48 protein-coding genes, 1 pseudogene, 1 riboswitch and 1 other annotated feature (1 of these 51 running past the window's edge) are annotated in these 57,671 nt (G+C 43.2%); of the genes and pseudogenes, 14 read left to right on the forward strand and 35 right to left on the reverse strand.

What is annotated here, in order from left to right:
- Positions 1 to 712: 712 nt before the first annotated feature.
- The 5 genes from cysK to M3180_RS04290 all read right to left on the reverse strand — a co-directional run bounded on the left by cysK (position 713) and on the right by M3180_RS04290 (position 6,468).
- Positions 713 to 1,630 carry a cysteine synthase A gene (gene cysK, locus M3180_RS04270; RefSeq protein WP_251666041.1) on the reverse strand — a complete coding sequence of 306 codons (918 nt, stop codon included), beginning with the start codon at positions 1,628 to 1,630 and terminating at the stop codon, positions 713 to 715.
- 1 nt (position 1,631) lies between these two features.
- Complete coding sequence (locus M3180_RS04275) at positions 1,632 to 2,909, reverse strand: MFS transporter (protein ID WP_251666042.1); 1,278 nt, start codon at positions 2,907 to 2,909, stop codon at positions 1,632 to 1,634.
- A 95-nt stretch (positions 2,910 to 3,004) separates the two neighbouring features.
- Complete coding sequence (locus M3180_RS04280; RefSeq protein ID WP_251666043.1) at positions 3,005 to 3,505, reverse strand: hypothetical protein; 501 nt, start codon at positions 3,503 to 3,505, stop codon at positions 3,005 to 3,007.
- Between the two features lie 155 nt (positions 3,506 to 3,660).
- Positions 3,661 to 4,083, reverse strand: coding sequence for a DUF350 domain-containing protein (locus M3180_RS04285; protein ID WP_251666044.1), 423 nt, complete (start codon positions 4,081 to 4,083; stop codon positions 3,661 to 3,663).
- 24 nt (positions 4,084 to 4,107) lie between these two features.
- Positions 4,108 to 6,468 (reverse strand): endonuclease MutS2, encoded by a 2,361-nt coding sequence (locus tag M3180_RS04290; protein WP_251666045.1) that lies wholly within the window; start codon positions 6,466 to 6,468, stop codon positions 4,108 to 4,110.
- A gap of 202 nt (positions 6,469 to 6,670) precedes the next feature.
- Here M3180_RS04290 and M3180_RS04295 point away from each other — a divergent pair, with 202 nt between their 5' ends.
- Together M3180_RS04295 and M3180_RS04300 are read left to right on the forward strand one after the other, a co-directional pair.
- Complete coding sequence (locus M3180_RS04295) at positions 6,671 to 7,027, forward strand: phage holin family protein (RefSeq protein WP_251666046.1); 357 nt, start codon at positions 6,671 to 6,673, stop codon at positions 7,025 to 7,027.
- Positions 7,028 to 7,195: 168 nt separating this feature from the next.
- Positions 7,196 to 7,585 (forward strand): cupredoxin domain-containing protein, encoded by a 390-nt coding sequence (locus tag M3180_RS04300; protein ID WP_251666047.1) that lies wholly within the window; start codon positions 7,196 to 7,198, stop codon positions 7,583 to 7,585.
- 35 nt (positions 7,586 to 7,620) lie between these two features.
- Here M3180_RS04300 and zapA read toward each other — a convergent pair whose 3' ends face one another.
- The 4 genes from zapA to M3180_RS04320 all read right to left on the reverse strand — a co-directional run bounded on the left by zapA (position 7,621) and on the right by M3180_RS04320 (position 15,838).
- Positions 7,621 to 10,497 carry a cell division protein ZapA gene (zapA, locus tag M3180_RS04305; protein ID WP_251666048.1) on the reverse strand — a complete coding sequence of 959 codons (2,877 nt, stop codon included), beginning with the start codon at positions 10,495 to 10,497 and terminating at the stop codon, positions 7,621 to 7,623.
- A 104-nt stretch (positions 10,498 to 10,601) separates the two neighbouring features.
- Positions 10,602 to 13,043 carry a phenylalanine--tRNA ligase subunit beta gene (pheT, locus tag M3180_RS04310; protein WP_251666049.1) on the reverse strand — a complete coding sequence of 814 codons (2,442 nt, stop codon included), beginning with the start codon at positions 13,041 to 13,043 and terminating at the stop codon, positions 10,602 to 10,604.
- Between the two features lie 45 nt (positions 13,044 to 13,088).
- The gene (gene pheS, locus M3180_RS04315; protein WP_251666050.1) at positions 13,089 to 14,123 is read right to left on the reverse strand and encodes a phenylalanine--tRNA ligase subunit alpha; all 1,035 of its coding nucleotides are present in this window, start codon (positions 14,121 to 14,123) and stop codon (positions 13,089 to 13,091) included.
- 551 nt (positions 14,124 to 14,674) lie between these two features.
- The gene (locus tag M3180_RS04320) at positions 14,675 to 15,838 is read right to left on the reverse strand and encodes a copper resistance D family protein (RefSeq protein ID WP_251666051.1); all 1,164 of its coding nucleotides are present in this window, start codon (positions 15,836 to 15,838) and stop codon (positions 14,675 to 14,677) included.
- Positions 15,839 to 16,052: 214 nt separating this feature from the next.
- Between M3180_RS04320 and M3180_RS04325 the strand changes: the two genes are divergently transcribed.
- The gene (locus M3180_RS04325) at positions 16,053 to 17,432 is read left to right on the forward strand and encodes a Glu/Leu/Phe/Val family dehydrogenase (RefSeq protein ID WP_251666052.1); all 1,380 of its coding nucleotides are present in this window, start codon (positions 16,053 to 16,055) and stop codon (positions 17,430 to 17,432) included.
- Positions 17,433 to 17,489: 57 nt separating this feature from the next.
- On the opposite strand, the gene M3180_RS04330 is transcribed toward M3180_RS04325, so the two are convergent.
- On the reverse strand, positions 17,490 to 18,449 hold the full coding sequence (locus M3180_RS04330; protein WP_251666053.1) for an aldolase catalytic domain-containing protein: 960 nt from the start codon (positions 18,447 to 18,449) through the stop codon (positions 17,490 to 17,492).
- 168 nt (positions 18,450 to 18,617) lie between these two features.
- A riboswitch (cyclic di-AMP (ydaO/yuaA leader) is annotated at positions 18,618 to 18,816 on the forward strand.
- 3 nt (positions 18,817 to 18,819) lie between these two features.
- On the opposite strand from M3180_RS04330, the gene M3180_RS04335 reads away from it, so the two are divergent.
- A complete protein-coding gene (locus tag M3180_RS04335) occupies positions 18,820 to 19,254 on the forward strand; it encodes a hypothetical protein (protein ID WP_251666054.1) in 435 nt (144 codons plus the stop codon).
- 99 nt (positions 19,255 to 19,353) lie between these two features.
- Here the strand turns inward: M3180_RS04335 and M3180_RS04340 are convergent, their stop codons facing one another.
- A complete protein-coding gene (locus tag M3180_RS04340; protein WP_251666055.1) occupies positions 19,354 to 20,424 on the reverse strand; it encodes a branched-chain amino acid aminotransferase in 1,071 nt (356 codons plus the stop codon).
- 129 nt (positions 20,425 to 20,553) lie between these two features.
- Here M3180_RS04340 and M3180_RS04345 point away from each other — a divergent pair, with 129 nt between their 5' ends.
- Positions 20,554 to 21,459 carry a LysR family transcriptional regulator gene (locus M3180_RS04345; protein WP_251666056.1) on the forward strand — a complete coding sequence of 302 codons (906 nt, stop codon included), beginning with the start codon at positions 20,554 to 20,556 and terminating at the stop codon, positions 21,457 to 21,459.
- Between the two features lie 98 nt (positions 21,460 to 21,557).
- Positions 21,558 to 21,767, forward strand: a complete 210-nt coding sequence (locus M3180_RS04350) for a hypothetical protein (RefSeq protein WP_251666057.1) — start codon at positions 21,558 to 21,560, stop codon at positions 21,765 to 21,767.
- Between the two features lie 445 nt (positions 21,768 to 22,212).
- Here M3180_RS04350 and uxaC read toward each other — a convergent pair whose 3' ends face one another.
- Together uxaC and M3180_RS04360 are read right to left on the reverse strand one after the other, a co-directional pair.
- A complete protein-coding gene (gene uxaC, locus M3180_RS04355; protein WP_251666058.1) occupies positions 22,213 to 23,619 on the reverse strand; it encodes a glucuronate isomerase in 1,407 nt (468 codons plus the stop codon).
- A gap of 529 nt (positions 23,620 to 24,148) precedes the next feature.
- A complete protein-coding gene (locus tag M3180_RS04360; RefSeq protein ID WP_251666059.1) occupies positions 24,149 to 25,279 on the reverse strand; it encodes a Gfo/Idh/MocA family protein in 1,131 nt (376 codons plus the stop codon).
- A gap of 149 nt (positions 25,280 to 25,428) precedes the next feature.
- On the opposite strand from M3180_RS04360, the gene M3180_RS04365 reads away from it, so the two are divergent.
- The gene (locus M3180_RS04365) at positions 25,429 to 26,274 is read left to right on the forward strand and encodes a helix-turn-helix transcriptional regulator (RefSeq protein ID WP_251666060.1); all 846 of its coding nucleotides are present in this window, start codon (positions 25,429 to 25,431) and stop codon (positions 26,272 to 26,274) included.
- 110 nt (positions 26,275 to 26,384) lie between these two features.
- Here M3180_RS04365 and M3180_RS04370 read toward each other — a convergent pair whose 3' ends face one another.
- From M3180_RS04370 to M3180_RS04430, 13 genes are all read right to left on the reverse strand, one after another.
- Positions 26,385 to 27,941 (reverse strand): ATP-binding protein, encoded by a 1,557-nt coding sequence (locus tag M3180_RS04370; RefSeq protein ID WP_251666061.1) that lies wholly within the window; start codon positions 27,939 to 27,941, stop codon positions 26,385 to 26,387.
- Between the two features lie 98 nt (positions 27,942 to 28,039).
- The gene (odhB, locus tag M3180_RS04375) at positions 28,040 to 29,308 is read right to left on the reverse strand and encodes a 2-oxoglutarate dehydrogenase complex dihydrolipoyllysine-residue succinyltransferase (protein WP_251666062.1); all 1,269 of its coding nucleotides are present in this window, start codon (positions 29,306 to 29,308) and stop codon (positions 28,040 to 28,042) included.
- Positions 29,309 to 29,314: 6 nt separating this feature from the next.
- On the reverse strand, positions 29,315 to 32,215 hold the full coding sequence (locus M3180_RS04380) for a 2-oxoglutarate dehydrogenase E1 component (protein ID WP_251666063.1): 2,901 nt from the start codon (positions 32,213 to 32,215) through the stop codon (positions 29,315 to 29,317).
- Between the two features lie 214 nt (positions 32,216 to 32,429).
- Positions 32,430 to 33,935, reverse strand: coding sequence for a leucyl aminopeptidase (locus M3180_RS04385; protein WP_251666064.1), 1,506 nt, complete (start codon positions 33,933 to 33,935; stop codon positions 32,430 to 32,432).
- 335 nt (positions 33,936 to 34,270) lie between these two features.
- Positions 34,271 to 35,350 carry a 3-isopropylmalate dehydrogenase gene (leuB, locus tag M3180_RS04390; protein ID WP_251666065.1) on the reverse strand — a complete coding sequence of 360 codons (1,080 nt, stop codon included), beginning with the start codon at positions 35,348 to 35,350 and terminating at the stop codon, positions 34,271 to 34,273.
- Between the two features lie 262 nt (positions 35,351 to 35,612).
- Positions 35,613 to 36,605, reverse strand: coding sequence for a ketol-acid reductoisomerase (gene ilvC, locus M3180_RS04395; RefSeq protein WP_251666066.1), 993 nt, complete (start codon positions 36,603 to 36,605; stop codon positions 35,613 to 35,615).
- Positions 36,606 to 37,049: 444 nt separating this feature from the next.
- Positions 37,050 to 37,535 carry an acetolactate synthase small subunit gene (gene ilvN / locus M3180_RS04400; protein WP_251666067.1) on the reverse strand — a complete coding sequence of 162 codons (486 nt, stop codon included), beginning with the start codon at positions 37,533 to 37,535 and terminating at the stop codon, positions 37,050 to 37,052.
- Complete coding sequence (gene ilvB / locus M3180_RS04405) at positions 37,532 to 39,277, reverse strand: biosynthetic-type acetolactate synthase large subunit (RefSeq protein ID WP_251666068.1); 1,746 nt, start codon at positions 39,275 to 39,277, stop codon at positions 37,532 to 37,534. The genes ilvN and ilvB overlap by 4 nt, the downstream gene beginning before the upstream one ends.
- Positions 39,278 to 39,733: 456 nt before the next feature.
- Positions 39,734 to 40,123 carry a hypothetical protein gene (locus M3180_RS04410; protein WP_251666069.1) on the reverse strand — a complete coding sequence of 130 codons (390 nt, stop codon included), beginning with the start codon at positions 40,121 to 40,123 and terminating at the stop codon, positions 39,734 to 39,736.
- A 183-nt stretch (positions 40,124 to 40,306) separates the two neighbouring features.
- Entirely contained in the window at positions 40,307 to 40,666 is a 360-nt protein-coding gene (gene rplT, locus M3180_RS04415) for a 50S ribosomal protein L20 (RefSeq protein WP_251666070.1), read from the reverse strand.
- A gap of 36 nt (positions 40,667 to 40,702) precedes the next feature.
- Positions 40,703 to 40,903: a 50S ribosomal protein L35 gene (gene rpmI / locus M3180_RS04420; protein WP_251666071.1), complete on the reverse strand. Its 201-nt coding sequence runs from the start codon at positions 40,901 to 40,903 to the stop codon at positions 40,703 to 40,705.
- A gap of 32 nt (positions 40,904 to 40,935) precedes the next feature.
- Positions 40,936 to 41,475, reverse strand: coding sequence for a translation initiation factor IF-3 (infC, locus tag M3180_RS04425; RefSeq protein WP_251666358.1), 540 nt, complete (start codon positions 41,473 to 41,475; stop codon positions 40,936 to 40,938).
- A 68-nt stretch (positions 41,476 to 41,543) separates the two neighbouring features.
- Positions 41,544 to 41,699: a sequence feature (ribosomal protein L20 leader region), on the reverse strand.
- 69 nt (positions 41,700 to 41,768) lie between these two features.
- Complete coding sequence (locus tag M3180_RS04430) at positions 41,769 to 43,004, reverse strand: glycosyltransferase family 2 protein (protein ID WP_251666072.1); 1,236 nt, start codon at positions 43,002 to 43,004, stop codon at positions 41,769 to 41,771.
- 370 nt (positions 43,005 to 43,374) lie between these two features.
- Between M3180_RS04430 and M3180_RS04435 the strand changes: the two genes are divergently transcribed.
- On the forward strand, positions 43,375 to 43,941 hold the full coding sequence (locus M3180_RS04435; protein ID WP_251666073.1) for a phosphatase PAP2 family protein: 567 nt from the start codon (positions 43,375 to 43,377) through the stop codon (positions 43,939 to 43,941).
- A gap of 139 nt (positions 43,942 to 44,080) precedes the next feature.
- On the opposite strand, the gene M3180_RS04440 is transcribed toward M3180_RS04435, so the two are convergent.
- Positions 44,081 to 45,250: an LCP family glycopolymer transferase gene (locus M3180_RS04440; protein WP_251666074.1), complete on the reverse strand. Its 1,170-nt coding sequence runs from the start codon at positions 45,248 to 45,250 to the stop codon at positions 44,081 to 44,083.
- Positions 45,251 to 45,546: 296 nt separating this feature from the next.
- Positions 45,547 to 46,260, reverse strand: coding sequence for a tRNA (guanosine(46)-N7)-methyltransferase TrmB (gene trmB / locus M3180_RS04445; protein ID WP_251666075.1), 714 nt, complete (start codon positions 46,258 to 46,260; stop codon positions 45,547 to 45,549).
- Positions 46,261 to 46,573: 313 nt separating this feature from the next.
- Between trmB and M3180_RS04450 the strand changes: the two genes are divergently transcribed.
- A complete protein-coding gene (locus M3180_RS04450) occupies positions 46,574 to 48,049 on the forward strand; it encodes an RICIN domain-containing protein (RefSeq protein WP_251666076.1) in 1,476 nt (491 codons plus the stop codon).
- Between the two features lie 115 nt (positions 48,050 to 48,164).
- Here M3180_RS04450 and M3180_RS04455 read toward each other — a convergent pair whose 3' ends face one another.
- Entirely contained in the window at positions 48,165 to 48,353 is a 189-nt protein-coding gene (locus M3180_RS04455; protein WP_251666077.1) for a hypothetical protein, read from the reverse strand.
- A gap of 263 nt (positions 48,354 to 48,616) precedes the next feature.
- Here M3180_RS04455 and mnmL point away from each other — a divergent pair, with 263 nt between their 5' ends.
- The 4 genes and pseudogenes from mnmL (at position 48,617) to M3180_RS04475 (ending at position 51,560) form a co-directional block, all read left to right on the forward strand.
- The gene (gene mnmL, locus M3180_RS04460; protein ID WP_251666078.1) at positions 48,617 to 49,579 is read left to right on the forward strand and encodes a tRNA modification radical SAM protein MnmL/YtqA; all 963 of its coding nucleotides are present in this window, start codon (positions 48,617 to 48,619) and stop codon (positions 49,577 to 49,579) included.
- 5 nt (positions 49,580 to 49,584) lie between these two features.
- Entirely contained in the window at positions 49,585 to 50,163 is a 579-nt protein-coding gene (gene mnmM, locus M3180_RS04465) for a tRNA 5-(aminomethyl)-2-thiouridylate-methyltransferase MnmM (protein WP_251666079.1), read from the forward strand.
- Between the two features lie 26 nt (positions 50,164 to 50,189).
- Positions 50,190 to 50,552: pseudogene (locus tag M3180_RS04470) on the forward strand (VOC family protein); the annotation flags it as partial.
- Between the two features lie 27 nt (positions 50,553 to 50,579).
- The gene (locus tag M3180_RS04475) at positions 50,580 to 51,560 is read left to right on the forward strand and encodes a type I phosphomannose isomerase catalytic subunit (RefSeq protein WP_251666359.1); all 981 of its coding nucleotides are present in this window, start codon (positions 50,580 to 50,582) and stop codon (positions 51,558 to 51,560) included.
- A gap of 97 nt (positions 51,561 to 51,657) precedes the next feature.
- On the opposite strand, the gene M3180_RS04480 is transcribed toward M3180_RS04475, so the two are convergent.
- The 6 genes from M3180_RS04480 to M3180_RS04505 form a co-directional block, all read right to left on the reverse strand.
- Positions 51,658 to 51,861, reverse strand: coding sequence for a zinc ribbon domain-containing protein (locus tag M3180_RS04480; protein WP_251666080.1), 204 nt, complete (start codon positions 51,859 to 51,861; stop codon positions 51,658 to 51,660).
- A gap of 226 nt (positions 51,862 to 52,087) precedes the next feature.
- Positions 52,088 to 53,890, reverse strand: coding sequence for a B12-binding domain-containing radical SAM protein (locus M3180_RS04485; protein WP_251666081.1), 1,803 nt, complete (start codon positions 53,888 to 53,890; stop codon positions 52,088 to 52,090).
- Positions 53,891 to 54,095: 205 nt separating this feature from the next.
- A complete protein-coding gene (locus M3180_RS04490) occupies positions 54,096 to 54,602 on the reverse strand; it encodes a ferritin (protein ID WP_251666360.1) in 507 nt (168 codons plus the stop codon).
- Between the two features lie 92 nt (positions 54,603 to 54,694).
- Positions 54,695 to 54,913: a DUF1450 domain-containing protein gene (locus M3180_RS04495; RefSeq protein WP_285855571.1), complete on the reverse strand. Its 219-nt coding sequence runs from the start codon at positions 54,911 to 54,913 to the stop codon at positions 54,695 to 54,697.
- Between the two features lie 200 nt (positions 54,914 to 55,113).
- Entirely contained in the window at positions 55,114 to 55,314 is a 201-nt protein-coding gene (locus tag M3180_RS04500) for a cold-shock protein (RefSeq protein ID WP_251666082.1), read from the reverse strand.
- A gap of 196 nt (positions 55,315 to 55,510) precedes the next feature.
- Complete coding sequence (locus M3180_RS04505; RefSeq protein ID WP_251666083.1) at positions 55,511 to 56,950, reverse strand: S41 family peptidase; 1,440 nt, start codon at positions 56,948 to 56,950, stop codon at positions 55,511 to 55,513.
- An 82-nt stretch (positions 56,951 to 57,032) separates the two neighbouring features.
- Here M3180_RS04505 and M3180_RS04510 point away from each other — a divergent pair, with 82 nt between their 5' ends.
- A protein-coding gene (locus M3180_RS04510; protein WP_251666084.1) for a Cof-type HAD-IIB family hydrolase crosses the window boundary here: on the forward strand, positions 57,033 to 57,671 show its 5' portion. Its footprint extends 165 nt past the window's final position; only the first 639 of its 804 coding nucleotides appear in the window; it begins with the start codon at positions 57,033 to 57,035; its stop codon lies beyond the right edge, outside the window.

The raw sequence follows: 57,671 nt of genomic DNA on the forward strand, positions 1-57,671 counted from the left end.
CCAAGAAGATTGAAAGAAGCTAGAGCTTGAGAAGCGCAGCGTACGCTATTGGTACGTGAGCATCGGAAAGCTCGGCTGAATTCAAGTTCGATGTCGAATCAACATCCAGTAACGCTTCGTGATCAAAGGTGGATTTTTTGAACTTCCCCTTCCAATATGTGTTCAAAAAGTTCGCCTTTCAGCACCGAGAAGATTGAAAGAAGCCAGAGATTGAGAAGCGCAGCGTACGTTATTGGTACGTGAGCATCGGAAAGCTCGGCTGAATTCAAGATTCGACGCCGAATAAGCGTTCAGCACACGCTTCGTGATCAAAGGTGGATTTTTTGAACTTCCCCTTCCAATATGTGTTCAAAAAGTTCGGGCTTCAGGACCAAGAAGATGAGCCGTTACTAGAAAACGCGGAGCGCAGCGTACGTTCTTGGTACGTGAGCACCAAAGTTTTCGGTAGCGGTTCATATTCGACGTCGATTACACTTCTACGAAACACATCGTCATCAAGCCTGGATTTTTTGAACTTCCCCTTCCAATATGTGTTCAAAAAGTTCGGGCTTCAGGACCAAGAAGATGGAGCAATACTAGAAAACGCGGAGCGCAGCGTACGTTCTTGGTACATGAGCACCAAAGTTTTCGGTAGCGGTTCATATTCGACGTCGATTATACTTCTACGAAACACATCGTCATCAAGCATGGACTTTTTGAACATCCCCTACTACTAAAAAATGTTCATGCTTAGGTACCGCTCTCCAGTGTCAGGCGCCACACAAAGCACACGCTTCCCTTCACCAAGGCGTTTACCTAGCTGAATCGCTGCCCACACGGTTGCGCCAGATGAAGGACCAAGCAGCAAGCCTTCCTTCATTGCTAGCTCGCGCATCGTATGTAATGCGTCCTCATCTGACACCTGCATAATTTCATCGTAAATCTCTGTATTTAAAATTGCTGGAATAAAGCCCGGACTTGTACCAACAAGCTTGTGTGAGCCAGGCTGACCTCCTGAAAGCACAGGGGAGCCTTTAGGCTCAACAACGGCTACGTGCAGGTTAGGTAGATGCTGCTTAAGCACCTCGCTAGTTCCCGTTATCGTTCCCCCAGTACCTGAGGAAGCTACAAATCCGTCAAGTCGGCCCTCACACTGCTCCAAAATTTCCAGTGCAGTTGTTTTACGGTGGATATCAGGGTTTGCCTCGTTTTCAAACTGATTAGGAATAAATGAATGTTCAATCGCTGCATGAAGCTCTTCTGCCTTTGCAATCGCACCTGACATCCGTTTAGAGGAATCAGTTAGTACAACCTCAGCGCCATATGCCTTAAGCAATGCAATTCTTTCCTTCGTCATATTATCCGGCATCACGAGTATAATCCGATAGCCTTTGGCTGCTGCATTCATCGCTAAGCCAATACCAGTATTGCCGCTAGTTGGCTCAATAATTGTAGCACCTGGCTTCAGCTTGCCTTGACGTTCAGCTTCAGCAATTAAATTATAAGCAGCGCGATCCTTTACACTTCCACTCGGATTCATATATTCAAGCTTCACGATAACTTCAGCACAGTTCTTTGGTACGATTTTTTGCAAAATAACCCCCGGTGTATTTCCAACAAGCTCAACGATACTATTTGCAACTTTAACCACTTTACACCTCCGATTGCGGCTTTGGCTTTAGAACTGCTTTTGTTTTACTCGCCGCATCCTCTCCGTTATAACGGTTATGCTTGATGTGGAACAACGGTCTCATAAATACCCAACAAAATATCGGCGAGCAGCCAACGAGCAGCAATACCCAAACCAACCCCGCTTCTGTATTAATCCAAAATATATAAATAAAGAAAGGGATAAGTCCAAGGACTCTTCCCGAGGTAAGTGCAATTTCTCTAAAAATAATCAATTCTTCACGACGCTCTACCGATTCCTTTGAAGCACCTATCATATCAAACACTTTTGACGTAATCGGAAGAATATATAGCGGGTAAAGCAGAGCAGTGCCAATCCCGTACATAATAAGCGCACGATAGTCGATTCGCCAAAAGAAAGGGATAATAACAAGCGTTAAACAGATAACACCAATCAGCATAGCATGCTTTCGATAGCTTGGCTTCAGAAATCTCCCTGCCGCCCAAAAGCTAACGAGAGAGGTGACAGATGAGATCAACGTATATGTCCCAACCTTCGCTTCATCATTCGTGGCAATAAAGACGACTAAGTTAATTAAGAAGAAGAACACGCCTTCACGTACCCCTTGAGCCGTTATGCTAGCAAAAACATAACGCCATTGCCTGCTTTCTTCCGTTCGTTCTTTCCACAGCTTAAGCGGATATTTCCAATCATAGGTACCCACCTGCGGTCGCTTTTTTATAAAGAAGCTCAGTAAACCACAGCAAGCAAATATAAGCAACGATGCCGTAAAAATTAAAGTGTAGCCTCGTTGCCCTACAAGCAAGCTTATCAGCAAACCTGAGAGCCAAGGTGCAATGATACCTGAACCTGCGCCAAGCAGCCCTTGAGAACCATTAAAGCGGTCTCTAGTATCTGGCTCAGTAATTTCAAAATAAATAAGATTGTATGCGACCCAATAACAGCCTAAGCCCGCACCACTGATTAAGCCGAGTACAAATGGCAGCTCACTTGCTGATTCCTTAAGCCATAAGACTAAGCAATAAAAAACGCCTGAGAGCAGACAGCCAGCTCGCAGGCAATTCAGCTTATTTCCTTCTTTAATCCATTTGCCGCACAAGTAGAAGGTTAAGCCTCCCACACCGTATTGAGCGAGTGCAAACAATGCTACGGTTAAGTATGAGCCACTTGCTCTCCATAAGTATACAGGTATAAACGTACCAGAAAGGGCATTAGCAAACCCGAATGTAACATAAATTGCGAGCAAGAGTAGAGCCTGTCGATCAAGTATCTTTGCCATCTCAATCGCTCCTAACTTATTGTATTTGCTCACAATAAGTTACCCCTTTCGCCGAGCGCTCATACCCTTTCGTTCACGATTCCATTATTTTCTCATCACTCATCAGAGGAAAGAGAATCCAGCATTTGTTTACGATCCTCTATACTGATATAGCTATCTGTTCTGTAGCAGGATGGACATACATACCAGATTACCTTCATATCATTACGTACGATTGGCAAGTCGCTTGTCATTGCTTTTTTTGCATGAAAGCCTTCCTTTTCACCTAATGTCTGCTCACCAACTTCGAGCATATATTCACGGCAATTCGTGCATTCAGGCATTTCAAACTGCTCATTAAGCATAGCTTGAATTGAGCTATTTGCAGCTATTTCTCGCTTCGAACGTAGAATGCTTCCTTGCTCCTCTTCATCGTCCCAATCATCATCTGCAAGAGAACGACCTTGGTCTTCATCCTCGTCTACCATCGCATCAATTTCAAGCGTACGATAGCCACTTATCTCATTATCACAGTGCGGACAATATTTTTCAGGTCCAATTTCCTCATCCCAAATAATATTAGACTCACACCATGGACAAACTGTTTGCATTTCCATTAACTTTACTCCTTCAGCTACTTTTTCTAGTTTCAAATAACAACCTTACAGGATAGCTACATGTTAGCTATATAAATTAATCCCAGTAAGAAAAACAGGATAGAAATGACCGTTAGCACTTTTGGCAAGTACTTCACAATAGCACCTTCCTTACCCTATATTAATATCGTTGCGCCAATAACATACGAAAGCGAAATTGAGATCACCATAGCAATAAAACCAACAGCCCGGTTATCATTCATCAGCTCTGTATCAATTTTTAGCACTGGCGTCATGAACTCAAAAAGAAAATACGCAATAATTAATATGACAAAACCATAAGCTCCCCATAGCAGCTGTTCATATATCGAGCTGTTAATTGAAATCGAAAACCGAAAAATATTGCATATGCCAAATATTTTACCGCCTGTGGCCATTGCTACTGCAACATTTCCTTTCTTTATTTCATTCCAGCATCGATATTTTGTAACAAGCTCAAAAAGTGATAGAAAGACAATCAACGATAGCACGGCAACCGATACATAGACGATTGACGTTAAGTACTCATTTTCCAGTAACCAGTCGATTTCCGGATCCATTTTCTTCCCCTCGCTTCTTGTCAACTATTTTAGCTCAGCAACTGTTACCCCGTTACCGCCTTCACCATAATTGCCATTGCGATACGCTTTTACTAAGCTGTGACGTCGTAAATATTCTTGTATCCCGGCACGTAGGATGCCTGTGCCTTTCCCATGAATAATGTATACCTGTCCCATCCCTGCAAGATACGATTCATCAAGGAAACGATCAACTTCAATAATCGCTTCTTCCAACGATTCTCCTCTTAGATCGAGCTCCATTTTAACAGCGTCTTCCTTCGTCCGCTTTAAGCTAGCCGCTTGCTTTTGCTGCTGTACAGGTTGTTGGGATTTGGCATGGATAAGCTCCATATCATCAAGCTTCACCTTCATCTTCATAATGCCTAGCTGCACCGTTGCCTCATCGCCATGCAGCTCAACAACATGACCTTTGGAATTCAAGCTATAAACCTTAACCTCGTCGCCTACACTTATTTTTTGTTTCTTTCCATCGCGTGGTGGCTTTGGCTTAGCTTTTAACTCTGGCTGCGCCTCATCCAGCCTACGTCTTGCTTCAATCAGCTTATGCTCTTTAATGGAGGCTGCTTCATCCATAGCAAGCTTGCGCAAATCAGCGATAATTTGCTCTGCTTCCTTGCGCGCTTTGTTCACAGCAATGTCTGCATCAGCTTGTGCCTTTGCAAGCAGCTTTTCCTTCTGCTCCTCGAATCGTTTAAGCTCCTGTTCATGCTTAATACGTTGCTGCTCCATTTCTTGTCGCAATTTTTGTGCAGTTTCCCGATCAGACTCTGCAGATAGACGCTGCTTCTCAAGTGAAGCGATCATGCTTTCGACCTTCATATCCTCGTCGCTTACTTCACCCTTTGCACGATCAATAATAGCGGTCGATAGCCCTAAACGCTCTGCTATAGCAAATGCATTGCTTCGGCCAGGCACGCCTACCAGTAAACGGTATGTCGGGCTCAACGTTGCGATATCAAATTCCATACTTGCATTAATGACTCCCTTTCGGTTAAAGGCATAAGCCTTTAGCTCAGAATAGTGAGTCGTTGCAATCACTCGGCATTCTTTAGCAAGGATATGCTCTAGAATAGCAATAGCGAGAGCAGAACCCTCTGATGGGTCGGTACCAGCACCAAGCTCATCAAGCAGCACTAAGCTTTTCGAGGTCATCCTTTCTAGAATACGTATAATGTTGGTCATATGGCTAGAGAAGGTACTTAAGCTTTGCTCTATACTCTGTTCATCTCCAATATCAGCATATATCGCATCAAATACGCATAGCTGACTACCCTCATCTGTAGGAACAAATAAACCTGACATTGCCATCAAGCTTAACAAGCCTACAGTTTTTAGTGATACGGTTTTACCACCAGTATTAGGCCCCGTAACAATAATCGAATCATATTGATTGCCCAGCTCCAAATCTAGCGGTACGACCTTCTTCGGGTCGAGAAGTGGATGTCTGCCACGCTTCAGCTTTATGTAGCCACGATCATTCATTCTAGGCATAATTGCCTTTTGCGCATGTGCAAGTCGTGCTTTGGCAAACGTAAAATCAATGTGCCCGATGAGCTCTTGATCATATAGAAAATCCTCAACACAATCACTTACAAGTGCCGTTAAACGCTGAAGGATTTTTTCAATTTCTTTTATTTCTTGAAGTCTAAGCTCCCGTAAACGATTATTCATTGAAACGATAACTTCAGGCTCAATGAACATGGTTGCTCCTGAGCTTGATTGATCGTGAACAATACCACCAAAGCTCGAACGATATTCAGCCTTAACTGGTATAACGAAGCGATCATTACGCAATGTAATAATCGACTCCTGCAGCATCTTCTGAACCGAAGAGGAACGAATCATCGACTCTAATTTCTCTCGAATACGTGCTTCACCATTACGAATTTCTCTGCGAATATTCGCAAGCTCTGTGCTCGCACTATCCATGACTTCCCCTTGATCGTCAATACAGGCTGTAATTTCCTCTTCAAGCTCTCGATGCTCGCTTAGCTGATCAGCATAAGCTAATAAAGATGGAATCGGGTGTTCCTCATGCACCTGTGCAATAAAGCGTTTTACACGTCTTGATGCTCTTGAGGTTGATGCTACCTCAATAAGCTCAGTAGGGTTTAGTGATGCATGAATTCGTGCACGATGAAGTGCAGATGATATATTAAAAATGCCACCGAATGGTGCAGCACCCTTTAAGCGATCCGCCGCATACGCTTCATCTGTAAGCTGCAGCAATGCTTTTACTTGCTCAAGATCAGTTGCAGGTGCGAGTGCCTCTACTCTGCTTTTACCAAGTGATGTTGCCGCATGCTCCTTTAGCTTCGCGATGATTTTGGAATACTCAAGTGTTGTCAATATTTTTGAATCCAACGATAACACTCCTTACACTTTTCATTTGACTAGATATCGCTTCTCGCACATGAAAAGTATACCAGAAGCATTCTCTCGCTTTATTATTATAGCTTAAAGTTTGATTTCTTGTACTACGCGATACATATAATTTTAGCTATTGGCTACACTAATTATAGATTTTTCGTACAACAACTACAAAGAAATCATGGAGGTAGTAACAATGAGTTTTCTTGGACATGTCGTTCGATTTGTAGTTTCTGCGATTGTGCTTATGCTGGTTGGCTGGATTGTGCCTCAGTTTTCAGTAGGTGGTTTCTGGAGTGCACTACTGCTTTCTCTTGTGATCGCTGCATTAGGCTGGATCATTGAAGGCGTATTTGGAAAAAAAGTTACCCCTTTTGGCCGAGGTATCGTTGGTTTCCTCGCAAGTGCACTTGTGATTTGGATTGCTCAATTTATTATTGGCGGTGTATCAGTTTCCATACTTGGTGCAATTTTAGCTGCACTCGTTATCGGTATTGTCGATCTATTCATTCCAATCGGTAATCCGTATGAAGCAGCGGACCGTAAAAAGTAAAAGTTCATGGTCATGGTCCTTCATCGATGATGGGGACCATGCTTTGTTTAAATCGACATAAAAGAATTTGTCAATACTTTGTCATGAGCTGTCCTCTGGGAATGATTACATATTCCATTATTATAGGGTACAATAGTAAAGATTATAATGAAAAAGGGGATTTTAGTTATGAGAAAATGGCTATTGCTTGCTCTTGCTGTCGCGATGATGAGTATTCTAATTGCGTGCGGCTCCAATAATGGAAATTCAAAGGTCGAGCCTCCAATTGAAGTGTCTGAAGATGAAATCGCATCTGGAACATTAGAAATTGTTGCTTCGAACTGGGAATTTGACAAAGAATATTATGCCATTCGCGCTGGTGAAACGGTAGAGCTAACTGTTAATTCCATTGACGGTGTACACGGCATCGAGATTTTCGACACAGAATACAATAATATTGTAAACAATAAACCAACTCAGATCACGATTACTGAGCCTGGTACTTACAATATCCGTTGTTCAATTCCTTGTGGTCAAGGCCATCGCACGATGGTATCAAAGCTAGTCGTAGTAGCATAATAGAACGCTCCTGTCCGTAGACAGGAGCGTTTTTTTTAGCTTTGTTCAATAAGTTCAATCCACTCATTGTACTCAGTTTTAAGCTTAGCATATTCTCGCTTAAGCTCCTCATGCTCTTCTTTAAGCACAAGAAGCTGATTATTCACTTCTTCGAGCTGTTGCTCATCAATTACAGCAATATGCTGTTCAATAGCTGCAGCTGCCTCTTTTTGAAGTGCAAGCTGCTCCTCGTACAAGGATGCCTGCTGCTCAAGCTGCTTCTTATGCTGCTCTAGCTGAACAAACTCATCCTCAAGCCGCTTCAATTCCTCTTGCTGCTCACGTTCGAGCTGCTGCTGCTTTTCCAAGCTAGCTGTTAGCTTTTCTGTAAGTTCTTCGATTTGCTCTTGTGCCATTGCAATTTGATTGGCTGACAATCTTTCTTTCGCAGCATTAATCTCAAGATATTGCAGGAGCTCTTCTGTCTTTTCTGCATCCTTCAGCTGCCGTGCCTGCAGTTGTTTATTGTGATCAACTGCTTGATTTAACTCGTTTCTTACAGCGTCAAGCTCTTCCTGAAGCTCAGTAACAAGCTGCTTCTGCTGCTCGGCTTGCTGCAGTAATACAGTTTTCTCTGACAGCTGCTGTTGATCAGCTTGATATTGCTGACGCAGTTGGTCAAGCTCTTGCTCAAGCTGTGCGAGCTGATTATCCTTCTCTTGTAAAACGACTCTTTGCTCATCAAGCTGCTTTTTGATCGACTGCTGCTCACTGATTTTCAGCTCGAGCTCTGCTTGCATGTCTAAGCTTAGCTCTAGTTCCTCTTCCAGCTTACGCTTCTGTAATTGTAATGCTTCAAGCTGTGCGAGTCGTGCCTGCTCTTGCTGTTGCAATTGTTGTACTTGCTGTTGCAGCTGTTGCTCTTTCTGTTGCAATTGCTGCTCCAACTGCTGCTTAGACTTAATTAATTCGTTATTAAACTTTTCCTTTTCATCTAAATTAGCTTCAAGCTGCTCGGCTTTCTCTTCTAATTCTTGGATTAAGAGCATTGTGAGCTCTTGCTCGTTCTGATGCATGGCAAGCTGCTCAGCTTGCTTTTGCTCTGCCTCTGCTTGTAATGCGGTCAGCTTCTGTTCATAGTTCACAGCTTGTTCCTTCATTACCTGATGTTGCTGCTCGGCTTGCTCTAATAGCTGTTCAAGCTGATGTAGCTGTTGCTCAGAAGCATGACGCTCTCTCTCCTGCTGCTCTTGTGCAGATAGCAACTTTAATCCTTCTTCCATGAGTTGCTGCTCCAAGCTTGCTATATGCTGCTTCGTATGATGTCCATTCTCTTCTGCTGCCTTTAGCTGGGTTTGAAGCTGTTCCACCATCGACTGCTGTTCTTTAAGCTGGGCTTTCAATTCTGTTTGAATATCGCGTAGTGATTGCTCTGCCTCCTGCAGCTCAAGCTCATGCAGCTCAGCAAGCTCAGTTGCTGCTACTAGTTGCTCACTTAGCTTCTCTAGCTCTGATGCATGACTTTGCTTCAGTTGAATGCGTGTCTGCTCCAGCTCAGCCATATGATTCTGTTTAAGCTCATCGCGTAGCAGTTCCAGCTCCGTTATATGGCTCTGCTTCAGCTGCTCTCGTAGCTGCTCTTGTTCTGCTATATGGCTCTGCTTCAGCTGCTCACGTAGCTGCTCTTGTTCTGCTATATGGCTCTGCTTCAGCTGCTCACGTAGCTGCTCGAGTTCCGATGCTTGACTTTCCTGTAGCTGAGAACGAAGCTCCTCAAGCTCCGATGCATGACTTTCCTGTAGCTGCTCACGAAGCCTCTCAAGCTCCGATGCATGACTTTCCTGTAGCTGCTCACGAAGCTCCTCAAGCTCTGAGTAAGCACGCGCTGCTTCGTTAAGATCTGAGCGGAGCGCTTCTTCCTGCTCAATCGCCTGTAATATTTGTTCATCCGCTTGAGACAAACGCAATTCAAAGCTTTCCTTTTGCTGTTGTAGCTCCCGCTTCGTAGCATTCACTTGATTCAACAATTGCTCGCGTTCATTAATCCAGCGCAGCTTTTCGGATTCAAGCAGCTCCTTGAGCTTCTCTGATTGCTCATTTAATTGCTCCTGCTGCAATGCCGATGCTTCTTTCTCAGCCTCACGCTCTTGCTGTAAAGAAGACAGCTGCTCCTTCAACGATTGAACCGTTTCATCATATTGCTGCTGTATATGATTTTTTTCAGCAGTTAGCGTATCAAATTCTGATTTTTGTTTTGCAATTTCAGCTTCAAATCTACTTTTTTGATTGACTAACGCAATACGTTTCTCTTCATCATATTGCTTATGAAGTACAACGAGTGCCTCTTCATGCTCTTGTTTAAGCTGTTTTATTACTTCCTCCAAAGATGCCTGTAATTGCTCTGACTTTTCGATAACAATTTTTAGCTGTTCTGCGTGTGTCTCCTCTAGCTGCTTGCGCTCTAGGTTAAAGGATGCCTTTAGCTTCTCTTTCTCTTCAGTAAGCTGAAAGCGTTCCTGATCCAACCTTGCTTCTAATGAACTGCGTTCCTCTTCAAGCTGCTGCTGATGCAGCTCCTTCAATTGCTCAAGCTCTTGTTCTGACTTTCTCATATAGAGCTCATACTGTTCATTCAATTGCTGCCATTTCACCTTTTCATCCTCAAGCTGCTTCTCGGTGATATGTAGTCTTGCTTCTTCCGCCTGTAAGCGGTTATTTTCACGTCTAAGACGAAAAACTTCCTCTGATATTTGAACGGCGGTAAGCACCGCTAATTTATGTGTATCCAGAACGGGAAAGTTTTTTGCTAATTTATGCATTATCTCATCAATCGAAGATGCGATTGATTTCATATATTCAACGCTAGAATGTCCTTTAAGTTTATACTGGCTGCCATATATATCAACATTTACGATGATTTGTTCTGTGTCCATGCGTGTACCCCCATTCCATCTAGTCCAATGCTATGTTAACGGCAAAAAAGCCGCATCTTTAGCCCACTAGGAACTTATTCGATGCGACTTCTATTGTTTCCTGCCTATTTGCGCAATTCTGCTGCAAAAGATTGTTCTAATGATTTAACAACGGTGTCATGAAGCTCAGTAACCTCTTCATCCGTTAGCGTACGCTCTTTATGACGATATACTAATGAGATAGCAACGCTCTTCTTGCCTGCACCTAGACGTTCGCCAGTAAACACGTCGAACACCTGAACGGACTCAAGCAGCTCTCCAGCAGCTTCCTTAATTGCCGCTACCATATTGCCTACTTGAACGTCTGCTTCTACAACTACAGCGATATCGCGCGTAATCGCTGGGTAACGAGGTAGTGCTTTATATACAATTTCACTGCTCGCCAGCTCATAAAGCGGTGCAAGCTCTAGTTCAACAACAAACGTATCTTCTAGATCTGATTGACGCTGAAGCTCTGGATGCAGCTGACCAACATAGCCAATGATTTGTTTTTCATCGTTATCGTTTAACACAATTGCAGCTGTCCTACCTGGGTGAAATTGAGACGGCTGTGCAGCTTCATAGCTGATATGCTCACCTAATCCCAATGCCGCAGTGATCGTCTCAACGATCCCCTTTGCATCGTAGAAGTCATAAGCTACAGCTTTGCTAAACCAGCCAGCTTCGATACGCTGACCTGTTAATAATGCAGCAAAGCGATGCTTCTCCTCAGGCAGCTTCGTCAGCTCAGACTCATTCGTATGGAATACGGAGCCAATTTCAAATAATGCTAGCGATTCATTTTTACGGTTGCGATTATACGTTGCAATATCGATCAACTGAGCGATTAAGTTTGTACGCAGCACACTGCGCTCCTCGCTCATCGGCATAAGCAGCTTGACAGCATGTGGATTCGGCACTAGATCTGGAAATAATGTCGTATGCTTCGGACTAGTGAAGGAATAGCTGATAACTTCCAGCATACCTGAATCTGACAGACGCTTACGCAGCTCACGACGAATACTTTGAGGCTTCGTTAATGCACCAGGAATAACTTCTCCATAGATCGGCGTAGTCGGAATATTATCGTAGCCATAGATACGAGCAATTTCTTCAATTACATCAACATCTAACGTAATGTCACCGCGGCGAGTTGGAACCTCTACTACATACTGTTCATTTTCATTGGTTTCAAAATCAAACCCTAGTCGATTCATAATCGCTTTTACTTCGAGTCCAGAAAGTGAAGTACCTAACACTCGATTAATTTTTTCCAACGATACGCTAATGTGGCGCGGCTTGATTTCCTTCACTACTTGTTCAACAATGCCCTCTAGCACTAATCCTTCACCAAGCTCTGCAATAAGTGCTGCAGCTCGATTTAGTGCAGGAATAACACGACCTGGATCCACTTCTTTTTCAAAACGAAGACTAGATTCTGAGCGTAGACCAAGCTCACGAGATGTTTTTCTTACCGTTCCGCCCGCAAAGCAAGCAGATTCCAAAATAATATTGACGGTTGAAGACGTAACCTCTGTACTAGCACCGCCCATAACTCCTGCAAGTGCTATTGGAGCTTTCTCATCTGCGATAACAAGCATATGCTCTTCAAGCTTGCGCTCCTGATCGTCAAGAGTAACTAGAACCTCACCACGTGCAGCAGAACGCACGACAATTCGGCCACCAGGAATTTTATCGGCATCAAACGCATGAAGCGGCTGACCATATTCAAGCATGACATAATTCGTCACATCGACAATGTTATTAATTGGACGTATACCAGCTGCAATCAAGCTGTTTTGCAGCCAAAGCGGTGAAGGCGCAACGTTGACACCTTTAATGTAGCGTGCTGAATAATGGCTGCACAGCTCTTTATTATCGATCGTTACGTTCACATATTCGCTGGCTTGCTCCGTCGTATCAGCAATTTGAACCTGTGGAAGCTTTACTTCACGACCAGTTAATGCTGACGTTTCGTAGGCTACACCAAGCATGCTTAGCGCATCAGAACGGTTAGGTGTAAGATCAAGCTCCAACACTTCATCATCAAGTCCGAGCACTTGTTCAATCGGCGTACCTAATTCAAGTGTGGAAGGTAATACAAGTATTCCTTCCTGCTGCTCTTTAGACAATAGCTTGTCGTTCATCCCAAGCTCCTTAGCAGAGCAAATCATTCCTTGTGATTCTACTCCGCGAAGCTTCGCACGCTTAATTTTGAAGTCTCCAGGCAGCTTTGCGCCAATAACAGCTACAGGCACATGCTGACCAGCGTCAACATTAGGGGCGCCACATACGATTTGCAAGTCTTCACCAGTACCAACATCAACCTTACATACATTTAGCTTATCTGCGTCTGGATGCTTCTGCTTTTCCTTCACATAACCGACAACAACACCGGAAACGCCTTTATTTCTGCTTTCTACGATATCGATCTCGATACCGCCTCTTGTCATTTTTTCTGCAAGCTCACTTGCTGTAATTCCGCTAAGATCAACATATTGCTCAAGCCATTTATATGAAACCTTCATTAGTTACATCTTCCCTTCTTTTCACTTTGGTATGTTAAGCTCTCATCACATCCGGGCAAATTGAGAGAGGAATCGCGTATCATTTGTATAGAAATGACGAATATCGTCAATGCCGTATTTCAACAGCGCGATACGCTCGATTCCCATACCGAAAGCAAAGCCTGATACCTCTTCAGGATCATAGCCACCCATTTCAAGCACTCGTGGATGCACCATACCGCAGCCCAAAATCTCTAGCCAGCCTGTGTGCTTACACATACGACAGCCATTTCCGCCACATTGCGCACAGGTCACATCAACCTCAGCGCTTGGCTCTGTAAATGGGAAGAAGCTCGGGCGAAGACGAATCTGTGTATGCTCACCGAACATTTGCTGTGCAAATTGCAGCAGCGTTCCCTTCAGATCACTCATTCGTACGTTTTTGCCGACAACTAAGCCTTCAACTTGGTTGAACTGGAAGGAATGCGTTGCATCATCATCGTCTCGGCGATAAACCTTACCCGGGCATATGATACGGATCGGAGTTTCACCGCGATGTGCTTGCATTGCTCGGACCTGTACAGGGGATGTTTGTGTTCTCATCAAAATTTCCTCTGTAATATAGAACGTATCCTGCATATCACGTGCGGGGTGATTCTTCGGTAAATTCAACGCTTCAAAATTGTAATAGTCCGTTTCGACCTCTGGACCTTCAGCAACGGAGTAGCCTAATCCAATGAAGATATCCTCAATTTCTTGTGCTACCTTGTTGAGTGGATGTACAGCTCCTGTAGGCAACTGACGTCCTTGCAATGTCACATCGATCGTTTCTTCACGAAGACGACGGTCTGTTTCAGCTTGTTGGATGGCCTGTTGCTTTTTCTCAATCACTTCTTCGATCGCTGCGCGCACATCATTAGCGACTTGACCGATAATTGGACGCTCTTCTGCACTTAGGCTACCCATACCACGCAGCACCTCAGTGAGTGCACCTTTTTTACCTAAGTATTTTACGCGCAATTCTTGAAGCGAGCTTGCTAGATCAATGTTTTCCAGCGCGGCAAGCGCCTCGTTTCGTAGTGCTTCTAATTTTTCTTTCATGCGAATCCCTCCAATTTGCTATACCAATATATAAAAAAAGGCTCTTCCTCCCCGAAGGGACGGAAGAACCGTGGTACCACCCTAATTTAGATAGCTAATGCTATCACTTAGATCTCTGTATCGTAGAGTTACGTGCAGCTCTACAGCCTCTGTCAAACAGAAGGTTCAAGTGCATGCTCCAGAGTGAATTTCCGCAGGCAGTGACTATCGATCAGCTTTCAATCTATGGCTGTTCGTCCCTGTATAGTTTGTTTGCGTACTTATCTCCATCAACGCTTTTTATTATAACCCCGTGATCAGTGGGGGCTTTTTGAACAACTCTTTAAATAATATGTTCAAATAGCCTACTTTCAGCACCGAGAAGATTGGATAAAGCTAAGGGATGAGGAGCGCAGCGTACGTTGTTGGTACGTGAGCACCGGAAGACCTGGCTGAATTCAATATTCGATGTCGATTAACCTTACAGTGCTACCTTCGTGATCAAAGGGGGCTTTTGAACAACTCCTATACATTATAAGCAAAAGTACAGGTTAGCGCAACTACGCCATGCCCTAATTCTCAAAGGAAAAACTAAATTGCCGCTCCTGTCCACTTGCAAATACGATGTCTACAGTCGCATGCCATAACGTTGGGTATGGCAGCTTCAGCTCTTTAAGAGAGAACTGTTGCTCGATAAACCCAGGAAACTCAATATTGTCTTCAATCGGAATAGACTGCAATATATATGCGCGAGCAGATGTTTTTGGCTTATCATCTGCATATAATGATAGCTGTACGTTCGCTACTTCGCCTTCTTCCTTCAAGGTCCATAGGCTTAAGCTAAACGTATTGGGTCCTGGCGCATTTGGTGAAAGCTTCACCGTATAATGGAGCTCATCTCCCATTTGATGTCTATTCAATGCATTCTCTGCACTAGGCAGCGGACTAATCGTGCTCAATAGTGCTGCAAGTGCAATAACGACGAGAAGTGTCATATATTCGATCTTCAATAGTCGTGACTTTCTATCGGCCTGATGCTTTCGTATGTAGGTATTAGCAGTGTAGCCAAGCCATATCGCAATCAATATAGCTACGATTTTCACTAGCAATAGCTGCCCCCAGCTTGTATACAATAGATAGCTTATACTCGGAAGAATAAGAGCTGTTAATGCAATACCGCTCACACTAGCGATTGCTATCGTCAGCCAAAGCAGCTTTGTAAAGCGCTCTAGAAATGTCCTTACTTGCTCAGTTCCATCCTTCCAATTGACTAGAAAATAGATCACGCCACCGACCCAAATCGAGATCGTAGCGAGATGAATAAAATCAAACAATATAATTAAGCTATCGGACGAAGCATGACCGTTCATACTTTCCGCAAGCAATAGCAGCACAATAATGATCAGCCTTGCAGCCTGTAGCTTTTGAACGAATAAGCCGATCGCACTTAGTAGCAGTAAAGCAAGCCAGGTACGTCCAGTCGAACCCTCAATAAGGAGCGTTGCAATCTGCTCCACACCCCCAAAGGATTGTGTCCATTGAACAACTTGAGCGAATATAGCTAATATGACTGCAAGCAGCAAGCTTCTGTTAACCGTTTGGATGATACTCTCTCGCCATTGAATTCGCGTTTCTGCTATAGCATTACGGACAAAGCTATCCACCATAATCAAACCACTTAGTGAAATTAACAACCCATAGACGATTAGTTTGGTTATGTAAACGAAGATTTCCAATTTGACACTCCCTTTAATATTTTGTTCATGACTCCAAGTTGACTTTATGTAAAACCCTTAATAATGATCGCTACATAGACATATCCATGAAATATTGTATGATAATGCTAGAGCTGCACTTCATTTCCGCCTCGTGGTGCAGAAGCGTATCTTTCTCTCATAGTCGTACATCCTAAATGAAAGATGCGACAAATGATTAAAGGAGCTGAAAACGTTGGGCAGACAAACGAGCGCTATTGTTGAGCAATCTTTACGAATGTTAATGGAAAACAGTTCTATCTTACCACAACTAGCAGATAAAAAAAGAGAGCAGGCCTTTCAATCACTGGGAGCGATATTATCGACTCCAAATAAAACACATAAGGCTTTCCTTCGTATCACGCTAGACAGCGGGGTAGTTGTTCGAATACCAGCTTATCGCATCCAGCATAACGATGCGTTAGGACCATACAAAGGCGGCATTCGGTTTCACGAATCGGTAAATGAGGATGAAGTTACGAATTTAGCTGCGTTAATGACACTAAAAAACGCATTGCATGATGTTCCTTTTGGTGGCGGGAAAGGCGGAGTATGTATAAACCCAAGACAATACTCTGAACGTGAGCTGTATATGATCTGCAAAAAATATGTACAGTACTTTACTGACATACTTGGACCAGATAAGGATATTCCAGCACCCGATATGGGTACTAGCGAGCGCGAGATGGATTGGATGGCTGCCGAATACAAGAGCATTCATCCTGGCCAGCCATATCTCGGCAGCTTCACCGGCAAGAGCATTGCATTCGGTGGCTCGCTTGGAAGAAAAGAGGCCACCGGCAAGGGCGTTTATTTCGTATTTAAGTATATGCTGCAGCAGTATGTAAACAGTCACCTATCTGTACTTGATGCATACAATAATCCATATGTTACTACAGTAAAACGTTTTATTAATCGTCCACTTTCGATAGCGATTCAAGGCTTTGGTAATGTTGGCTCCGTCGTAGCCTCTGAGGCTTTCAAGGATAATGATGGAATGCATAAAGTCGTTGCAGTAAGCGATCGCAATGTCACGCTATATAGTGAGCAAGGACTGCCTATTGATAAGCTGCTAAGCTTCAGCAGATTGCATCAAGGCGAACTGCCTATGAACGAGCAGCAGCTGCAAGAGGCTGATGTGCAGGCAACTATACTTGATCGTGAGGCAGTTTTATATCATGACGTTGATGTGTTGTTTTTAGCGGCGCTTGAAGAGCAGATTCATCAACATAATGTTGCTAAAGTGAAAGCAAGTATTATTGTCGAAGGAGCAAACGCCCCTATCACGGGAGAGGCAGACGAGGCACTTGCCAAGCGGCATGCCATCGTAATACCTGACATACTGGCAAACGCTGGCGGAGTTATTGTTTCATACTTTGAGTGGCTGCAGGGAAGAGATACAAAGTTTTTCAGTGAAGAGCAGGTTTATGAGATGCTATTCGATAAAATGAGTACGACGCTTAATCAGGTGCTCCCGCTTTACTTCCAACAGCCCCAACAGCTGCGCCAATGCTGCTATAACCATGCAGTTATGAGATTATCAAACATATTGTACCGCCAAGGAAAACTATACTAACAATAAAAAGAAGGATAGTTCGTTACCGAACTATCCTTCTCCTTCCAAACAATTTACTTACTTGCTGGCCATTTCAGGTGTCGTCAGCTGATCGTAAAAATCAACATATTTATCCTTTTTATCCGAATTGCGCAATGCCATTGCAGATCGTGGATGCTCATCCAGCACACCAGTAACCATGTACGGAATGATGTAGCCCCATTCCACTTCCTCACGCATTGGAATCATATATTTCTCAATCATATCAAGTACTGGACGAACATTGTACTTTGTATTCTGCAATTCTGTAACAAGCAACTCTGTATTACAGTTGCCCGCAGCACGCCCCATACCATATACGGAAGCATCCAGCAGCTCTACTCCTTTGCCTGCTGCAATCAGCGTATTAGCAAAAGCTAACTGAAGGTTGTTATGCGCATGGACACCAAGACGTTTATTAGGTAGATGCTCTTGGAATTTATCAACGAGATAACTCATATCCGAAGGCTTTAGGCTTCCGTAGGAATCAACAACATATACAACATCTACAACACTTTCATTAATTAGCTTGAACGCTTCAACTAACTGGTTCTCCAGTACGTTAGATAGTGCCATAATGTTAATTGTCGTTTCATAGCCGCGGTCGTGGAAGATTTGAACAAGTTCAAGAGCCTTGTCCACATCCTGTATGTAACAGGCAACACGAATGAGATCCAGCATGCTTTCACTGCGAGGCAAGATATCATTCTCATCCACTCTACCAATATCGACAAGTGCAGACAGCTTCGTATGTCCTTTGTTAGGGATGACCTTACGTAGAAAATCATCATCTAAAAAGCGCCAAGGACCTGCAGAATCTGCTCCCTTCAGAAGCTTAGGAGAGTTTTTATAGCCGATTTCCATATAGTCCACACCAGCTTCATTCAAGCTATTATACAAATGCTGAACGAATTCAACACTGAAATCCCAATTATTTACAAGGCCACCATCACGGATCGTACAATCAACAATCTTACAATGTGTCGTTTTTGACTGCATATCTGATACTCCTTCTACTCTGAACGTCAGTTCTGTTTTTCTTACCATCATACTTGATATTGTAACATAACGCAAAATAAAAAAAATTGTGCACAAGTATAATATTGATTCGTAAATCTTATTAGAAGAACGGTTTCATTTACAAACCGGATAAAAACCCTTAAAATAAACATATATTCGCTTAATTTTTCACTAGAAAAAGCGGGGGAACCAAACGCCTTAAGGGGTGAATCCGGACTACCTATAATTACCTGTACGAAAAAGTCTGTAGAAAAGACTTTTTTCAGCAGATTAATAGGTGAACGGTAGGGCCTACTCTCTTGCCCGAACCCGACAGCTAACCTCGTCAGCGTGAAAGGAGAGATGTGCAATGTCTATTTGTCCATCGAATGATTTTCAAAATGTTCAACCTGAAGCCGCTGTGCTTCACATTCAACGGATCGAAGTTTTTGTTATCCCTGCTCTTGCAGTCGATGCCAATGGCTATCGTGTGTGCTTGAGAATTTCAAGCAATCGAGGATATGGCTGGAGTGAAATTTTTATCGATGATTCAGATATCAGCTTTCATCTCCAGGATTGGGAACATCAACTTACCCCATTTGTCGGTCCTTCCACCATTTCTAACCTTACTGAGCTAATTTCCAATACATTGAAGCAATATGAAACGTATGATCAGCGGGCTATTTATTTGTTCACCAACGCTTTACATCAATTAAACTTTTTACCTGATGGTTCCCATCAGGCTCAAGTCGATGAAGAATTAATCCTTCGGAGCCGTGCAGTTTCCTATCTTTCGTTGTACTAGACAAAATCCCCTTACCAATAAGCTAATCGTTGATTACAACGAAGCTTATGGAAGGGGATTTTACTTATTGTTTGTTACTATCTATTATGCAAATGTAAATTATTTATTTAAAGCAACGAGCCAGCCGAATGGATCTTCTACTTTGCCCTTTTGGATACCTGTAATGGTGTCGTAAATTTTCGCTGAAAGCTCGCCAGTTTTACCTTCGTTAATTACATACTTCTCATTATGATAGCTTAGTTCACCAATTGGTGAGATAACGGCAGCTGTCCCTGTGCCGAAAGCTTCCTCTAGTTTGCCGTTATGATGCGCTTCAATGAGCTCATCAATAGAAATGCGGCGCTCCTCTACAGGCACATCCCAATGTTTAAGCAGCGTAATCACTGAGTTACGAGTAATACCATCAAGGATGCTTCCGTTAAGCATCGGAGTAACGACTTTACCGTCTATTTTGAAAAAGACGTTCATGCTTCCAACTTCCTCGATGTATTTACGATGAACACCATCTAGCCATAATACTTGGGAATAGCCGCGGTCCTTCGCTTCTTCCTGTGCATTCAAACCTGCCGCATAGTTACCAGCAGTTTTCGCTTCACCTACACCACCTGCAACGGCGCGTACAAAGTGAGATTCAACATGGATTTTAACGGGATTAACCCCTTCTGCGTAATATGCACCAACTGGTGACATAATGATCATAAACAGATAGCTTAACGAAGGATTAACGCCTAATGCTGGCTCCGTCGCAATAATAAACGGACGAATATACAAGCTTGTGCCTTCAGCTGCTGGAACCCAGTCGCGATCTACATTTAGAAGCTCCATAAGACCGTTATAAGCAAGATCCTCATCAAGATGCGGAATACTTAGACGAGCATTAGATTTATTCAAACGCTCAAAGTTTTTTCTAGGACGAAACAGCTTTATGCCGTCTTCTGTGCGGTAAGCTTTCATTCCTTCAAATACCGTCTGACCGTAATGGAAAACTTTCGCTGCTGGGTCTAAAGAAATGTTCTGATAAGGAATTACTCGACCTGAATGCCATCCTTGACCCTCAGTATATTCAAGGATAAACATATGATCTGTATAGTAGTGGCCGAAACCAAGATTATTTTCGTCCGGTTTTTGCTTTAGCTGAGTCGCTTGTTCAATGATAATTTCTTGTGGCATAGTTGGTAACTCTCCTTACAATTAATATTGTTAATTGAATGATACCATGGATTGACGTATATTTATAATATCTATAAGATTACTTTGCCATACCTTTTAGGTATGGCATTTTAGAAGGGAAGCGTTCACATGGATATGCGACAGCTTAGATACTTTTTGACGATTGCTCGCGAGGGTCAAATCACACGAGCAGCTAAGCTGCTAAATATGGAGCAGCCCCCATTAAGCCGTCAGCTTAAGCAGATGGAGGACGAATTAGGGGTGAAGCTTTTCGATCGACACGGTAAAGGCTTGCAGCTGACCGATGCCGGTTTACACCTAAAAAAGCGTGCAGAGTCCCTTTACTCTCAGTTTAATGAAACCATTGAAGAAATGAAAGAGCTTGAGCAAGGTGTCCGCGGTGTTTTGTCCATTGGAGCAGTATTTTCCTGCAGCTCGCTATTACCTCGACCGATTGAGCAATATCGTAAAAAGTATCCTCAAGTCAGCTACAAAATATTAGAGGGAGATCATTACTATCTCGGTGAGCAGCTTGAAAAGCATGCGATAGATCTTGTGTTTGCCAGACTTCCCTTTGAAGCGCTGACTGATCCTAAACAGCTTGCGATTATGCCTCTCCCTTCTGACCCATTTGTCGTGATTGTACCGACAAGCTGGAAGCAATTTGAACATAAGACGAGCTTTCAGCTTGAGGAGCTCGCTCACTACCCTTTATTAACGCTCAAAACAGACCAAACGACACATATGCATGAGCAGGTTATCGCTGCTTGCCATCGTTATGGCATTGAGCCAAACATTATATGCGAATGCTCCTCTGTTGCTATCTCGATTGCATTGATAGCAGATGGACTTGGTATAGCTATGCTGCCCCGCTCCGTCATGAGCTCATTTATAGATCCACGTGTCAAGATCATTCCGTTATCACTCGATACGCTTCAGTCGGATGTCGGAATAGTTTGGCTAAAAGATCATTATGTACCAAAGCGGTCGCAGTATTTTCTTGATACGGTGAAAGAAGTTTATGGCATTGAATAAAATTAATCAATCCACCGTTTTTCGTTACATGATGCGAATGATCTACTCCTCCTGCACATAAAATGAGTTGATAAATGATGAGATGGGAGGAGTGATGTGTGATTAGTGCAGCTCCGAGGTTACTACAGACTGAATTTCAAGTGTATGTCGTTTCGATTCACTCCATTAAGCGTTATATTATGCTTGATCTCGTCGGAGGCCTTGCTTTTTTCCTAATGGGGAGGATCTTGCTCAATAGCGATCTGCTATGCATTGCCTGCAATATCATTGCCTCGCAAATGCTTCATTATATTGTTGGCGCTGCGTAACTGGTTCGTAAATAGTGAGGTTTCGGCGCTACGTAAATAGTGAGGTTTCAATTGCTGTTGTCCTCTGATTTCGGCGCTCCGTAATTAGTGAGGTTTCAATTGCTGTTGTCCTCTGATTTCTAAGAAGGGTATTTATTGTAGAAATCAGAGGACAAAGGCAACCGCTTCGCTTTTACACTCTCACTATTTACTCCGCTGGGGCACTTCTTGGGCGTCGCTTCGTTGCTAAACCTCACCTTTTACTCCGCTGGAGCGGTTGTGTGCGTTGCTTCGTCGTTAACCCCACTAGTTACTTCGCTAGGGAGTTCTATAATCAAAAAAAAGAAGCAAGCATCGGGCTGATGTGATGTTTCCCTATCGCCAGACAGAATCTGTTTGTCTAGGGAAGCTTATCATGCTCTGAATGCTTGCTTCTTTTCATTTATCTAACAGCCACTATTCAACGTTAGAAATTGAAATAGCGTTTCGCGTTATAGTAGCAAATGTTTTGTACGAGCTGGCCGAGATGCTTCTCGTCATATGGAAGCTCTCCTTGCTCTACCCATGTACCAATGACGTTACATAGGATGCGACGGAAATATTCGTGACGGGTAAAGCTTAGGAAGCTGCGAGAATCCGTTAGCATTCCGACGAATTGACCGAGTAAGCCAAAGTTGGCCAAGCTTTCAATTTGAGCGATCATGCCTTTTTTCGTATCGTTAAACCACCAAGCTGATCCAAGCTGCATTTTACCAGCAACGCCACCACCTTGGAACGCTCCAATAAGCGCAGCAAGTACTTCATTATCGTTCGCATTGAGTGAATACACGATTGTTTTAGGCAGCAGCTCTTCCTGCTCCAATGCATCAAGCAGGCCTTGAAGTGGACCCGCTACTGGTGCATCATTAATTGCATCAAAGCCATGGTCTGGACCGAGCTTCTTGAACATTCTTGTATTGTTATTGCGTGTAGGATTCATATGAAGCTGCATTGCCCAGTCGTACTTCGCATAACGCTTCGCCATATGTAAAAACGTATACGTTTTATATTGCTTTTCTTCAACGAGACTGATTGTTTCACCACGCAGCTTACGTGCATAAATATCAGCAGCCTGCTCTTTCGTCGCTTCATGATACGGAACGTAGTCCATTCCATGATCGGACACCTTGCAGCCCACCTCTTGGAAATAATCAATACGATCATCTAATGCCTTAAGCAGCGCATCATAGCTGTTCAGCTCTACACCACACACTTGCGCAAGCTTCTCAATCCACTCCAAAAAGCCTGTTTTATTAATTTCAAGCGCTTTATCTGGACGGAAGGTAGGTAATACTTGAACGTCGAAGTTCTCAAGCTCTTTTATTTTCTTATGGTATTCCAATGTATCCGTTGGATCGTCAGTTGTACAGATGACACTAACGTTGGACATTTTTATTAAATCACGTACTCGATAGTCACCTGTTGCAAGCTTTGCATTCACTTTCTCCCAAATCATCGGTGCGTTTGATTCGTTAATGATTTCATTAACACCAAAGAAACGCTGAAGCTCCAGATGAGACCAATGATATAGCGGATTGCCAATCGCTTGTGGTAACGCTGCTGTATATGCTAAGAAGCGATCGTAATCATCTACGCCTTCTCCACCAGTTACAAGCTCTTCGACCGCTCCATTCGCGCGAATGGCTCTCCATTTATAATGATCACCAGCTAGCCAAGCCTCTGTTAAGTTGGTAAAGCTTGCGTTCTCATAAATTTCCTTTGGGTCTAAATGGCAATGATAGTCAATAATGGGCATTGTCTTCGCATAGTTATGATACAACGCTTGTGCTGCATCGTTTTGCAATAGAAAATTTTCATCCAAAAATGGCTTCAATGTTTTTACACTCCTTCATTCATTCTGTATGTCTTGTTGTTCTCTTACTTACGGCCTATACAGTCATTACGTTGCACAATCTCATGCAAATCTTAGTCTAAACCATCGGAAAACTCATATAGTAATCGTTCCCCATTGCTTTTCTATTAATGCCACCTCTATGAGAGTAAAGCATTAACGTAGCTTGCTCTTGTTTGATCAAGCTCATGATAAGGAATCATTTAGATGATTATAGCATCTTTAGTCAAAAAGCGTTAGCATCCACACACGACACCTTGAATATATGCTCTTAGGAAAACTCGCTTTATATCGTATATGACCTTCGTATAGGCTATTTGAAATAAAATAATGGGTTAAACGAGAAGCGTGAATATGCTGCTCTACTTTTCAATATTTCCCGAGAAATATATAGACTGATTGCTTGAACAGATGCATAGTGCTTACCAAAGCATATTATACGGATAATATCGCTTCTCTCTCCCATGTCATGCTGACCTTGTAATGCCGTCCTTCATGATGAGCAGGAGCATTACACTTCTCCTATCTTCACTAGCGGTTCATTCATTCTCTGCTGAAGCTGCACTAAAAATTGTTCCTCATCCAATGGCAGGTCAACCCAATCATCGTTCCAAGTAGACAACAGCATCGCATTCGATAACATAAGACCCTTTATTCCTTCTTCTCCTCGCGCGAGCAATGGCTCATCATGCAATATCGCATTTACCCAGTTTTGAACAATTCCGAGATGATCTGTATGATTTCCTTGTACCGGTACATCAATAACCCAGCTTTCGGGTTTACCAAAGCTCTCTGTACAACGTGCATTATATTCTGGCTCAGATTCCCGTAATCTGCTGAATGTTAGCCTGCCATTCTCGATCACTACTTTACCTTTCGTTCCAACTACCTCATAACGATTGGTTCCTGGCGCTTCAATTGTTGTTGTAATGAACACTCCCGTACCGCCATTGTCATACTCGACGAATGCAGTAACGTCATTCTCAACTTCGATATTTCGCGCTTTGCCAAAGTAACAGAATGCACGGACTCGTTTTGGCATTAAGCTTACCGTCCACTGCCACAAATCAAGCTGGTGTGGCGCCTGATTAAGCAACACCCCTCCGCCTTCACCTTTCCAAGTTGCACGCCATGAGCCACTGTCATAATAGTACTGTGATCGGTACCAATCTGTTATTATCCAATTCGTGCGACGAATCTCACCTAATTCGCCACTATCAACCAGGTCCTTTAGCTTTTGATATAAGGGATTGGTGCGTTGGTTGTACATAATGCTAAATACGACATTACTACAAGCAGCAGCCTCATTCATCTCACGTACTTGCTTCGTATATACACCTGCAGGCTTTTCAATGAGAACATGCTTGTTATGCTTAAAGCATTCGATGGCCAGCTCAGCGTGTGAAAAATGCGGGGTACAGACAATGACTCCATCAACAACCGATGATTCTATAAGCTTCTGTGGCTGATCATAGATGATGACATGCTGAGGTAAATGCTGCTCAGCCCACTGTCTTGCAGATTCGTTCGTATCCGCTACTGCAGTTAGCTCAATCCCACTTACCTTACCTTCTAACAGATAGGACAGATGGCCTTTGCCCATATTACCTAAGCCGATAATACCGATGCGTACCTTTATCATCACAGACCTCCAGTTTGTCATGTTCTGATTCTAATGGTAGCACTTTCATTCCTACATCACTTCTCTGCAATTTATCGAAATCACCACGCCATTTAACCGTGATTGGTGTATACTTATTGCAATGATAATGTAAGAAGGAGTGAGGGGTATTGACTGTTGTACAAGCAAAACCATTTACAGTAAGCTATCTTACATCCATTCCGAGCAAGCTGGTCTATCACACTCACTATCAATATGAGATTTATTACTTTCACGAAGGGCAAGTAAGCTATCTGATTAATGATCGAATATACAAGCTAGCACCTGGCGATCTGATCCTTATGCATGGTATGACACTGCACAAGGCTTTGCTTGAAAAACAGGACGTGTACAAGCGCAGCATTATTCATTTTGATCCATTATACTTCGAAAAGCATATCCAGCCATCCTATACAAGCAATCTACTTGCACCCTTTACTCAGCTTAAGAACATACACCTCTCCTTATCAGGTGAAGCAAGAGAAGAGTGCGAAGCACTTCTAACTAAATTAGCTCAGCTAGGACAGCGAACCGACGTATATGCCTATCAAAAAAGTCATGCCGTGTTGCTTGAGTTTATGTTATTTCTCAATGAGCAATGCCAGCAGCCGATGGATAACGAACAGATGAGCAATACATCGACAAAGCAACATCATGTGCAAAATATCATTACGTATATCGAGCAGCATTACGCAAAAGAGTTGACGCTCGATCATCTGCAGCATGCCTTGCATCTTAACAAATACTATTTAAGCAAGTCATTCAAGGAAGTGACAAGAACAACGATCTTTCAATATTTACTTGAGCGAAGAATCTACGCTGCTAAGCTGCTGCTCGTGGATAGCCAAGCCAAGATAACGGATATAAGCTTGGAGGTTGGCTTTAAGCATTTAGCACACTTTTCACGAGCCTTTAAGCAAATTACCGGTGTAACGGCTGAGCAATATCGCCGCCAGAACCAAATGCTCAGCAGTTGAATGGTTGACGACAGCAATCAGCAGCTTATGCAGCTAGATATGCTTCAAGACACCATGAGGGAATATAAAGGGTGTCCTTTGTCTGGCAACGCCGACAAAGGACACCCTTTTTATCCATTTGCTATATTCTCCATGTGAATCGGCAGTTGTATATCAATTAATGTACCTTCCCCTGCCTTGCTCGTTATAAGCATCGTACCTTTGTGCTCCTCAATAATACGTGAGCTAACCATCAATCCAAGCCCAGTGCCCTTTTCCTTTGTCGTCAGAAATGGCTCTCCGATCCGTTTTTGCACGTCATCAGGCATACCTATGCCATGATCTTTAATTTTCACATGAAGCATTTGTTCCAATGGCTCAAAGCGAATCGTAATGATGACACGTCCTCCGTCCTGCATCGCTTCAATCGCATTTTTAATGACATTGATGAATACCTGCTTCAGTTGGTTTTCATTACAATGCACGTTAGGTAAATCTTGCTGCGCTTGGAAGTCTAGCTCTACTCCATATAACGCTGCTTGTGTCTCAAGAATCGATAATACACTTTGCACAATGTGGACGATATCATTAAATTGGAAAGAGCTGTAATGTGGCTTAGCTAGTGTCATAAACTCATTAACAATCAAATTAATTCGATCAATTTCTGTGCCCATAATATCGAAATAATAGCTGTGTTCGGTGTATTTGTTGCGCAGCAGCTGTGTGAAGCCTTTTAGAGCAGTAAGCGGATTACGAATCTCATGAGCAACTCCAGCAGCAAGCTGACCGATCACGGACAGCTTTTCTGATCGAACAAGACGTTCCTCATCCTGTCTGCGCTCCGTCAAATCTCTTAATATAGTAAGGATTGCTGTGCGACCTATATAATTTTCGATTTTAACGCTCGAGTGCTCAACCTCAATAACGCGATCACTTATTTTCATCTGCTGCTGCCTGAAGGGTGTCGCTTCCTCTAGAAGCAGTGCACTTTGAAAATCGAGAGCAACATCTTCACGATCCTTTACATCAAAATAGTCAAGAAAGGATTGCTCGGTTAAGCCACTGACATGACGCTTCCCTAATAGATCTAGACCATGACGATTTGCGAACACAATGGAATGATCAACAGTAATAAAGATCGGTTCAGGAATGGTCATCAGCATTCGTTGATACATTTTGGCATTGCGAATAAGCTCACGTTCTTTTTCATACTTTATCGTAACATCTTGGACGGTTGATAAGTAATATATAATGCCGTCATGTTTAATCGTTGTGCTTTTACCTTCAAAGTAAACTATAGACGAATTTTTATGCTTACCATTCCATCGAAAGATTTGGCGTTTCGTAATCTCACTATCCAGTATGCCTTCGAACGACTGAGGCAGCAGCCAATCTTCCTCTTCAATAAAGCGATCAACCTTCTGCCCAACGATTTCCTCTACAGCATACCCTAGCAGCTGTGCAAAATAAGAATTCACATAAATAAACGTGTTGTCATATACGACAAACACACCTGCAACTACATGATCCATCAGAACAGAATAAAAATTTGATTGTTCCTTTATTAATGCTTCAAATTTCATATAGCTGCTCGATTGATTGTAGGAGTATGGATACTGACGACCTGCTGCTCGATTCATAGAAGCATTTCTATTCATATCTACTGCATGATTCGAGATTTCCATCATTTCAGCCTCCTTCAAACCTATCACACTATATATATTTGCCACAAATTAGAAAAAACCTCTCAAATTGTAGAAATTCGAGAGGTTTTTTTTGGTAGCAACTATCCTTGCAGCAATAATTGCTCAGGATCTTCTAACAGTTCCTTCACCGTTGCTAGGAAACGAACAGCCTCGCTTCCATCAACAATACGATGATCATAGGATAGTGCAATGTACATCATCGGACGGTTTTCCATACGTTCTTCATCTATCGCCACAGGACGAAGTTGAATTTTATGCATTCCCAATATACCAACCTGCGGTGTGTTCAAGATGGGAGTTGAAAGCAATGAACCGAATACACCACCGTTAGTAATCGTGAAGCTACCACCTTGTAGCTCATCAAGTGTTAGCGTATTGGCACGAGCTTTTTTAGCTAGCTCAGCTATATTACGCTCGATCTCAGCAAAGCCTAGGCGATCTGCATCGCGAACAACGGGAACGACTAATCCTTCCTTCGCTGCAACGGCAATACCGATATCATAGAATTTTTTAATTACGATATCTTCTCCGTCGATCTCTGCATTAAGTAGTGGGAATTGCTTTAATGCTCCTACCACCGCTTTTGTAAAGAAAGACATAAAGCCTAGATTCACTTCATTCTTCGCAAAGAAATTTTCTTTACGGCGCTTGCGCAAATCAAGAATTGCAGTCATATCCACTTCATTGAACGTAGTTAGCATAGCTGCTGTACGTTGTGCTTCCACAAGACGCTTCGCGATTGTTGCTCTGCGACGAGACATACGCTTACGATCTACTGGCTTGCCCTCTGCAGAAACAGCAGCAGCAGGAGCTACAGTCGCTGGCTTAGGCGCAGGCGCAGTGGATTGAGGCTGATTATGTGTACGTACATTATCTGGATAGATACGACCAATTGCATCCTTGCTTTGTACTTGATTAAGATCAATGCCTTGCTCACGAGCCAGCTTACGAGCTGCTGGTGAAGCAGTTACAGCAGAAGAAGAACTGCTCTCTGCCGCTTGAACTTGCGGTGCTGGTGCTGCAGCTGCTACCGCTACTGGTTCAGCATCAGGCGCTGGTGCAGCTTGTTGTGGAGCTGCTTGTGGCTCAGCAGCTGCAGGAGCCGTTGATCCAGCACCTTCACCGATAGAACCAATCACTTCGCCTACCAATACAACCTCGCCATCGCCTTTATTAACAGAACCGATGACACCGCTTGATTCAGCACTAATTTCAATGTTTACCTTATCTGTTTCCAGCTCCAGTAGTACATCACCTTGATTTACCGTATCTCCAACTTTAACAAACCATTTTGTAATCGTTCCTTCAGAAATCGATTCTCCCAATTCTGGTACAATAATATCTGCCATGTGCTGCTACCCCCTAACAATATTCGATTCAAATGGCTGACCATTCAACGTCGTTGTAATAATTTCTTGCTGCTCTCTGACATGAACCTCTTGATGACCGCTTGCCGTACTTGCACGCTCTTGACGTCCGATGTAGCCTACGCTGACGTTTTTCGGAGCTACTGCGAGAAGCTTCGACTGCATGTACCACCAGGAGCCCATATTTTTCGGTTCCTCTTGAACCCAAATGATTTCTTCAACGCCAGGGAACAGCTTCACAATCCGTTCTACCTCAGCTTGTGGGAATGGATACAACTGCTCGATACGTGCTAGACGCAGCCAGTCATATTCAGACGGAGCAGCGGATGACATTGCTTCCTCCAGATCTACCATTACCTTACCCGTTCCGAACACTAGACGTTTCACTCTTTCACGCTGAGCTTTAGTCTCCGTTAAGCTGAACTGAGGCAGTACCGGCTTAAATGAGCCTTCGCTAAACTCCGTGCCGTGAGAAGCAACTCTAGGGTTACGAATCAAGCTTTTTGGTGCCATAAGCACTAATGGACGAACATTGTCGCTGCCAAGCATTTTCGCTTGTTTACGCAGCAAGTGGAAGTATTGTGCTGCACTCGTTAAATTGGCTACCGTCCAGTTATTGTCTGCCGACAGTTGTAGGAAGCGTTCAAGACGAGCACTTGAATGCTCTGGTCCTTGACCTTCGTAGCCATGTGGCAGCAATATAGTAATCCCTGATTTTTGTGACCATTTCGCGCGACCTGCACTAATAAATTGATCAAAGATCACTTGAGCAACGTTAGCAAAGTCACCATATTGCGCTTCCCAGATTACAAATGTTTCTGGAGCGAATACATTGTAGCCATATTCAAAGCCTAGCACTGCAGTTTCAGACAATGGCGAGTTATGGATAGCAAATGATGCCTTTGCCTGCGGTATATAATGCAATGGCGAGAATTTCTGCCCGGTTCTATTATCATTGAGAACGATATGACGATGTGAGAACGTACCACGCTCAGAATCCTGTCCAGTCATTCGAATTGGTGTACCATCGGCCAAGATCGTAGCAAATGCCAACGCCTCTGCATGCGCCCAGTCCACTTTTTCACCATCGTTCAGGCTCACCGCTCTGCGCTGTAGGATGCGCTGAAGCTTAGTATACTCTGTGAACCCTTCTGGACGGTTAAGCATCTCCAAGTTAATCTCGCGAAGCTGCTCAAGCGGTACAGATGTTTTAACATCCTCTGGAACGATAACGCCCTCTATTTTTTCGCGTTTTTCTTTTTTGCCTTCCTTTGCCTTCATGGAAGCATAAGCCTGCTGCAATACTTCAGCAGTTTTGTTGCGCAAGCCTTCAACCTGCTCCTTCGTCATCGTGTTGTTCTCTACAAGCTCATTAGCATAAATTGTACTAACTGTTGGATGATTGCGGATAAGCTTATACATGACTGGCTGTGTTCCTTCTGGATCGTCCATCTCGTTATGACCATAGCGACGATAGCCGATAAGATCGATGACAAAGCCTTTGTTGAACCGTAGACGATACTCACATGCCAATCTGACCGCAGCAAGACAAGCCTCTGGATCATCCGCATTCACGTGCACAATTGGAAGATCGAAGCCTTTAGCAAGGTCACTCGCATAATGTGTAGAGCGAGAATCTTGGCTGTTCGTTGTAAATCCAAGACGGTTGTTCGCAATAATATGAAGCGTACCGCCATTACGATATCCGTCAAGACCGTTAAAGTTTAATGTTTCAGCAACGATACCTTCTCCGATAAAGGCAGCATCACCATGAACACAGATCGTTACTGCAGCATGCTGATCCTGCTTCGGATAGCCTGGCATTGTACGATCTTCCTGCGCTGCACGCGTATAGCCTTCAACGACAGAGTTAACAAACTCCAAATGTGACGGGTTGTTGGCAAGCGTAATATTAGCTCGTACCGTTTCACCTTCATGAACAGCACGATCCGCTCCCAGATGGTACTTCACGTCCCCAGTCCATCCATAATTTAGGTTTTTAGCGCTTTCAAGTGCTTTATTAGGAGAATGATGGAATTCTGCGAAAATCTTTTCATACGGTTTGCCTAACACGTGAGTAAGAACGTTTAGACGACCGCGGTGTGCCATTCCAACCAATATATTTTGAGCTCCGTCATGCGCGACTGTACGTACGATTTCATCTAGTACAGGCACGAGCATGTCTAGCCCTTCAATTGAAAATCTTTTCTGACCTACAAAAGTTTTATGAATAAAGTTCTCGAACATTTCTACTTGCAGCAAACGTTCTAGCAAAGCTTCTTTTTCACGAGCGGATAGCGGAGCAGGGAAAGAACCAGACTCAGCTTGCTTGAATAACCATTCACGCTCTTGCTCATCATGAATATGCGTAAACTCATAGGCTGCGGAACGAGCGTATATTTCACGTAAACGTAAAATCGCTTCCCATCCATTCGTAATGTTGGATGGTGCATTATTCCAAATGAGTGACGCTGGAATTGCTTCAAGATCTTGCTTTGTTAAGCCAAAAGTTTTAGGCTCCAATAGCTTTGTATCAGCTTTTGGACTCAAGTCAAGTGGATTAATATCTGCGCCAAGATGCCCGTAACGACGTATATTCAGCATCAATTGGTGTGCAGCTACTACCTTTTGTAATAAGTTATTGTCGATCTGAATGTTGTTGCTAATTAAGGAAGCACGCGCTACCGCCTTACTGTTTGACGAATCAGTGGATTCATCAATTAATATGTCGCTAGGAGGCTCGCCCCATCGAACAAAAAGCTCACGAACGGAAGGGTCTACCAGATTCGGGTCTTGCAAATAAAGCTCGTATTGCTCTTGCACATAACCATAGTTAGGACCATAGTAGCTCTTCCAAGGAGAAGAAATGCGCTCATCATGGATGCTCATTGCAGTTTATTCCACCCTCTCTATACTTTTAGATCTTGATATTGTAATTCCGTGCTCCACGCACAATTATGGAAAAGAGAAGTTAGAAACCATGTCACAGCTTCGTAACTTCTCTATATTCTAGTACAATTATGAAAAGGCTTCAATAGCCCTTTTGGCATCGGTTTCATCGAAATAGCGTATAGATCCTCATAAAATCGAGCCTATTTAGGTTCTATCTATCTTTTTCAGCAATTAGTTCATATAATGTTCTAACCATCACGCCAGTTGCACCTTTTGGCTCCCAGCGTCTTGCCTTATTCACATAAGCTGTTCCCGCAATGTCCAAATGTACCCATGGCTTTTCTTCGACAAAATGACCAATGAACAATCCTGCTGTAATAGAGCCAGCATGGCGTCCCCCACTGTTTTTCAAATCAGCAACGTCACTTTCGATCAGTTTCTTATATTCAGCATATGCAGGAAGCTGCCATATCCGTTCTCCGCTCTTTTCGGATGCAGCTATCACTTTTTCCATCAGTGACTTGTCGTTCGTTACCGCACCTGTCGCTTCAGTGCCAAGCGCGACGAGCACTGCCCCTGTCAGGGTGGCTACGTCAACAAGCTTAGTTGCCCCTCGCTTAATGGCAGTCGTGATTCCATCCGCCAGTACTAGCCTGCCTTCTGCGTCGGTATTCACAACCTCAACCGTATGACCGCTCATCGTTCGAATGACATCGCCTGGCTTAAGTGCTCTGTCTGAAGGCATGTTTTCCGCAGTCGGAATGACAGCCAGCACATTTGCTTTCACCTTCATCGAGGCAATCGCATGAATGGCACCCAGCACTGCTGCGGCTCCCCCCATGTCCGAGATCATGTCCTCCATGCCTGCTGCGGGCTTCAGGGAAATACCTCCCGTATCAAATGTAATTCCTTTGCCAACAATTCCCCACTTTTCTTCTGATTCCGGATTTCCCTCATAATGAATGACAATCATGCGAGGTGGATTGACGCTTCCCTGCCCAACTCCAAGAAGTCCACCCATTTGTTCTTCCGCGCAGCTCCATTCATCAAGCACCTCAATATCGAGTTCAAGCTTTTGCGCAACTTCCTCTGCATAAAAAGCGAGTCGTTCAGGCGTAAGTTCATTGCCAGACATGTTTGTTAAATCTCGTGCAAGCTTTACACTTTCCGTCATATATTCTGCTTCCTGAACAGCAGCTTCAATGATTGATTTGTGTCCAAGCTGTTCATCATTTAGTACAAAGCTAATTTGTTGAACTTCAAACAAAGATTGCTCTTGTTTTTTCAATACTTGTCGACCAATAAGCGTCAGCTTAAGCCCTTCTAGCATACATTTTACTGCGCGTTCAATGCCGGCTTGCTGTAAAACTCTAGAAACAGCAGCTGAGCTAATATCGATGGCTAGCGTATTCAGCTTGTTGCTTTTTACTTTCCCAGCAGCCTGAGCAAATGCTTCGCGCAGCTCAGTAGCTGCTTCATCGATCACTGTGATCACGACCATCTGCTGCGGAAGCAAGCCTAGTGTTGCTACAGCTGCTGTATTACCAGTCTTTGCTTTCAAAATTCCACTGCTAAGCATTTGCTGCAGCTGTTTATCGATTGCAGGCTGTATGAATGGTTGGCCTTCCTTAAGTGCTTCCAATTCTGAAGCCGTTACCGGTACAATTAGTCCTTCGGCTTCTGGAGCTATTTCTTCATATTTATATGTAGTCAACATTATCCCTCCTGCAGGTTATTACCAATTACTCGCAATCTGCGACATTGTTTATTGTAAGCTTTCTCGTTCAATAAGGCAATTTGACACCAATAACGGATGAAAACATCATCATCAATATATGTAGATTAACACAAACTTATATTATCATTTATAAATGGAATCATAGCAATTTATGCTCGAGCATTTGTACTTTGAGCTGACTGACTTCAGATCAAATGCTTCATGCCAGTACGCTATATTTGTAGATTGTAATGCTTCATCGAAGCTGATCGTTAGCCTATTAATATAAAAAAGCACCACGGTTATATGACCGTGATGCTCTTCATCATCATTTATTATTTTTTCATTGCCGCAATGATTAGATCACCCATAGCTGTTGTGCCGACAGCTTTGCTCTTATCGACTGCGATATCTCCAGTACGATGACCTGCATCAAGAACTTCTTTCACTGCATCTTCGATGGATTGCGCTGCATCGTGGTAACCGAAAGTTAAACGGAACATCAATGCTACGGAAAGAATCGTTGCAATTGGATTAGAGATGCCTTGACCTGCAATGTCAGGTGCAGAGCCGTGAACTGGCTCGTATAGACCAAAGCTTCCTTCACCTAGAGAAGCAGAGGATAGCATACCGATAGAGCCTGTAAGCATCGCAGCTTCATCTGATAGAATGTCACCAAACATGTTCTCAGTAACGATAACATCAAAGCTTGAAGGACGACGAAGCAATTGCATCGCACAGTTATCAACAAGCACGTGCTCTAGCTCAACCTCAGGATACTCAGCAGCTACACGAATAACAACTTCTCTCCATAAGCGAGATGTTTCAAGAACATTTGCTTTATCTACAGAAGCAAGACGTTTGCTGCGAGTCATCGCAATATCAAATGCTTGACGAACGATACGCTCTACTTCTTTTTCGTTGTAAACGCAAGTATCGATCGCTTCTTGACCGTTCTCTGTATCACGACGGGATTTTTCTCCGAAGTAGATCCCACCTGTCAATTCACGAACAACGATAAGGTCCGTACCTTCTAGCACTTCTGGCTTAAGCGTAGAAGCATCCTTCAAGCAATCAAATACGTTAGCAGGACGAATGTTAGAGAACAAGCCTAGCGCTTTACGAATACCTAGCAGTCCTGTTTCGGGACGAAGTGCTGCTGGATTGCTGTCCCATTTCGGACCGCCAACTGCACCTAGTAGTACAGCATCTGATGCAAGACAAAGATCCAATGTTTCCTGTGGAAGTGGAGTTCCTTTTTCATCAATCGCGATTCCACCAAATAGAGCTTGTTCCGTTTCAAATTTATATCCAAATAGCTCTTCTGTTTTTTTCAAAACTTTAAGTGCTTCTCCTACAACCTCAGGACCAATGCCGTCTCCGCCAAGAACAGCAATTTTTTTTACTTCAGACATGTATGACACTCCTCATCTTTATTAGTTCATCACCTTCATGCTCATCGGCAATGCAACTTACGATATTATTTAACCCTATTATAACTCGAAACTGCTAGGCTTGACTAAGATATAAAAGCTATTGACATTATAGGTTTCAACTATAAAGCGTCTACAGGCCTTCGTTAATAGCAGACTACAATTATAAACGCCCAGCAGTCTGTGCATCTGCACAATCTGCTGGGCGTCTAGGTTCATGCTATACCATAATCAATGAAATTGATTATTTTTTGATCCAGTGCATCAATTCGCGTAATTGTTTACCTGTCTCTTCGATCGGATGAGCAGCTTCATTACGACGAGTCGCGTTCATCATTGCAAAACCAGATTGGTTTTCAAGGATGAAGTCACGAGCGAAACGACCAGCTTGAATGTCTTCAAGAACGCGTTTCATTTCTTTCTTCGTTTCGTCAGTAACGATACGAGGACCAGTTACATAGTCACCGTACTCAGCTGTGTTGGAGATGGAATCACGCATAGTAGCTAGTCCACCTTCATACATCAAGTCAACGATAAGCTTAAGCTCATGTAGACATTCGAAGTATGCCATTTCTGGAGCATAACCAGCTTCTACTAGTGTTTCAAAACCAGCTTTAACTAGTGCAGTTGCACCACCGCAAAGAACAGCTTGCTCACCGAATAGGTCAGTTTCTGTTTCTTCTTTGAATGTTGTTTCGATAACGCCCGCACGAGTACAGCCGATACCTTTTGCATAAGCTAGACCAAGCTCTTTCGCTTTACCAGTAGCATCTTGGTAGATTGCGATTAGACCTGGAACACCAAAGCCTTCTTCATATGTGCGACGAACCATGTGACCTGGAGATTTAGGAGCAACTAGGAATACGTCTTTGTCTGCAGATGGCTTAATTTGTCCAAAGTGAACGTTGAAGCCGTGAGAGAACATAAGAGCTGCGCCGTCTTTAAGGTTTGGTTCGATTTCTTCTTTATAAACACGTGCTTGTGTTTCGTCTGGAAGAAGGATCTGAACGATGTCAGCAATTTTAGTAGCTTCAGCTACAGTTAGAACTTCAAAGCCGTCTTTTTTAGCCACATCAGCAGATTTACCAGGACGAAGTCCGATAATAACTTTCGCACCGCTGTCGCGAAGGTTTTGAGCTTGAGCATGACCTTGGCTACCATAACCGATAACCGCAATTGTTTTTCCATCTAGTACGCTGAAATTAGCGTCTTTTTCATAATACAATGTAACTGCCATTCTATAATTGCCTCCTTTAAGTTGACCCTTTTGAACGGGTATGTAAGAAAGAGAGCCGTCTCCCTCTTACATCCCCGTTCAAAAGGCATTAGTTTCATTCTACCAGTTTTCACTAGAGTTTAATATAGTACTTCAGCGCTTCGTCAATTTCTCTAACGCTCGAACCTTCCTTCGTCAGGAGGTCGCTTTTATAGAAATTGACTCCGCTACAACGCATTACTTCGTAATCAACATCGTATTTTTGAACTACCTCTTCAATAAAGGTTCAAATATTCGGCTTTCAGGACCAAGAAGATGGAGAGCTACTAGAAAGCGAGGAGCGCAGCGTAGGTACTTACTACGTGAGCACCGAAGCTTTCGGTAGTGCTCCATATTCGACGCCGACTAAGCTACAACGAATAAACGTCGTCATCAAAGTCGGATATTTGAACTTCCTCTTCAATATTACTTTTGATTGCCGCGATTTAGGGCTGTAACCCCTGTACGTGAAATCTCACGAATCCCGTACGGTTTTAGCAGCTCGATCATCGCATCGATTTTCTCAGTGTCACCAACCACTTGAACCGTTAAAGTATGAGTGGATATATCAATGACAGACGCACGGAATGTATCGACAACACCTAGAATTTCAGGACGAGCGGTATGTTCAGCTTGTACTTTAATTAAAGCAAGCTCACGAGATACCATAGGATTGGCACTCAGATCAATAACTTTAATGACATCAATCAGCTTATATAGCTGCTTCGTAATTTGTTCAAGCGTATGGTCATCGCCAGAAGTGACGATAACCATACGAGATAGTCCAACCTCTTCCGAGGCACCAACCGTAATACTTTCAATATTGAATCCACGTCTTCCAAACAGACCAGCTACACGTTGCAGAACGCCTGGCTGATCGTTAACAATTACTGCGATCGTATGCTTCATCATTCTGCATCCCCCATAATCATTTGATCAATCGTGCTGCCTTGAGCAACCATTGGATATACGTTCTCGTCACGACGCACTACAAATTCGACTACGGCCGGGCCAGGGTGATTCATCGCATCTTCCCATACTTGACGTGCCTCATCCTTGTTGGATGCGCGGAAGCCTTTAACACCATACGCTTCAGCAAGCTTTACAAAGTCTGGGCTGCCAGCAAGGTCGATATGACTGAAGCGATTCTCATGAATGAGCTCCTGCCATTGACGCACCATACCAAGCACTTGGTTGTTTAAGATAACAACCTTAACTGGAATGTTGTTAATTGCACAAATCGCTAGCTCCTGAGCACACATTTGCATACCACCATCACCGTTGATTGAAACAACGAGACGATCTGGATTAGCCATTTGCGCACCAATTGCAGATGGGAAGCCGAAGCCCATCGTACCTAGACCACCGGAGGTTACCCAAGAACGCGGCTTGTTGAATTTATAGTATTGAGCAGCCCACATCTGATGCTGACCAACGTCAGTCGTTACGATTGCATCACCGTTAGTTGTCTCATGAATCATCTCAACAACCCATTGCGGCTTAAGCTCATCATCAGAATCAATATACTTGAACGGATGTGCCGTTTTTGATGCCATCACTTCGCTTCTCCACTCATCAGCAAGCTCAGCTCGTTCAGCAACCTGATTAGCTACCTCTAACACTGTTTTTACATCGCCTACAATTGGAATATCCGCATGTACGTTTTTACCAATTTCAGCTGGATCGATATCAATATGCACGATCTTTGCAAGTGGAGCAAAGCCTGACAGCTTACCTGTTACGCGATCATCGAAGCGCGCACCAATGTTAATTAGCAAGTCTGCTTTTTGCAGGGATGTGTTTGCCGTGTACGTACCATGCATACCTGGCATACCAAGCCAAAGATCATGACCACTCGGGAAGCCACCAAGGCCAAGTAGTGTTGTCGTAATCGGAATTTCGGTTTTTGTAACAAATTCCAGAAGCTCCTCATGTGCACCGGAGTATACAACTCCGCCACCTGCCAATATAATTGGACGCTTTGCTTCTTTGATTGCTTTAATCATTTTGTCTACTTGAAGCTTATTCGGTGATACAGTTGGATTGTAGCCGCGAATGTTCACATCCGTTACTGGCTCAAACAAAGTTTTAGCAGCTGAAACATCCTTCGGTATATCGATTAGCACTGGGCCTTTACGTCCAGTATTCGCAATGTGAAACGCCTCATGAATAATACGTGGCAGATCCTCTACGTTACGAACGAGATAGCTGTGCTTAGTAATTGGCATTGTAATTCCTGTAATATCAGCCTCTTGGAAAGCATCGGTACCAATCAATGTACTCATAACATTACCTGTTATTACTACAAGAGGTACTGAATCCATATATGCGGTAGCAATACCTGTAACAAGGTTCGTTGCACCAGGTCCTGATGTCGCGATACATACGCCTACTTTTCCGCTTGCACGTGCATAGCCGTCTGCAGCATGTATTGCACCTTGTTCATGTCTTGTAAGTAAATGGTTGAAATCGGTATTCCCATGCATCGCATCATAAATATATAGCACTGCGCCACCTGGATACCCGAACACACAATCTACACCTTCAAGCAATAGACTGCGCAATAAAATTTCAGAGCCCGAAATCACTTCCGGCTTTGAAAATTTCTCAATTAGCTCTGCTCTTGACTTCGTAATGACATTTGTTGTTGCCATCAGTAATCCTCCTCTCAAAAACAAAAAAACCTTTCATCCGCTGACACTGTTCACATTGAAAGTGTTCAGGGACGAAAGGTTGATCTTCCGTGGTACCACCCATATTCGCTATCTATCTTGCGATAAATAACCTTTGCAGGTCGGAAAGCATGCATAAAAACACATAACAAATCCTACCTTTAGCACTTTAACGCTTGCCCTGCGACTCTCCCTAATGGGCTTAACTGTTCAGGAGAATAGCTCCGAGGTGACTCGTACAAAGGGATTCCGGTGTTGGTCTCAGCTAATCCAACACTCTCTGAGCAGTAGAGCCCTCATACTTCTTCCTCATCGATGCCGATTATTATTCACTGGATATATTATAAATATGCAGCGGATTTACTTTTCATCATTATAAGACGATTCATGGGAAACGTCAACCGTCACTTTTGTTAGTTTAGGATTAAACTTCTGTTTTTATACATAAACCGCTCGTCCTCTTCCTCGGCCATATCGACCATGTCGGTATCCGTGGCGTCCATGGCGTCTATGTCGACAGTTACACCCTCTGTTACAAGGTATACCACAGCATCGCTTAAAGCAGCGTCCGCCAAAGCCTGCACCCCAAGCACCGCCCCAGAAAGCGGCTAAGCCAACGAACACAATGCCAGCTAAAAACAATCCGATAATCCAGTTACTTTCCACCCGTTTTCCTTTATTTTTTTTTATTGGCTTAATATACGCTCTCTCGTTATCAATCGCGACAAGCTTTCCCTTTACGATGGATCCGTCCTTCTGTCTAACATGAATATATTGCCCGATATAGTTCTTTAAATTAGTCTTACGAATCGCTTGAATCCTACTCACTTTTACACACCTCCTTCACGTTATACACTATTGTATGTGGAGGTGAGTGGACAGGAATGTATGTATGTCCCTATTAAAACAAAAAGGCACTGTGTTTGTCCCTTAGAACATACACAGTGCCAATATTTTACACGATCTGCCCTATAGGCATGCATCGTGCTTATTCATATGCAGTTTATTAACTTATGCGCTTAGCTTTGCTTTTGCAACAGAAGCAAGTTGGTTGAAAGAAGCAATATCGTTAACTGCTAGATCAGCTAGCATTTTGCGGTTAACTTCAACGCCTGCAAGCTTCAAGCCATGCATAAATTTGCTGTAGGAAAGACCGTTAATACGAGCTGCCGCATTAATACGAACGATCCAAAGTCTGCGGAAGTCACGTTTTTTGTTACGACGGTCGCGGTAAGCGTACATAAGAGACTTACCAACTTGCTCCTTAGCCGTTTTAAATAAACGGTGTTTGGAACCGAAATAACCTTTAGCTAATTTAAGAATTCTTTTACGACGACGTGTGCGGACAAATCCGCCCTTAACTCTTGCCATGAATAGAAACCTCCTGTAGATATAATCAAATTAGAATTATTTTAGATTAGACAGACCTTGCTGAATACGACGAACGTCGCCAGCTGCCATTAGTGGTTGACCAGCAAGAACGCGCTTTTGACGTCCAGACTTGTGGGAAAGCAAGTGGTTTCTATATGCTTTATAGCGTTTCACTTTACCTGTTCCAGTAATTTTGAAGCGGTCCTTAAGACTGCTATGTGTTTTCATTTTAGGCATTTGTGTTTCCTCCTTAAAAGTAATTGAACAGCTTAGCTGCCACTTTTTGGTGCCAAAATCATAATCATGCTCCGACCTTCAAGCTTAGGAGCGCGCTCAACATTGCATATTTCGGCAACCTCAGATGCTAAACGATTTAGGATGCGTTGACCAATATCCGCATGTGTAATTTCGCGACCACGGAAACGTACGGAAGCCTTCACCTTGTCTCCATCCTTCAAGAACTTTACAACATTGCGATATTTTGTTTGGTAGTCATGTTCCTCGATATTAGCGCGGAACCATACTTCCTTAACATCCACAACTTTTTGGTTTTTGCGAGCTTCTTTCTCTTTCTTCTGCTGCTCATAACGGAATTTACCGTAGTCCATGATGCGACATACTGGTGGTTTTGCTGTTGGAGCAACATTAACAAGATCGAGATTCATATCAACCGCCATTTGCAATGCTTCACGTAGCGGTTTAATACCAAGTTGTTCACTCTCTGGTCCGACTAGTCGAACCTCTCTTGCGCGGATATCGTCATTGATTTGATGATCTTTACTAATTGTGCTACACCTCCTGAATTTTATCAAAATGCTTGGCTTATTCTTCTATTTTACATAAAAATAGATTATAGCGTAAGCATAGCATAGTTTGCACAAAATAAAAAATGCGGGCTCAGCAGAACCCGCATCAATAAACGTAATGTATTCATAAAACATATTACAATCATATGTTCATTATGCATTCGTTCATCGCATAACCAGTCAACCCAAGTCGAACAGGTGAGAAGCGGGTGCTTCTTCTTGTGCAATGTATTGTCATTAAGACACCTTAGTTAATATAGCATGCATAAAACTGATTGTCAATGCTAGATTAACATTTATTTACCGCGCACCTCTTCAATTCGAACGACTCGCGTATGCTCGGTATGACTCCATACTTTGTTGTTTTGAGTGAAGAATGCGTAAAATGTAATCGGCCACCATGACACTAGGAAGAACGGCAGTGTCAACAGATGTGCATACATTTTCCATGATTTCACTCTTTCAATAATCATCGCTGCTGGGAAAGGCAATACGGAGCAGGCAATAATAATCGCAACGAACCAGTATGGAAACTGGCTGTAAATCGAAATAATAACGTTGTCAGCTGGTACAATAAGATCAATCCATAAAAATACAGTTAATAAAAATCCAATCAACGTATTATATACAGAGATCGAGTAAACGGCAGAGTCAATTTTCGTGAGATTCCGCTCTTTAATTCCGGCCCACAGCAACGGAAAAAAATAATTACGAGCAACGTTAAAATGTCCCTGCATCCACCGCAGTCGTTGACGTGCAGATGCCTTAAACGTTACTGGCTTCTCATCGTATACCTTAGCCTCATAATTCAGCACCGGATATACATTGCGTTTCACACATCGCATAGAGAATTCAAGATCCTCTACCAGACTGGTTGCTCCCCAGCCCATTTCCTTTAACAGCTTGGAATCGAAGCACATCCCCGTACCGCCAAGAAAATTACTCATATTCAGGTTCATACGGGATAGCTGCCATAGACGGTTACAATACCAATACGTAATCGCATAAGCGGCTGTAACCCAAGAATCATCAGGATTTTTTGTATCTAAATAACCTTGGATAACTCGGTGTCCCGCACACAAATCATCGTTCATTAAGCTTAAGAAGTCTTCATTCACTAAGTTGTCAGCATCAAACATAACGATAGCATCATACTGTCGCGGCATGGACCAAAGCTCTTTAAGCATCCATTCGATCGCATAGCCTTTGCCTCGCTGCTTGTCGTTCGTACGTTCACAGGCATACACGCCATGCTCGCGAACGATGTCAGCTGTAGCATCTGTACAGTTATCACAAATAACAAAGATATCGTACAGTTCCTTCGGATAGTCCATTGCCTTTAAATTTTCAATAAGCGCACCGACTACTTTTTCTTCGTTATGAGCTGCAACGATAACAGCAAACGATTTCTGTGGCTTTTGCTTTGGTCTGCTTTTATGTTTTTTGAAACCAAATAGCGAAAGCACAAATTGATACAGCGCGATAATTGCCAAGAAAACTTGAACAACGAGAAATGCCACTGTAAAGAACATGTTGCATAGCCCCCTTAACACATCTTACTTCGTTTTGTGAAGCGATTGTGATCGGTTCTCTCTTTCTAATAATCACAACCATATGATTGTGCATTCTAAGCTTCATACTTGTCAAAATGGGAATACGGTCTGTAAGTGTCGCATTCGGCTGGAAAAACGCTTGCATCATTTGTGGTGATCTCTTTTTCTTCGCAAAGCTTATAATTAATCCAGTTCTCTCATTTCTTGCAAAAGAATACCGCTTAGATTAATGTTAGCTTTACCATAAATAAATGTTTCTATTACCCATAAATACAGCTAAGATGGTATAGTATATTGTGTACGAGCAAATTTTCTCAGTTGCTGACTGGATTTTGGAAGGATGTCATACATGGAAAAATGGATTAGCTGGCTTCGATTTCACGAAAACCGCTTATTAATTTGGGCTAATCGCCGCCTTAACCATACGTTCGGCTTTCGCTTTCTTCATCGTTGGATGAGTGCAATCACACATTTTGGAGGAGCAACATTTACGATTTGCTGTTCCTTGTTCATCGCTTTTATTGGACGAGGTGAAATATCAACCGTAGGTTGGAAGTGTCTCGCGGCTCTGGCAATTAGTCATATTCCAGTAGCACTTTTGAAATATAAATTTAAACGCTTACGTCCTTACCAAGAGCTTCCTGATGTTAATACAGGTCTAAAGCCACTAGCTGACCCATCATTCCCATCTGGACATACAACGGCTATCTTCGCATTCATCATCCCGATTGTCATAAATGCGTCTCTATTCCCGTTTTTTGTCATTCCGTTAGCGATTATTATTGCAGTATCTGTCGCTTGGTCACGTATGTACCTAGGACTTCATTACCCGTCTGATGTTTTAGTCGGAGGCATAATCGGTACGTTAACTGCGCTTGCGGTTCAATACTTTTGGCATACACCAACAGGCAATTAATCAATTACACTTGCGTCTACAAAGAAGAATATATAAAAAAGACTGCTTCACCTCAGCTTAGCACTGTGGTGGAGCAGTCTTTTTTATCTTAAGTTATAGGTGGATTCTCTATAATGACAGCGTAAAACTACTGGCAGTCTTATTCAACGCTCTGCTCAATCTGTACCGACTTAAATGCTCGCTGTAGATTGGATAACGCATCCTCAGGTATAACGACATCCCCATCCTGTGAATAGTGCTCAGGAAAAGGTACTGATAAAAATGAATGACTGTTAAAAACATTGTAGTACTTTGTAATCATCGAGTACATTGTCGAATAATCCATATCTGTCTGTATGTTTTCAGAGACGATTTTCAATAATGTGAGCACCTTTCCACTGTTTTGCCATGAAAAAATTTGTTCTGCCAAAGCTTTGACTACCTCTTGCTGCTGCTCCCCCCGCTCAAAATCACTAGCAAAATATCGTGAGCCTCGATCATCCTCCCGAAAGCGTGCATAGCCTAATGCATCTTCTCCCATTAGCACCTGCAGTCCTGGCTCAAGATAAAGATTAGTAGGCCTGTACTTCATTGAACGTTTTACATCGATCTCGATTCCGCCAATCTCGTCAACTAAAGATACAACCGTATTAAAATTTACTAATACAGTGTTGTCGATATCGATATCGAGCAGTTCCTCTAGCTTACCTCTAGTATTAGCAATCGCTCCACTTAGTACGGCTTTATCTAATGTTTTTGTCCCTAGCTGAATCGTATCTCCGGTTAGAATAGAGGGATCTTGCTCTGCTTTCTTTTTATAAAGGGTATACCCTTCACTAAATAATGCATTTATTTTAACTGAATGACCGCTAGTATTCTCAACAAGTAGATCCCTTGGTATTGACAGTAATTTAACGGTCTCAATCTGAGGGATGATGTGCAGAATCATAAGTGAATCGGTTAGTAAAGCATTATGCTCTCCTCGATAATCTAGGCCCATAATTAAAAAATATAAATCTGGATCTTCTTCATCAGGTATCGGAGCTGCATCGACCTCTCTGTTTATTTCCGACTCAGAATCTACTACTATATTATGAGGTATCATCATGTCGTCAATATTAGACTTAATATAGTAAACAAGGAAAACAGCCGCAACGATAAGTACCCCCATCACTAAGATCAAGTAACGGATAACTCTCTGTTTTCTGTTGCGCCTTGTCTGCTGCGTTGTCAAATTATCAGTCAAATTTTCTGTTAAATTCTCTGTTAAATTCTCTGTTAAACCTTCAGAGTTTGTTCTATCATTCTTCGCTTCATTATCGTCCCTCACGGTAACACCTCATCCCCAATATGTAACAATAGTAAGATTATACATAATTTTCATAATTCTATCATTAGATTTACCTCATAATATATTGCGGATAGGTTCAGACAATCACTAACAAAGCATATACAGGCCACTAGATCTATACAAAAAAAGTGAAGGTATGTCCAAACGTAAGCTGTGACTAGCGTTGCTCGCTCGGCAACTAACTACGACACAGCTTACGTCAGAAAAAGACAGTCCTTCACTTAATTATTAGCGAACCAAATAATAGCTCGAGATAATGTTACGCATAATCATTTTTACATACGATATTTCGTTTTCTTTTCTTCGCGGTGCTCGTGCAGCACTTGCTCACCGATGACAACTTCAACTCGATGGATAGGTTGTCCCATCTCATGAAACTTCGTCTCATATTCTGTAAAGACTAAATCCTCACGCGGGCCGTCCTTATGCAGGTTTAATGAAATATTTCGCATCACTAGCTCCATATCTGCAAAGCTATTTAATGAGAAGTCAAACAACGATTGAGAATCGGTTTTAAAGTGGATTTCGCCCCTTGTATTTAATTTATGAATATAACGCTCAACAAAGCGTGGATGAGTTAGTCTACGACGCGCATGCTTACTCTTAGGCCAAGGATCGCTAAAGTTCAAATAAATGCGCTCTAGTTCATTTTCATCAAACATATCATCAATATTTTCAATATTAGCACGCAGTAGTGCTAGGTTCGGAGGTGATTCCACTCCTTGCTCACTCCAAGCTGCACGTGCCTTTTCACTCGCTCGACGAATCAGCTCGTCATACATATCTACACCGATATAATTCACTTCAGGATTACGAACACTCATTTGACTAATAAATTGTCCTTTCCCCATGCCTAGCTCCACATGGATCGGACGATCATTACCGAAAAACTCATGCCATTTACCTTTATATTTAGATGCATCTAATACAACTAAATCCGTTTGGGATTCAATACTTTCAAGAATGCCTTTCCTACCTCTTAAGCGCATCACTAATGTCTCCTTCGTCTATCCTTCTGTTAATCCAATATTATTGTGCATAACTTCAACTTGCTTGTAAAGTCCTTAAACGAGTTGCTTAGGTAAATACCTTTAATTTACTAGCGTTTTTTCACGAATGACAAAAATATGAAACTATAAATCTCACAATAGTTAACACATGACAAGGTTGTTCAATTGCGCGAAAGCTTCCTTCCACTTACGATAAAGATGATCCATCGTTCGGCAGTATCATGCTGCAGCATCATGCTACTGAAACAGGATCACCAATCTGATTCATATTAAAGTTGAGGAGGAATGCGAAATGATTGAAACGATGTCAGTCATAAAGCTCAAAAGGTGGTTTGTTTATCTGCTGGTGCTTGGGCTACTAGCAGGCGTCACCTATTCGACCTCATTCTCACAGCACGCATTTGCAGCAATGGTGAATGTTGTCAACGGCATTCAGTTCAAGGACACAAACAACAATGTGTTACATGCGCATGGCGGCGGTATGATCAAGGTTGGCAATTACTATTATTGGATCGGTGAAAATCGTGACGGCACTAATCTCGTTTCCCTATACCGATCAACAGACCTAAAAACATGGGAGTTTCGTGCACATGTCTTATCAAAGAGCATGGGCGGTGAACTGGCTACGGCAAACATTGAACGTCCAAAGCTGCTTTACAACAGCACAACTGGAAAATACGTTATGTGGATGCACAAGGAAAACGGCACCGATTACTCCGAAGGCAGAGTAGCCGTTGCTACAGCTAGCAACATTGAAGGACCTTATACGTATCATGGGAGCTTTAGACCACTAGGCTATGAATCTCGAGATATGACCGTATTCAACGACAATGGCACAGCCTATCTATTCTCATCTACGAAAGGGTCAGCTGCTAACTCCGACATGAACATCTTTAGATTAAATTCCGATTTCACCAATGTTGAGCAGCTTGTCCAAACGATTTGGGTAGGGCAATACCGTGAGGCACCTGCTGTGTTCAAGCGAGGCTCTACCTATTTCATGATTACTTCTGGTGCAACCGGCTGGAATCCTAACCAAGCCAAATATGCGACCGCCTCGAGTATCGAAGGAACCTGGAGCAATCCTGTTAATTTTGGAGACTCTACCACTTACGGCTCGCAGTCCGCATATGTCATTCCTGTGCAAGGCAGCTCAACTGCCTCATACCTGTATCTAGGTGACCGCTGGGCCGGAGCTTGGGGAGAGCCTGTCAACAACTCACGCTACGTATGGCTGCCACTTTCCTTCCCTACTAGCACCACTCTCGAAATGAACTGGTATCCGAGCTTAGATATTGATACCGCGACGGGAATCATTACGGGCAGCACCAGCGAAGGTGAATTTACACCAGGCCAAAAGTATCAAATCGTTAATGTTGCTAGCGGAAAAGTGCTGGAGGTTGAAGATCAATCGACAGCAAATGCAGCTAATATAGATATATGGAGCTATTGGGGAGGAAACAATCAAAAATGGACGGTCGAGGCGGTAGGCAATTACTATCGGTTCACGAATGTGAATAGCGGCTTGGTGCTCGATGTAGCGAATCAATCCACTGAGAACCATGGCAACATCATACAGTACACCTACAATGGCGGTAACAATCAGCAATGGAGCATCGTATATGTCGGCAACGATTCCTATCGCATTGTAAGTAGACATAGCGGAAGAGCACTTGATGCATCAGGCACAGATAATGGCTCCAACGTTATTCAGTACAGCTACTGGGGCGGCAACAACCAAAAGTGGAAATTCGTGCCCGTAAATTAACCGCACGCACGAACGAATGAATCGCAATCTGTATTTAATCTTTACAATGCGTTGTGTACAAATAAAGGGGTGCTGCTGGTCATCGTTACATGACCAACAGCACCCCTTCTCTTCGTTACGCTAGTGCCGAATCCTTGTCGTCACCGCTCCACGTTTTCTCTAATGTATGCTGTAGCTTCTTATAAGCCGAAATTTTGGATGTGTTGTTGTCATACAAACGAACACCTGTCAATGCAATAAGCTCCTTAACCGTAAGCTCAACTGTTACAATTTCATCACCGTTTGGAATTTTTGTTTTTTCCATATCACTCACCTCATTCATAGAATATGAAAAACTAAAAAATTTATGCGAAATTGTATTCGTTTTCAAAAAGTTTATGTTAGGTTTTTTTCTTGATTTATCGCACTTTCAATATAACATACCGTGTAATATTATTCAAGTTTATAAGGCGTAATTAGACCGTCTTCTATTCCCGAACATTCCCAAGCATAAACATTAGAAAATATGGTATTCCGTCATGTTTTTCGTTACAATGAAGGTTGAAGCAGTGAAAAGGATGGGAATACATGATTACTTCACAAAACAGCTTAGATAATCCTCTAATGTGGGGAGATAAAAATTTTCATACATGGAATTTTGAAATGCGCGAGCAATTCAATACAAAGGTATTCAAGGTTATGCTTGATGCTGGATTCACCTGTCCCAATCGTGATGGCTCTATCGCTAAGGGCGGCTGTACGTTTTGCAGCGCACGAGGCTCTGGTGACTTTGCAGGTCGCAGAAGAGATGATCTGGTTACCCAGTTTAACACCATTCGTGATCGTCAGCATCTTAAATGGCCAGAAGCGAAATATATCGGCTATTTTCAAGCTTATACGAATACTTACGCACCCGTAGAAACGCTGCGAGAATACTTTGAAGTGATTCTTGAGCAGCCTGGAGTCGTTGGATTATCGATCGCTACTCGTCCAGATTGTCTGCCTGATGATGTCGTTGATTATTTGGCTGAGTTGAATGAAAGAACCTACCTATGGGTAGAGATGGGCCTGCAAACGGTTCACGAATCGACCTCGCAGCTCATTAATCGTGCACATGATACTGCTTGCTACGTTGATGCGGTTCGCCGCCTTCGTGAACGTAACATTAGAGTATGCACACATATTATTTATGGCTTGCCTCAGGAAACACATGAGATGATGCTAGAAACTGGTCGACAGGTTGCTAAGATGGATGTGCAAGGCATTAAAATCCACCTGCTACACCTAATGCGCAAGACTCCGATGGTTAAACAATACGAGGCTGGGCTGCTGCGCTTCCTTGAACAGGATGAATATATAAAGCTCGTTGTTGATACGCTAGAATTCCTACCGCCGGAGATGATTGTGCACCGCTTAACTGGCGACGCTCCTCGCGATTTATTAATCGGACCGACGTGGAGCTTAAGAAAATGGGAAGTGCTCAACGGCATTGACCGTGAGCTAAGGCAGCGTAATACATGGCAAGGCAAGCTTTGGCAACCGGAGGGATAATATAAATGGGGTTTTATTCCGTACTTACAATGGCACAGCGCTGGGTAGCAGAGCGTGTGGAGCTAGGTGAAACGGTCATTGATGCTACGGCTGGCGGCGGTGTGGATACACTGCAGCTGGCCTTGCTTGTTGGACCAAAAGGTAAAGTGCTAGCCTTCGACATTCAGCAGGAGGCGCTTAATAAGACTGCACATAGATTACATTCCTACGAGGAGCAAGACAAGCTGGGAAAGGTTGAGCTCATCAAGGACAGTCACGACAACATGTCACAGTATGCAGCTCACGGGGTTGGAGCTATTATGTTTAATCTTGGTTACTTCCCTGGGGGCGATCAACAGATCATTACAGAGCCGGATTCCACGCTTCGTGCACTCGAGCAGAGCCTACTTCTGCTTCGTCCTGGCGGCATCTTAACCTGCGTGCTTTATCCAGGCCATCCTGGCGGTGACATCGAAGCAGAAGCAGTTGAGCGCTGGGCAGCTGCCCTGCCACATGAGCAAGCCAACTGCGTACTGTATCGCCAGCCTCAGCGTCCTGCTGCGCCTTATCTTGTAGCAGTCGAACGAAAAGCTCCGCGCAGCTAATTATTCTATTATAAAGGAGAGCATAAATGACTATTCAAAAAATTGAGCATGTAGGCATTATGGTTAAGGATATTGAAGCTTCTATCTCTTTTTATACAAAGGTACTCGGGCTAAAGCATTTACGCACGATGCCCCACTCCAACGGAATCATTACGCTTGCTTTTCTAGCTTATCCACATTCTAATGAAACGGTGCTTGAGCTTATTCAGGGCTATAATGCTTCTTTGCCTGCTGAAGGCAAGGTTCACCATCTCGCATTTACGGTTAGTGATATTGAAGTAGAGTTCGAGCGTATGAAGCAGCTCCCTGAAGTAAAGCTGCAGGACGAGGAGCTTACTATTCTTCCTGATGGCTCAAGATACTTCTTCTTCTATGGCCCAGATGGCGAATTTCTCGAGCTGTTTGAACCAGGAAAGATCGAGCCTTACCCGCTTCAGTTTGAGCCTGAATTCAAGGAAAGAGTATGGGGCGGACGGGCATTAGAGCAGTTCGGCTTAACGCCACCTGACGGTGCTATTGGTGAAGGCTGGATGATTAGTGATCACCCTAACGGCATCACAAAAATTGTGAACGGCCCACTCGCTGGCACAGGTCTTGATGTGCTGCGTGAGCAATTTGGTGCTCAGTGGTTCGGGAAAAACGGACTTTCAGGTAAAAGCCAACGCTTCCCGCTGCTTATTAAGCTGCTTGACTGCAACGATGACTTGTCTGTGCAGGTACATCCAACAGATGAGTACGATAAGCTGCCTGAAGGCGAGCTAGGTAAAACAGAAATGTGGTACATACTCTCTGCTAAGCCAGATGCGAAGATCATTTACGGATTGAAGGATCAGGTGACGAAGCAGCAGCTAGCCGAAGCACTTACTGGCGAGGGAGTGATGGAGCTTCTGCAGGAGGTGCCTGTTAAAGCTGGAGACGCATTCTACATTCCTGCTGGAACGGTTCATGCACTATGCTCAGGTGTCGTCGTTGCAGAGATTCAGCAAAACTCCGATACTACGTATCGCTTATATGACTACAACCGTCCTGGTCTTGATGGCAAGCCTCGTGAGCTTCATATCGAGGACTCTCTTGAGGTCATCGCTTATGAAGGAGCTGGCGCTGCCTATGTAGATACGAGCGAGATGAAGGCTGGCGAATGGCTAACGATTGCTGAGTCTCCGTACTTTAAAGTAGACAAGGGCTTAATCGAAGCTGCTACAAAGCTTACAACCAATACAGATAGCTTTGAAATACTTGTTGTAGCGGAAGGTAGCGGAAGCATTGCTTGGGGCGAGGACTTAAAGCAAGTACATGACGTGAAAGCTGGGGAGTGCTTCTTATTACCAGCTACGCTAGGAGATTATTCATTAGCAGGTAGCTTAACGGTACTGCGCTCTGTTGTACCGAGTGCGTAAATTAGGAATAGCGTAACGTTGGATTTAGATAACGAGCATTTAACGATAAATAAAAGACTCCATTTTGAATCATTTGATCAAAGTGGAGTCTTTTCTTCTAGCCAAAGAATAAGTCAAGAATATTTGATGAAGTAGAAGATTGTTTATTATAGAACTCAGAGTAACCACAGTTTTTACAATAAACAACGATAAACTGATTATGCTGAATATCAAACATTTTAGATAGACCTGTTCCAGTCATCGCAACTTCCTTTTGGGCTGCATTTTTACTTCCACATTTTAAACAACCTTTTTCAGACATACTTGAACTCCTCTCCAACAAACTGATTTAATTGCACTATAATACGAAGGCAACTGGAAAAAAGTTTCAGCAATAAACAATATCACTGTACCTCGCACCTCATATATTAGTCGGATGAAACAACAAAAAACCGTTGCCTCGTAGCGGCTGGACAGTTCTCCACCTCACATACTAAAGCAACGGCTTTCGCTTTATTTATTGCTACTTAGATATTAACTCTAGCTTTTTATACGGTCTGATCCGCCTTAGACAGGTGTATGCTGTATGGCTTGGCAGTCGGTTTAGCTTCACCTTGCTCTTGTACATACATCATCACAAGCAATGATTCACCCTCCGTCACGAGCTCACCTGTATTCAAGTAATTCGGCATGTCGAAAGGAACCTTCTCCATAACGATATGCTTTTGCAGCTCACGCTCATTAAACTTGTAGCTTGCAAATTGCTCACCTGCCAGCTCCGGCTGCTCAGCAAGAGCTTTCATCCAATAGGACCACTCTGCCTTGTCTAGCTCCATCTCCCACCATACCTTACGAGGCTTGTAGCGGTGATTCATGTAATAATCGAGCTTCATAAGACCTTCGATTACTGGCAAATCCAGCTCGACACCCTCCTGCTCTCGTGCATGATTCAAGTAAGCCCATAAGCGGGAGAACAGATCCTCCAGCTGATGGCCAATCTTCTGCCATCCTTGCGCTTCCCAATAATCACCGAAGCTTTGGAAGAAATCAAACGGTGAGTTGAACACATGATCAACAAGGTAAAGCAGCGTATGATCCATCCGATGCGCATTCCAATATTTCTCCAGCACATCCTCCACTCGTTTAATGCGGACAATATCGCTAAATGGCATCAGATCATTCGCAAGCATCTCGTATGGTGCTGTGTCCATGTAGATATAGCCCCACTTATCGGCGTCATTTCTCAGGCCTGTCCCGCGCAGCATCTTCAAGAAGCCGAGCTGGAGCTCCTCTGGACGCAATGCGAATACATCATTAAACGTTCCGCGGAATGTGTCGTAGTTCTCAAGCGGCAAGCCAGCAATAAGATCAAGATGCTGATCGATCTTCTGCGAATCCTTCACCTTCGTTACGGTACGAACGAGCTTCGACCAATTCTGTCTACGCTGTACTGCCAAGTTCGTTGGGTCATTCGTTGATTGCACACCGATCTCAAAGCGGAATATGCCTGGAGGCGCATTTTCAGCCAAATAATCAAGCACCTCAGGACGCATAATGTCCGCCGTAATCTCAAATTGAAACACGCAGCCACGATGATTCTCAATTAAAAACTGGAACATCTCTAGCGCGTAATCACGCTTAATATTAAAGGTACGATCGACGAATTTAATGAGCTTCGCTCCATTGTCGATGAGATAGATAATATCCGCCTTCGTTCGCTCAATATCAAAATATCGTACACCAACCTCAATGCTCGATAGACAGAATTGACAGCTGAACGGACAGCCGCGGCTTGTCTCAAAATAAACAATTCGATTCGCAAGCTGCGGAAGATCCTCAGCAAATCGATGTGGTGAAGGCAGTGTATTCAGATCAAGCTTAGGACGTCCCGGATTAATCCGAATTTCAACGCCAGCCTCTGTCGTTTTGCGATATGCGATACCGAACACCATATGGTATTTCTCTGTCGCTTCAATCTCTGTAAGCAGATGGTCGAAGGTTTCCTCCCCTTCACCCATGACGATGAAGTCTACCTCAGGCAGACGCTCCATCCAGTAGTCCGTGTCATAGCTAACCTCCGGACCACCAAGCACGATTTTCAGCTCAGGCTTAATTTTCTTCAGCATATTCACGACAACAATCGTCTCTTCAATGTTCCATATATAGCAAGAGAAGCCGATTACATCAGGATTTCGTGAGAATAAATCCGATACGATATTCATCGCTGGATCTTTTATCGTATACTCAGCGATATCCATATCGAATTTATGACCGCAGTACGCTTTCAGACAGCGTAGCGCTAATGATGTATGAATAAATTTTGCGTTTAACGTCGATAATACGACCTTCATAAAGGGTACCTCAGCTTTCATTCGTTCAATTGTTCGTTCTAAGTAGATACAGATTATTTCAAAATGCTCATTCTACTATTGTAACGAAATTTGCTACAAAAAAGAAGGCTTGTCCTGCTTCCAATTATAAAAGCCTAGCGTTATGCCATATATTTGGCAAATGCTAGGCTTCAACATCTATTTTCATATTGCTGGATGGATAACCTTATTCCTCTGCTGCAGGATCAAAGCTGCGTTGAGCAAACTCTGCATCCAGCATGTAGAACGCGTGGCTGTCCTGATCGATACGTTTAAGCTTAGTAATGATTCCGTCAAACAACGCTTCCTCTTCTACCTGCTCATCAATAAACCATTTCAGGAAGTTAATCGTTGCATGCTCACGATCCTCAATGGCAAGATCAGACAAGTCATAAAAATTCTTCGTGTTCTGCACTTCATGCTTATAGGCGTGTTCGAATACATCCAGCATCGAAGCATACTCATTTTTCGGCTCTCCAAGTGCTTGAATCGCTACACGTTGACCACGGTCATTCAAAAACTTATAGATTTTCATGCCATGGAAGCGCTCCTCTTCCGCTTGAACTAAGAAGAAGTTAGCGAAGCCATCTAAATCCTCCGCAGAGCAATAAGCCGCCATTGCTAGATACACGTGCGCAGAATAAAACTCAAAGTTCATCTGGTCATTAAGTGCTTTCTTTAATCGATCATTCATCATTAGTGCACCTCGCATTCCTTATTTGTAATTATTCTAACATAAAAATTATAAATAAGAAAATAGAAGTCTAACATTAATATCCAACGAAATTATCCTACGATTTTCTTTAAGCATTTGTAGAGCTTCTTGGGTGATGATGCGATTACCGGTTCTGACTTGATCATGACGAAGCAGCCTGATCTACAGGATTTGCATTGGCCTAAGCAGTCTGTTTTCTTATGCTTGAGGTCAGGATATTTCTTCTTCATGCTTTTGTATACAGGCTTTAGCCCATGATCTAAGCTACGCTTGCAATACTTAATTTTCATGTCGCACCTTCCCACTGTTCGTCGTCATAAACATCAATGTCATTACATTAAATGATAATGATTATCACCGATAAAGTCAATAACAACTAAAGAATAGAACATGATAGCAGCGACTCATCTCTTGTCAATGAATGCGCCTAAGCATTGAAGATAAACAAAAAAAGCAGCGAGCATATGCTCGCTGCTTTTTGAAGACGCAATTAAAGTTTAACTACGTTTTCAGCTTGAGGGCCACGGTTGCCTTCAACGATGTTGAATTCTACACGGTCGCCTTCATCTAGAGATTTGAAGCCTTCGCTTACGATTGCGCTGAAATGTACGAATACATCGTTGCCACCTTCAACGGAAATAAAGCCAAAGCCTTTTTCTGCATTAAACCATTTAACGATACCTTGTTCCAAAGTCGTTACCACCTTAATTAAATTTATTAAGTCCCTGTGTCTATAACAAAAAAGTCGCTTGATGATACAATCGGCTATTCTTTACTAAAAGCCTATTGCACACAGCGACTAAGGTCTTAATATTGAATAAACTCATTGTAGCACATAAAACCAGACAACACAAGTCCTATATCTTTTTCCAGCATTATTCATACAACTAAGCTTTAGAGAGCAGCTCTATCGCTTCTTGAAGCTGTGTATCATTTTGCTGCAGGAGCTCGCGAATATCTTCGACGATTGCTGCTCCGACCTCTGAACTGTATACACCATCTTCAGCAAAGCCTTTATCTTTCTCATAGGCTTTAAGTGCTTGCTCTGTGCGCTCATCGAACAGGCCTTCCATTGAAGGTGAATAGCCTAACACCTGCAAATACTGCTCAAGAAGCTTTACATCATCGCCATAGCTTCCGCGCTTCAGCTCTACACCAGCTGAAATCATACCAAGCTTCGAATATTCAGGCAACTCTACGACATGCGTCGGTTCTACACCAACCTCATGTATCCCATTGCCGCTTGGTGTTTTCCACTCTGCCTCCGTTAACACAAGCACGGAGCCTTCTCTAAACGACTCATACGTTTGTACGATCCCTTTACCATAAGAGGTAACACCAACAACATAGGCATCCGCTGATTCCTTTAACGCCGCTGCTAGCACCTCACTGGCACTCGCAGAATATTCATTGATCAATAACGCAACGGGCAGTTGCAGAGGATCTTTCTGCTTAGAGATATAGCTATTCGTGTGAGACTCGTTCTTGAATACGACGTCAAGAATTTTTCCGCCATCAGGAATAAACTGCTGAGCAATGTCAATCGTCGCATCGAGTCTTCCACCAGGATTAGAGCGCAGATCCAAGACTAACCCTTTTAGCTCACCTTCCTGCTGCAGCCCTTGCAAAGCTTCTGTAAATTCCTTGCCTGTCGCTTCGCCAAAGCGTGAAATCGTAATTTTACCTATATCTCCTTCAAGACGCTCGGAATGAACCGTGTAGACCGGAATTTCTGCACGCTCGATTTCAAACTCAAGCACCTGCTCTACCCCTTGACGTTTCACGCCAATGACTACGCTTGTTCCTTTCTCACCGCGCACCATGCCAAGCAGCTCATTCATACTGATGCCGCTAGTCGATTGCTGATCAACAGTAACGATCTCATCATCAGGCTTAAGACCTGACTTTTCTGCTGGCATATCCTTAACGAGTGAAGAAATATAATAGCGATCATTAACAACCATGATCTCGGCACCTATTCCATAGAAATTGCTTTTATAGGAATCGACATATTGTTCACCTTGCTCATCCGGCAAAAACTGTGAATATTGATCTCCGAGCGAGGCTACCATACCGACAATCGCACCATCTAGCATCTTATCTTGCTCTGCTGTGTATAAAAACTTATCGTTAATTCGGTCATAGGTCGCCTGGAGCAGCTTAAAGCCATCGGCATTCATAATGGAGTAATTACGCTTTGTCCACAGCTGACCGCCGACAAAGCCTGCTACCAGTGCAATAATCGTAATGATAGCGACATACGATTGGGGCTGACGTTTTGTGTGTTGATTTCGTTCGTTTGGTTCATATTGTTCATTTGGTTCCATCGGTGATTCTCCTTGTTTGTCGATATTATGGTACAATCATACATAAATATATTTTTTCATACTGAAGGGAGCTTCTACATTCATGAGCTACAAACTAATCGCAATTGACATAGACGATACGCTGCTGAACGATGATATTATTGTAACGGAAGCAACAAAAAAAGCACTAAAGCGTGCCATTGATGCAGGTGTCACTGTTACTCTCGCAACTGGACGCATGTACGCTTCCGCTCAAAAAATTGCTAATCAAATTGAACTCAATGTACCAATTATCACCTATCAGGGCGCTCTAGTCAAAACGCTACTCGATGGTAAGGTACTGTATGAGCGCAGTGTACCTGCTGATGCTGCGCGCAAGCTGCTTGCTTATACGAAGGAGCATAACCTTCATCTTCAGCTTTATGTAGATGACGTGCTGTATGGGACTGAAGATAATGCTAAAATTCAAGCCTACTCTAAGCTAGTCAACATTCCTTATGTCGTTGAGCCTAATTTCGAGCTGTTAATTGACAAGCCTAACCATAAGATGCTTATTATTGACGAGCCTGAGGTGCTTGATGAGCATATCGTTGTACTGCAGGAGCTGCTCGGCGATCAGCTTCATATTACGAAGTCTAAGGCACACTACCTAGAGTTTATGCATAAAGAAGGCACAAAAGGACACGCCCTACAATTTATGGCAGAGCATATCGGCTGTACCATGGAGCAAACGATCGGTATC

The organism is Paenibacillus camelliae (genome assembly GCF_023715345.1).
Lineage (GTDB): Bacteria > Bacillota > Bacilli > Paenibacillales > Paenibacillaceae > Pristimantibacillus > Pristimantibacillus camelliae.

What these genes read in the sequence shown, in the direction of transcription:
- M3180_RS04275 (WP_251666042.1), bottom strand. Translation starts at nt 2,909, where the DNA reads ATGGCAAAGATACTTGATCGACAGGCTCTACTCTTGCTCGCAATTTAT.
- M3180_RS04280 (WP_251666043.1), bottom strand. Translation starts at nt 3,505, where the DNA reads ATGGAAATGCAAACAGTTTGTCCATGGTGTGAGTCTAATATTATTTGG.
- M3180_RS04285 (WP_251666044.1), bottom strand. Translation starts at nt 4,083, where the DNA reads ATGGATCCGGAAATCGACTGGTTACTGGAAAATGAGTACTTAACGTCA.
- M3180_RS04295 (WP_251666046.1), top strand. Translation starts at nt 6,671, where the DNA reads ATGAGTTTTCTTGGACATGTCGTTCGATTTGTAGTTTCTGCGATTGTG.
- M3180_RS04300 (WP_251666047.1), top strand. Translation starts at nt 7,196, where the DNA reads ATGAGAAAATGGCTATTGCTTGCTCTTGCTGTCGCGATGATGAGTATT.
- zapA (WP_251666048.1), bottom strand. Translation starts at nt 10,497, where the DNA reads ATGGACACAGAACAAATCATCGTAAATGTTGATATATATGGCAGCCAG.
- pheT (WP_251666049.1), bottom strand. Translation starts at nt 13,043, where the DNA reads ATGAAGGTTTCATATAAATGGCTTGAGCAATATGTTGATCTTAGCGGA.
- pheS (WP_251666050.1), bottom strand. Translation starts at nt 14,123, where the DNA reads ATGAAAGAAAAATTAGAAGCACTACGAAACGAGGCGCTTGCCGCGCTG.
- M3180_RS04330 (WP_251666053.1), bottom strand. Translation starts at nt 18,449, where the DNA reads ATGCAGTCAAAAACGACACATTGTAAGATTGTTGATTGTACGATCCGT.
- M3180_RS04335 (WP_251666054.1), top strand. Translation starts at nt 18,820, where the DNA reads ATGTCTATTTGTCCATCGAATGATTTTCAAAATGTTCAACCTGAAGCC.
- M3180_RS04340 (WP_251666055.1), bottom strand. Translation starts at nt 20,424, where the DNA reads ATGCCACAAGAAATTATCATTGAACAAGCGACTCAGCTAAAGCAAAAA.
- M3180_RS04345 (WP_251666056.1), top strand. Translation starts at nt 20,554, where the DNA reads ATGGATATGCGACAGCTTAGATACTTTTTGACGATTGCTCGCGAGGGT.
- M3180_RS04360 (WP_251666059.1), bottom strand. Translation starts at nt 25,279, where the DNA reads ATGATAAAGGTACGCATCGGTATTATCGGCTTAGGTAATATGGGCAAA.
- M3180_RS04370 (WP_251666061.1), bottom strand. Translation starts at nt 27,941, where the DNA reads ATGATGGAAATCTCGAATCATGCAGTAGATATGAATAGAAATGCTTCT.
- odhB (WP_251666062.1), bottom strand. Translation starts at nt 29,308, where the DNA reads ATGGCAGATATTATTGTACCAGAATTGGGAGAATCGATTTCTGAAGGA.
- M3180_RS04380 (WP_251666063.1), bottom strand. Translation starts at nt 32,215, where the DNA reads ATGAGCATCCATGATGAGCGCATTTCTTCTCCTTGGAAGAGCTACTAT.
- M3180_RS04385 (WP_251666064.1), bottom strand. Translation starts at nt 33,935, where the DNA reads ATGTTGACTACATATAAATATGAAGAAATAGCTCCAGAAGCCGAAGGA.
- leuB (WP_251666065.1), bottom strand. Translation starts at nt 35,350, where the DNA reads ATGTCTGAAGTAAAAAAAATTGCTGTTCTTGGCGGAGACGGCATTGGT.
- ilvC (WP_251666066.1), bottom strand. Translation starts at nt 36,605, where the DNA reads ATGGCAGTTACATTGTATTATGAAAAAGACGCTAATTTCAGCGTACTA.
- ilvN (WP_251666067.1), bottom strand. Translation starts at nt 37,535, where the DNA reads ATGATGAAGCATACGATCGCAGTAATTGTTAACGATCAGCCAGGCGTT.
- ilvB (WP_251666068.1), bottom strand. Translation starts at nt 39,277, where the DNA reads ATGGCAACAACAAATGTCATTACGAAGTCAAGAGCAGAGCTAATTGAG.
- rplT (WP_251666070.1), bottom strand. Translation starts at nt 40,666, where the DNA reads ATGGCAAGAGTTAAGGGCGGATTTGTCCGCACACGTCGTCGTAAAAGA.
- rpmI (WP_251666071.1), bottom strand. Translation starts at nt 40,903, where the DNA reads ATGCCTAAAATGAAAACACATAGCAGTCTTAAGGACCGCTTCAAAATT.
- M3180_RS04430 (WP_251666072.1), bottom strand. Translation starts at nt 43,004, where the DNA reads ATGTTCTTTACAGTGGCATTTCTCGTTGTTCAAGTTTTCTTGGCAATT.
- M3180_RS04435 (WP_251666073.1), top strand. Translation starts at nt 43,375, where the DNA reads ATGGAAAAATGGATTAGCTGGCTTCGATTTCACGAAAACCGCTTATTA.
- trmB (WP_251666075.1), bottom strand. Translation starts at nt 46,260, where the DNA reads ATGCGCTTAAGAGGTAGGAAAGGCATTCTTGAAAGTATTGAATCCCAA.
- M3180_RS04450 (WP_251666076.1), top strand. Translation starts at nt 46,574, where the DNA reads ATGATTGAAACGATGTCAGTCATAAAGCTCAAAAGGTGGTTTGTTTAT.
- M3180_RS04455 (WP_251666077.1), bottom strand. Translation starts at nt 48,353, where the DNA reads ATGGAAAAAACAAAAATTCCAAACGGTGATGAAATTGTAACAGTTGAG.
- mnmL (WP_251666078.1), top strand. Translation starts at nt 48,617, where the DNA reads ATGATTACTTCACAAAACAGCTTAGATAATCCTCTAATGTGGGGAGAT.
- mnmM (WP_251666079.1), top strand. Translation starts at nt 49,585, where the DNA reads ATGGGGTTTTATTCCGTACTTACAATGGCACAGCGCTGGGTAGCAGAG.
- M3180_RS04480 (WP_251666080.1), bottom strand. Translation starts at nt 51,861, where the DNA reads ATGTCTGAAAAAGGTTGTTTAAAATGTGGAAGTAAAAATGCAGCCCAA.
- M3180_RS04485 (WP_251666081.1), bottom strand. Translation starts at nt 53,890, where the DNA reads ATGAAGGTCGTATTATCGACGTTAAACGCAAAATTTATTCATACATCA.
- M3180_RS04490 (WP_251666360.1), bottom strand. Translation starts at nt 54,602, where the DNA reads ATGAATGATCGATTAAAGAAAGCACTTAATGACCAGATGAACTTTGAG.
- M3180_RS04495 (WP_285855571.1), bottom strand. Translation starts at nt 54,913, where the DNA reads ATGAAAATTAAGTATTGCAAGCGTAGCTTAGATCATGGGCTAAAGCCT.
- M3180_RS04505 (WP_251666083.1), bottom strand. Translation starts at nt 56,950, where the DNA reads ATGGAACCAAATGAACAATATGAACCAAACGAACGAAATCAACACACA.